Annotated in this window: 60 protein-coding genes and 1 tRNA gene (1 of these 61 running past the window's edge); 40 read left to right on the top strand and 21 right to left on the bottom strand. The window is 63.8% G+C overall.

Going from position 1 to position 53,990, the window contains the following annotated elements:
- Positions 1–1,194, bottom strand: the 5' portion of a protein-coding gene (locus tag MRBLSP13_RS13955) for an RluA family pseudouridine synthase (protein ID WP_363755055.1). 129 nt of this gene lie to the left of the window's left edge; 1,194 of the gene's 1,323 nt are visible here — the first part of the coding sequence; it begins with the start codon at positions 1,192–1,194; its stop codon lies beyond the left edge, outside the window.
- Positions 1,191–1,574 carry a fluoride efflux transporter CrcB gene (gene crcB / locus MRBLSP13_RS13960; protein ID WP_363755057.1) on the bottom strand — a complete coding sequence of 128 codons (384 nt, stop codon included), beginning with the start codon at positions 1,572–1,574 and terminating at the stop codon, positions 1,191–1,193. Before crcB ends, MRBLSP13_RS13955 begins: the two co-directional genes overlap by 4 nt.
- Positions 1,575–1,796: 222 nt before the next feature.
- Between crcB and MRBLSP13_RS13965 the strand changes: the two genes are divergently transcribed.
- On the top strand, positions 1,797–2,948 hold the full coding sequence (locus tag MRBLSP13_RS13965; protein WP_363755059.1) for a hypothetical protein: 1,152 nt from the start codon (positions 1,797–1,799) through the stop codon (positions 2,946–2,948).
- A gap of 47 nt (positions 2,949–2,995) precedes the next feature.
- Here the strand turns inward: MRBLSP13_RS13965 and MRBLSP13_RS13970 are convergent, their stop codons facing one another.
- The 7 genes from MRBLSP13_RS13970 to MRBLSP13_RS14000 form a co-directional block, all read right to left on the bottom strand.
- A complete protein-coding gene (locus MRBLSP13_RS13970; protein ID WP_133652360.1) occupies positions 2,996–3,514 on the bottom strand; it encodes a tetratricopeptide repeat protein in 519 nt (172 codons plus the stop codon).
- A gap of 77 nt (positions 3,515–3,591) precedes the next feature.
- Positions 3,592–4,767, bottom strand: coding sequence for an RsmB/NOP family class I SAM-dependent RNA methyltransferase (locus tag MRBLSP13_RS13975; RefSeq protein WP_363755061.1), 1,176 nt, complete (start codon positions 4,765–4,767; stop codon positions 3,592–3,594).
- 45 nt (positions 4,768–4,812) lie between these two features.
- A complete protein-coding gene (gene guaB, locus MRBLSP13_RS13980; RefSeq protein ID WP_133652362.1) occupies positions 4,813–6,270 on the bottom strand; it encodes an IMP dehydrogenase in 1,458 nt (485 codons plus the stop codon).
- A 158-nt stretch (positions 6,271–6,428) separates the two neighbouring features.
- Positions 6,429–7,121 carry an aspartate/glutamate racemase family protein gene (locus MRBLSP13_RS13985; protein WP_363734462.1) on the bottom strand — a complete coding sequence of 231 codons (693 nt, stop codon included), beginning with the start codon at positions 7,119–7,121 and terminating at the stop codon, positions 6,429–6,431.
- A gap of 59 nt (positions 7,122–7,180) precedes the next feature.
- Complete coding sequence (locus tag MRBLSP13_RS13990; protein WP_363734461.1) at positions 7,181–7,993, bottom strand: NAD(P)(+) transhydrogenase (Re/Si-specific) subunit beta; 813 nt, start codon at positions 7,991–7,993, stop codon at positions 7,181–7,183.
- Complete coding sequence (locus MRBLSP13_RS13995) at positions 7,990–8,259, bottom strand: proton-translocating transhydrogenase family protein (protein ID WP_363734460.1); 270 nt, start codon at positions 8,257–8,259, stop codon at positions 7,990–7,992. The genes MRBLSP13_RS13990 and MRBLSP13_RS13995 overlap by 4 nt, the downstream gene beginning before the upstream one ends.
- Before the next feature lie 214 nt (positions 8,260–8,473).
- Positions 8,474–8,581 (bottom strand): aa3-type cytochrome c oxidase subunit IV, encoded by a 108-nt coding sequence (locus MRBLSP13_RS14000; RefSeq protein ID WP_363734459.1) that lies wholly within the window; start codon positions 8,579–8,581, stop codon positions 8,474–8,476.
- Between the two features lie 170 nt (positions 8,582–8,751).
- Between MRBLSP13_RS14000 and MRBLSP13_RS14005 the strand changes: the two genes are divergently transcribed.
- Entirely contained in the window at positions 8,752–10,200 is a 1,449-nt protein-coding gene (locus MRBLSP13_RS14005) for a sigma-54-dependent transcriptional regulator (RefSeq protein WP_363734458.1), read from the top strand.
- A 103-nt stretch (positions 10,201–10,303) separates the two neighbouring features.
- Entirely contained in the window at positions 10,304–10,942 is a 639-nt protein-coding gene (locus tag MRBLSP13_RS14010; RefSeq protein ID WP_363734457.1) for a hypothetical protein, read from the top strand.
- Between the two features lie 66 nt (positions 10,943–11,008).
- Here the strand turns inward: MRBLSP13_RS14010 and MRBLSP13_RS14015 are convergent, their stop codons facing one another.
- Together MRBLSP13_RS14015 and MRBLSP13_RS14020 are read right to left on the bottom strand one after the other, a co-directional pair.
- The gene (locus tag MRBLSP13_RS14015) at positions 11,009–15,196 is read right to left on the bottom strand and encodes a translocation/assembly module TamB domain-containing protein (RefSeq protein ID WP_363755063.1); all 4,188 of its coding nucleotides are present in this window, start codon (positions 15,194–15,196) and stop codon (positions 11,009–11,011) included.
- Entirely contained in the window at positions 15,196–17,286 is a 2,091-nt protein-coding gene (locus MRBLSP13_RS14020) for an autotransporter assembly complex protein TamA (RefSeq protein ID WP_363755065.1), read from the bottom strand. Before MRBLSP13_RS14020 ends, MRBLSP13_RS14015 begins: the two co-directional genes overlap by 1 nt.
- A 137-nt stretch (positions 17,287–17,423) precedes the next feature.
- Between MRBLSP13_RS14020 and recJ the strand changes: the two genes are divergently transcribed.
- Both recJ and MRBLSP13_RS14030 read left to right on the top strand, forming a co-directional pair.
- Positions 17,424–19,190, top strand: a complete 1,767-nt coding sequence (recJ, locus tag MRBLSP13_RS14025) for a single-stranded-DNA-specific exonuclease RecJ (RefSeq protein ID WP_363755067.1) — start codon at positions 17,424–17,426, stop codon at positions 19,188–19,190.
- A 120-nt stretch (positions 19,191–19,310) separates the two neighbouring features.
- A tRNA-Glu gene (locus MRBLSP13_RS14030) sits at positions 19,311–19,386 on the top strand.
- A 112-nt stretch (positions 19,387–19,498) separates the two neighbouring features.
- Here the strand turns inward: MRBLSP13_RS14030 and MRBLSP13_RS14035 are convergent.
- Positions 19,499–19,771: a hypothetical protein gene (locus MRBLSP13_RS14035; protein ID WP_363755069.1), complete on the bottom strand. Its 273-nt coding sequence runs from the start codon at positions 19,769–19,771 to the stop codon at positions 19,499–19,501.
- Between MRBLSP13_RS14035 and MRBLSP13_RS14040 the strand changes: the two genes are divergently transcribed.
- Positions 19,770–19,913 (top strand): hypothetical protein, encoded by a 144-nt coding sequence (locus MRBLSP13_RS14040; protein ID WP_363755071.1) that lies wholly within the window; start codon positions 19,770–19,772, stop codon positions 19,911–19,913. The two genes, MRBLSP13_RS14035 and MRBLSP13_RS14040, sit on opposite strands and share 2 nt — an antisense overlap.
- A 536-nt stretch (positions 19,914–20,449) precedes the next feature.
- On the opposite strand, the gene MRBLSP13_RS14045 is transcribed toward MRBLSP13_RS14040, so the two are convergent.
- From MRBLSP13_RS14045 to MRBLSP13_RS14080, 8 genes are all read right to left on the bottom strand, one after another.
- Positions 20,450–21,586 (bottom strand): tyrosine-type recombinase/integrase, encoded by a 1,137-nt coding sequence (locus tag MRBLSP13_RS14045; protein ID WP_363755073.1) that lies wholly within the window; start codon positions 21,584–21,586, stop codon positions 20,450–20,452.
- The gene (locus MRBLSP13_RS14050) at positions 21,577–21,807 is read right to left on the bottom strand and encodes a hypothetical protein (RefSeq protein WP_363755075.1); all 231 of its coding nucleotides are present in this window, start codon (positions 21,805–21,807) and stop codon (positions 21,577–21,579) included. The genes MRBLSP13_RS14045 and MRBLSP13_RS14050 overlap by 10 nt, the downstream gene beginning before the upstream one ends.
- The gene (locus MRBLSP13_RS14055) at positions 21,807–22,193 is read right to left on the bottom strand and encodes a hypothetical protein (protein ID WP_363755077.1); all 387 of its coding nucleotides are present in this window, start codon (positions 22,191–22,193) and stop codon (positions 21,807–21,809) included. Before MRBLSP13_RS14055 ends, MRBLSP13_RS14050 begins: the two co-directional genes overlap by 1 nt.
- Positions 22,171–23,358, bottom strand: coding sequence for a phage Gp37/Gp68 family protein (locus tag MRBLSP13_RS14060; protein ID WP_363755079.1), 1,188 nt, complete (start codon positions 23,356–23,358; stop codon positions 22,171–22,173). Before MRBLSP13_RS14060 ends, MRBLSP13_RS14055 begins: the two co-directional genes overlap by 23 nt.
- Positions 23,351–23,563 (bottom strand): hypothetical protein, encoded by a 213-nt coding sequence (locus tag MRBLSP13_RS14065; protein WP_363755081.1) that lies wholly within the window; start codon positions 23,561–23,563, stop codon positions 23,351–23,353. Before MRBLSP13_RS14065 ends, MRBLSP13_RS14060 begins: the two co-directional genes overlap by 8 nt.
- Positions 23,564–23,698: 135 nt before the next feature.
- Positions 23,699–23,869 (bottom strand): hypothetical protein, encoded by a 171-nt coding sequence (locus MRBLSP13_RS14070; RefSeq protein ID WP_363755083.1) that lies wholly within the window; start codon positions 23,867–23,869, stop codon positions 23,699–23,701.
- A complete protein-coding gene (locus MRBLSP13_RS14075) occupies positions 23,866–24,315 on the bottom strand; it encodes a hypothetical protein (RefSeq protein WP_363755085.1) in 450 nt (149 codons plus the stop codon). Before MRBLSP13_RS14075 ends, MRBLSP13_RS14070 begins: the two co-directional genes overlap by 4 nt.
- A gap of 376 nt (positions 24,316–24,691) precedes the next feature.
- Positions 24,692–25,249: a LexA family protein gene (locus MRBLSP13_RS14080; protein WP_363755087.1), complete on the bottom strand. Its 558-nt coding sequence runs from the start codon at positions 25,247–25,249 to the stop codon at positions 24,692–24,694.
- 93 nt (positions 25,250–25,342) lie between these two features.
- On the opposite strand from MRBLSP13_RS14080, the gene MRBLSP13_RS14085 reads away from it, so the two are divergent.
- The 26 genes from MRBLSP13_RS14085 to MRBLSP13_RS14210 all read left to right on the top strand — a co-directional run bounded on the left by MRBLSP13_RS14085 (position 25,343) and on the right by MRBLSP13_RS14210 (position 45,015).
- Positions 25,343–25,579: a carph-isopro domain-containing protein gene (locus tag MRBLSP13_RS14085; protein WP_363755089.1), complete on the top strand. Its 237-nt coding sequence runs from the start codon at positions 25,343–25,345 to the stop codon at positions 25,577–25,579.
- A 37-nt stretch (positions 25,580–25,616) separates the two neighbouring features.
- Positions 25,617–26,111, top strand: coding sequence for a hypothetical protein (locus MRBLSP13_RS14090; protein ID WP_363755091.1), 495 nt, complete (start codon positions 25,617–25,619; stop codon positions 26,109–26,111).
- Positions 26,112–26,113: 2 nt separating this feature from the next.
- Complete coding sequence (locus MRBLSP13_RS14095; protein ID WP_363755093.1) at positions 26,114–26,617, top strand: winged helix-turn-helix domain-containing protein; 504 nt, start codon at positions 26,114–26,116, stop codon at positions 26,615–26,617.
- A 5-nt stretch (positions 26,618–26,622) separates the two neighbouring features.
- Positions 26,623–26,985, top strand: a complete 363-nt coding sequence (locus MRBLSP13_RS14100; RefSeq protein WP_363755095.1) for a hypothetical protein — start codon at positions 26,623–26,625, stop codon at positions 26,983–26,985.
- A complete protein-coding gene (locus tag MRBLSP13_RS14105; protein WP_363755097.1) occupies positions 26,982–27,239 on the top strand; it encodes a hypothetical protein in 258 nt (85 codons plus the stop codon). The genes MRBLSP13_RS14100 and MRBLSP13_RS14105 overlap by 4 nt, the downstream gene beginning before the upstream one ends.
- A gap of 113 nt (positions 27,240–27,352) precedes the next feature.
- Positions 27,353–29,047 (top strand): ParB/RepB/Spo0J family partition protein, encoded by a 1,695-nt coding sequence (locus MRBLSP13_RS14110; RefSeq protein WP_363755099.1) that lies wholly within the window; start codon positions 27,353–27,355, stop codon positions 29,045–29,047.
- Complete coding sequence (dnaN, locus tag MRBLSP13_RS14115; RefSeq protein WP_363755101.1) at positions 29,044–30,174, top strand: DNA polymerase III subunit beta; 1,131 nt, start codon at positions 29,044–29,046, stop codon at positions 30,172–30,174. Before MRBLSP13_RS14110 ends, dnaN begins: the two co-directional genes overlap by 4 nt.
- A 3-nt stretch (positions 30,175–30,177) precedes the next feature.
- Entirely contained in the window at positions 30,178–30,846 is a 669-nt protein-coding gene (locus MRBLSP13_RS14120) for a hypothetical protein (protein WP_363755104.1), read from the top strand.
- Between the two features lie 124 nt (positions 30,847–30,970).
- Positions 30,971–34,129, top strand: a complete 3,159-nt coding sequence (gene dnaG / locus MRBLSP13_RS14125) for a DNA primase (protein ID WP_363755106.1) — start codon at positions 30,971–30,973, stop codon at positions 34,127–34,129.
- Between the two features lie 265 nt (positions 34,130–34,394).
- Positions 34,395–34,826: a hypothetical protein gene (locus MRBLSP13_RS14130; protein WP_363755108.1), complete on the top strand. Its 432-nt coding sequence runs from the start codon at positions 34,395–34,397 to the stop codon at positions 34,824–34,826.
- 189 nt (positions 34,827–35,015) lie between these two features.
- Positions 35,016–35,354: an HNH endonuclease signature motif containing protein gene (locus tag MRBLSP13_RS14135; protein WP_363755110.1), complete on the top strand. Its 339-nt coding sequence runs from the start codon at positions 35,016–35,018 to the stop codon at positions 35,352–35,354.
- Positions 35,355–35,405: 51 nt separating this feature from the next.
- Positions 35,406–35,876 (top strand): hypothetical protein, encoded by a 471-nt coding sequence (locus tag MRBLSP13_RS14140; RefSeq protein WP_363755112.1) that lies wholly within the window; start codon positions 35,406–35,408, stop codon positions 35,874–35,876.
- Positions 35,877–35,880: 4 nt separating this feature from the next.
- Positions 35,881–37,668 (top strand): terminase large subunit, encoded by a 1,788-nt coding sequence (locus MRBLSP13_RS14145; RefSeq protein WP_363755114.1) that lies wholly within the window; start codon positions 35,881–35,883, stop codon positions 37,666–37,668.
- The gene (locus MRBLSP13_RS14150; RefSeq protein WP_363755116.1) at positions 37,665–38,900 is read left to right on the top strand and encodes a phage portal protein; all 1,236 of its coding nucleotides are present in this window, start codon (positions 37,665–37,667) and stop codon (positions 38,898–38,900) included. Before MRBLSP13_RS14145 ends, MRBLSP13_RS14150 begins: the two co-directional genes overlap by 4 nt.
- Before the next feature lie 8 nt (positions 38,901–38,908).
- Positions 38,909–39,571 (top strand): HK97 family phage prohead protease, encoded by a 663-nt coding sequence (locus MRBLSP13_RS14155; RefSeq protein WP_363755118.1) that lies wholly within the window; start codon positions 38,909–38,911, stop codon positions 39,569–39,571.
- 21 nt (positions 39,572–39,592) lie between these two features.
- Positions 39,593–40,894 carry a phage major capsid protein gene (locus MRBLSP13_RS14160; protein WP_363755120.1) on the top strand — a complete coding sequence of 434 codons (1,302 nt, stop codon included), beginning with the start codon at positions 39,593–39,595 and terminating at the stop codon, positions 40,892–40,894.
- A 59-nt stretch (positions 40,895–40,953) separates the two neighbouring features.
- Entirely contained in the window at positions 40,954–41,199 is a 246-nt protein-coding gene (locus MRBLSP13_RS14165) for a hypothetical protein (protein WP_363755122.1), read from the top strand.
- 40 nt (positions 41,200–41,239) lie between these two features.
- Positions 41,240–41,611 carry a hypothetical protein gene (locus tag MRBLSP13_RS14170; protein ID WP_363755124.1) on the top strand — a complete coding sequence of 124 codons (372 nt, stop codon included), beginning with the start codon at positions 41,240–41,242 and terminating at the stop codon, positions 41,609–41,611.
- A 1-nt stretch (position 41,612) separates the two neighbouring features.
- Positions 41,613–41,906, top strand: coding sequence for a hypothetical protein (locus MRBLSP13_RS14175; RefSeq protein WP_363755126.1), 294 nt, complete (start codon positions 41,613–41,615; stop codon positions 41,904–41,906).
- Positions 41,903–42,448: a hypothetical protein gene (locus tag MRBLSP13_RS14180; RefSeq protein ID WP_363755128.1), complete on the top strand. Its 546-nt coding sequence runs from the start codon at positions 41,903–41,905 to the stop codon at positions 42,446–42,448. Before MRBLSP13_RS14175 ends, MRBLSP13_RS14180 begins: the two co-directional genes overlap by 4 nt.
- Positions 42,448–42,783 (top strand): phage head closure protein, encoded by a 336-nt coding sequence (locus MRBLSP13_RS14185; protein WP_363755130.1) that lies wholly within the window; start codon positions 42,448–42,450, stop codon positions 42,781–42,783. Before MRBLSP13_RS14180 ends, MRBLSP13_RS14185 begins: the two co-directional genes overlap by 1 nt.
- On the top strand, positions 42,783–43,238 hold the full coding sequence (locus MRBLSP13_RS14190) for a hypothetical protein (protein WP_363755132.1): 456 nt from the start codon (positions 42,783–42,785) through the stop codon (positions 43,236–43,238). Before MRBLSP13_RS14185 ends, MRBLSP13_RS14190 begins: the two co-directional genes overlap by 1 nt.
- Entirely contained in the window at positions 43,239–43,634 is a 396-nt protein-coding gene (gp17, locus tag MRBLSP13_RS14195) for a tail completion protein gp17 (RefSeq protein ID WP_363755134.1), read from the top strand.
- Positions 43,635–43,646: 12 nt separating this feature from the next.
- Positions 43,647–44,129 carry a hypothetical protein gene (locus MRBLSP13_RS14200; RefSeq protein WP_363755136.1) on the top strand — a complete coding sequence of 161 codons (483 nt, stop codon included), beginning with the start codon at positions 43,647–43,649 and terminating at the stop codon, positions 44,127–44,129.
- Between the two features lie 14 nt (positions 44,130–44,143).
- The gene (locus MRBLSP13_RS14205; protein WP_363755138.1) at positions 44,144–44,572 is read left to right on the top strand and encodes a phage tail tube protein; all 429 of its coding nucleotides are present in this window, start codon (positions 44,144–44,146) and stop codon (positions 44,570–44,572) included.
- The gene (locus tag MRBLSP13_RS14210) at positions 44,569–45,015 is read left to right on the top strand and encodes a hypothetical protein (RefSeq protein ID WP_363755140.1); all 447 of its coding nucleotides are present in this window, start codon (positions 44,569–44,571) and stop codon (positions 45,013–45,015) included. The genes MRBLSP13_RS14205 and MRBLSP13_RS14210 overlap by 4 nt, the downstream gene beginning before the upstream one ends.
- A 254-nt stretch (positions 45,016–45,269) precedes the next feature.
- On the opposite strand, the gene MRBLSP13_RS14215 is transcribed toward MRBLSP13_RS14210, so the two are convergent.
- Entirely contained in the window at positions 45,270–45,407 is a 138-nt protein-coding gene (locus MRBLSP13_RS14215) for a hypothetical protein (RefSeq protein WP_363755142.1), read from the bottom strand.
- A 27-nt stretch (positions 45,408–45,434) separates the two neighbouring features.
- On the opposite strand from MRBLSP13_RS14215, the gene MRBLSP13_RS14220 reads away from it, so the two are divergent.
- The 8 genes from MRBLSP13_RS14220 to MRBLSP13_RS14255 are packed head-to-tail and all read left to right on the top strand — an operon-like array spanning position 45,435 to position 53,950.
- Entirely contained in the window at positions 45,435–47,903 is a 2,469-nt protein-coding gene (locus tag MRBLSP13_RS14220; RefSeq protein ID WP_363755144.1) for a phage tail tape measure protein, read from the top strand.
- Entirely contained in the window at positions 47,900–48,415 is a 516-nt protein-coding gene (locus tag MRBLSP13_RS14225; protein WP_363755146.1) for a hypothetical protein, read from the top strand. Before MRBLSP13_RS14220 ends, MRBLSP13_RS14225 begins: the two co-directional genes overlap by 4 nt.
- Before the next feature lie 14 nt (positions 48,416–48,429).
- On the top strand, positions 48,430–49,023 hold the full coding sequence (locus MRBLSP13_RS14230) for a hypothetical protein (RefSeq protein ID WP_363755148.1): 594 nt from the start codon (positions 48,430–48,432) through the stop codon (positions 49,021–49,023).
- Between the two features lie 38 nt (positions 49,024–49,061).
- Positions 49,062–49,577: a hypothetical protein gene (locus MRBLSP13_RS14235; protein ID WP_363755150.1), complete on the top strand. Its 516-nt coding sequence runs from the start codon at positions 49,062–49,064 to the stop codon at positions 49,575–49,577.
- Entirely contained in the window at positions 49,574–49,972 is a 399-nt protein-coding gene (locus MRBLSP13_RS14240) for a DUF6950 family protein (protein WP_363755152.1), read from the top strand. Before MRBLSP13_RS14235 ends, MRBLSP13_RS14240 begins: the two co-directional genes overlap by 4 nt.
- The gene (locus tag MRBLSP13_RS14245; RefSeq protein ID WP_363755154.1) at positions 49,973–52,393 is read left to right on the top strand and encodes a hypothetical protein; all 2,421 of its coding nucleotides are present in this window, start codon (positions 49,973–49,975) and stop codon (positions 52,391–52,393) included.
- 26 nt (positions 52,394–52,419) lie between these two features.
- Complete coding sequence (locus tag MRBLSP13_RS14250) at positions 52,420–52,845, top strand: hypothetical protein (protein WP_363755156.1); 426 nt, start codon at positions 52,420–52,422, stop codon at positions 52,843–52,845.
- Complete coding sequence (locus MRBLSP13_RS14255) at positions 52,835–53,950, top strand: SGNH/GDSL hydrolase family protein (RefSeq protein ID WP_363755268.1); 1,116 nt, start codon at positions 52,835–52,837, stop codon at positions 53,948–53,950. Before MRBLSP13_RS14250 ends, MRBLSP13_RS14255 begins: the two co-directional genes overlap by 11 nt.
- The last annotated feature ends 40 nt before the right edge of the window (positions 53,951–53,990 follow it).

The following is a 53,990-nucleotide window of genomic DNA, read 5'->3' on the forward strand; positions in this document are numbered from 1 at the left end:
TTCCTCGTCCAGCGGCAGGTCACCGGCGGAGAAGTCAAAGCCCAGCGAGGCAAGGCTGGCGGCAAAATGATCGGGCAGGTCGGCGCGCACGTCGACCCGGCCACCGTCGGGATGATCGACCCGGATGCGACGGGCGTGAAGGTGCATCTTGCGGCTGATCGTGCCGCTCAGAAAGGCCTCCTTGCCGCCATATTTGCCGTCGCCGACGATGGGATGGCCGATCGCCGCCATATGGACGCGCAACTGATGGGTGCGACCGGTATAGGGTTGCAGTTCGACCCAGGCGGCACGATTGCCCGCACGCTCGATCACGCGATAGCGCGAGCGGGAGGGAAGCCCCTCCTCCTCATCCACATGCATCTTCTCGCCGCCGGTGCCCGGCTGCTTGGCGATGGGCAGTTCGATCATGCCATCCTCGATGGAGGGCACGCCCATGACGATGGCCCAATAAACCTTGCGCGCCGTACGGCTGGAAAAAGCCTTGGCGAAGAAGGCGGCCGAGCGGGCCGTGCGCGCGATGAGCAGCGCGCCGGACGTGTCCTTGTCCAGCCGGTGGACAAGCTTGGGCCGCTGGTCAAGGTCGAACTCCAGCGCGTCGAGCAGGCCGTCGACATGATCTTCCGTCTTCGTGCCGCCCTGCGTGGCAAGACCGGGCGGCTTGTTGATGACGATGGCCTGCGCGTCGCGATGGATGACGAGCCCCTGGGCAAAGGCCGCCTGATCGTCCGTCAGTTGCGGGCGGACGCGTCTGGGCTTCGCGGTTTCGGGGGCCTTGGGCTCGGCAGGAGGGACACGGATGGTCTGTCCCTCGGCGACGCGGTCGCCCGGCGCGGCACGGGCGCCATCGACGCGCAACTGGCCAGTGCGCGCCCAGCGGGAGACGCTGTTGAAGCCGATGTCGGGCAGATGCCGCTGGAACCAGCGGTCGAGCCGTATGCCATCGTCATCCGCCGCCACGCGGAACTGCCGCACGTCCAGCGACACGCCCTTCGCCGGCGAAGAGGCGGCGGGCCGGGCGGCGGGCTTTGCCCCGGACGCCTTGGCGGCCGGCGCCTTTGCAGCGGATCGGGCGGCAGCCTTGGGCGCATCTGGCTTGCGGGCGCGAGCGGCCTTCGCCGCGCCGCGCGCACGGCCCGGAGCCGCAGCGCCCGGTTTGCGAGGGCCAGAGCCCTTGGCGGGAGGTCGGCCCTTCATGCGATGCTCCTCATAAAGGCCAGGCCGCCGGCCAACGCGCCCACCGCACCGATGACGGAAAGGACCACATAGGCGAGCGCGACGCCCATCTGCCCGCGCTCCATCATCAGCACGGTTTCCAGGCTGAAGGAAGAAAAGGTGGTGAAGCCGCCGAGCAGACCGACCGCCAGCAGCAGACGGATCGGCTCGCCCGCCGAGGTGTTGAAGCGCGCCAGCCACCCGGCGAGCAGGCCCATGGCGAACCCGCCAACGACATTTGCGGCGAACGTCCCCCATGGCCAGGACGCACCGGGCATCATGTGGAAAGCAAGACGCCCGGTCAGATAGCGCAAGGCCGATCCGACAGCGCCCCCTGCCATGACGAGAAAGATATTGGTCATGCCGCCCGCCCTAGAGCATTTTTGCAAGGCTTGGAAAGCGGTCATTGGCCTGAGGATGGCCACCGCGCTCATGAAGTGGATGGCAGCAGCGGCAGCTATGGGTGATGGCGAACTGAATCGTATCAGCCTGCCAAACGTCCTTGGTCAGCCGGAGTGAGGATTTGGTAATTCAAGTTTGCGTAGATAACGAACAACTTATCGAAGTGGGCCTGTTTGTTGAGAATGATCATCATCGCCTTGGCTGTCGCCGGGTGTAGCGGTTCGTCTGGCAAGGATATGCTGCCCCGAGACACAAGCTTCGGCACATTCTCCGGTGATGGCCCGTTCTTCATCAAAGAGGGAGACAAAACAGTCTTCAGCAGCCCCGGCGCAACCGACTATGTTGCCGTTATGGAACGAACGGATGCACCTGATGACAAGGTTATCGTCTATCGGTCCGCGAATGTCCTGAGAGAAGATAGATATCAGTTTGGTTGGACCCACACCAATATAACGGACCTGAAAAGCGGGATATCCATTCAATATTCTGGCCCGCCAAGGCATCGAGAGACGCTGATAATCAGTGGATCCGCAAAATCTCGTGGAACAACGGTTTATCTTGGCAAGCGTGAAGATACGGTTCTTGATGAAAAATGCCATATCTGGTCCTTCGACGGAACCGATCGGTATAGTGATAAATGTTTGACGGACGATGGGATTGTTCTTTGGCAGAAAAATTATGATCGCCGAGGGTCAATCGAAAGGCATTACAGGGCGGTTTCATTGGTTCGCCGCGCTTTGGGCCGAGATGAGCTTTCTGTTCCTGTCGACCTGCTGGAATGGCCCACATGGATGGCTCCCCTCGATCCGGATGCGAAGCACGGCCCCAATGACCAGGTCATCCTTTATGGGCGAAACGCCTGGAACGGAGCGTCAAAGGCGCAAATGATAAGACGCTTGGGAGACAACATCGCGACCTGGAAATGGGAACAGCGAAATCTCCGACAGATGCTGCTGAAATGGCCCGGCGCTATGGTGCGGTTCGACAGCGATGAAGACGGGGTTCCACTTGAACTTGCGATATCGCGAACCGGAGGAAGTTTGCTGTACTCACCTTCGAAATGGGAGGCCGAAAATCCCAGGAAATCCGAGTTTATTCGCGGCTACAGCTGTAGTTGGCGAACGACCATCCGTGCTTCCGAAGGCGACACCCGTGAGTGCAGGACAGCTAACGGCATGCTGCTGAAAAATGCCGACCGATATATCAGCCAAGTGACGGAGCTGACCGCCGCCTCCGCTTCCGTCGGCAAGCTGACAGAAGCTGATTTTCGACCGCCCGCCAAATGGCTGACCTTGGGTTTCTGGGCTACCCCGATTGTATCATCGCAGAAGTGAAATTTGAATCCACCCGACAATGGCCAAAAACACTCCCGACAAACGCATCAAGGCGTCTCGGTTTCGGCAGCTTTGGGCGCGGGCACCTTGTCCTTGGCGCTCAGCACGGTAGCGGGCGGACCTTTCTCTATCGCCACCGCCAGTTGGCCCACAGCCGCGCAATTGGCCTTGCACAGCCCTTGTGCCTGCGCGAGATTCTCCTTTGCCTTGGCAATGGCGCCCTTCTCGACCATCGCCTCGCCCTGGCCGACCAGGGCGGCGACGTCATTGGGCTCCAACAGCAGCGCTTCGCGATACAGCCGGATCGCCTTGCCTTGCAGCCCCTGCGCCCGCGCCACTTCGGCCAGTTCGATATAGGCCATGCGGTTGCGCGGATCGACGGCCAGCGCGCTTTCCAGTGCATCCGTGGCACCCTGATAATTACCCGTCTTGCGCGCCGCTTCCCCCGCCTTCTGCCATTCGACGGACAGCGGTGAAATCTGCGAATCCGGCCGTTGCGTCAGCCCAACGCTGGAAACGGTGGTCAACAATAGTGCCAGGGCGATCGAGGCGGGGGTAAAACGCATGCACAACTCCAGCCATGTTTCAGGCGCTGATTCCGTCCAAGTCTCGCGATTTTGCGGGCGCTTGTCCATCGACTCTTTCACGCTGCCCGTCGCAGCCGCGCGAAATAGAAACCGTCCGTCCCGTCATGCCCCGGCGTCAGCAGCAATCCGTCGCCATGGGGCCGGCCCATCGGCGCATCGAAGGGTTCGGCCCTCCATCCAACATGCCGTGCCAGGAATGCCCGCACCTGATCCCGCCCCTCCCGGTCCGTCAGCGCGCAGGTAGCGTAGACCAACAAGCCGCCCGGCGCCAGCAAGGGCGCGGCAAAATCCAGTATCCGCGCCTGCTCCGCCACCAGCCGGTCGAGCCGCGCGGGAGTCAGCCGCCAGCGCGCCTCCGGATTGCGGCGCCAGGTGCCGGTGCCCGAACAGGGCGCATCGACCAGCACCACGTCTGCACGGCCGTGCAGACTTTCCAGCGCGCCCGCCTCATGCCCCTGATCCAGCAGCAGCGTCTCGATGAAGGTGGCCCCTGCCCGCTCCGCCCGCGGATCAAGCCGCGAAAGCCGCGATCGGATGGTGTCGGCGGCGATCAGCATGCCCTTGCCCGCCATGGCGCTCGCCAGCGCCAGCGTCTTGCCCCCTGCCCCGGCGCAGAGATCGATCACGGTCATCCCCGGCTGCGCCCCGCAAGCGGCGGAGATCAACTGGCTCCCGACATCCTGCACCTCGACCTGCCCCCATTTCCAGGGGTCGCTCTGCTCGACCGGCGCACCTTCGGGCAGGCGCAGCGCGTCGGGCAGGCCGGATAATCTCACTGCATCGGGATAGAGCGGCGCAACCCTGTCAGGATCGGCCTTCAACCTGTTGACGCGCAGATCGACGGGCGCCCGGCCCAACAAGGCGTCCCGTTCCACGGGCGCCGCCAGCAACGGGTCGATCCAGCGGGGCACGACGCCCGCCGCCGATCCCGCTTCATCATCGGCAATCGGCGCCGGCGCATGGGTCGATCCGTCGAACAGCGCGGCCAGTTCCGGACGCTCGCGAGCCAGCCCGACCATCGCGGCGCGCCCATTGTCCGGACGCTCCGCCACGCGGCGCACCGCGTCATAGACATGGTCGCGCACCACCCGCCGGTCGCGCGACCCGGCATAGCGCCGATCCTTGAAATAGCGCGCGATCAGCGTGTCGGCGGCCGGGCCGCCATCCCGCGCCGACGATATGATGGCGTCGAGCAGTTCGATCGCGGCCTGGACTCGCGCGGACGGGGTCATGCGCCACGCCTCCGTCCCGCGAGGGGATCAGCATTCAAAATGGGATTACCGCGTCGGATAATTGGGGGCTTCCCGCGTGATGGTCACGTCATGGACGTGGCTTTCCGACAGGCCCGCGTTCGTGATCTGGACGAAGCGCGCCCGCTCCTGCAAATCCTTGATGGTGGCGCTGCCGGTATAGCCCATCGCCGCCTTCACGCCGCCGACAAGCTGGTGGATGACGTCCTTGGCCGGCCCCTTGAAGGGAACCTGGCCTTCGATCCCCTCCGGCACCAGTTTCATCTGGTCCTTGATGTCGGCCTGGAAATAGCGGTCGGCGGAGCCGCGCGCCATCGCCCCGACGCTGCCCATGCCGCGATAGCTCTTATAGGCGCGGCCCTGATAGAGGAAGGTTTCGCCCGGCGCCTCGGCGGTACCGGCGAGCAGCGATCCGACCATGACGCAGCCCGCGCCCGCAGCGAGCGCCTTCGCCACGTCGCCGGAGGTGCGCAGGCCGCCATCCGCGATCACCGGAACGCCGTGCCTGGCCGCTTCCTCCGCCGAATCCATGACGGCGGTCAACTGCGGCACGCCGACGCCAGCGACGACCCGCGTGGTGCAGATGGAGCCTGGCCCGATCCCCACCTTGACGCAGTCGGCACCGGCCCCGATCAGGGCCTTGGTCGCCTCGGCGGTGGCGACGTTGCCGGCGACCACCTGAACATGGTTGGACAGTTTCTTCACCGCCTCCACCGCGACGGCCACCTGCCGGCTGTGGCCATGGGCGGTGTCGATGACGATCAGGTCGCATTCCGCATCGATCAGCGCCTTGCTGCGTTCCAGCCCCTTGTCGCCGACGGTCGATGCCGCCGCCACGCGCAGGCGGCCCGATGCGTCCTTGGTCGCCTGCGGATAGGTGACGGCCTTTTCAATGTCCTTGACGGTGATCAGGCCGACACAATGATAATTATCGTCCACCACCAGCAGCTTTTCGATCCGGCGCTGGTGCAGCAGGCGCCTCGCCTCGTCCTGGCCGACACCGGTCTTCACCGTGGCCAGATTGTCATGGGTCATCAGTTCACTGACCGGCTGCGCCGGATTTTCGGCAAAGCGCACGTCGCGATTGGTGAGGATGCCGACCAGCTTGCCCGATGCCTCGACCACCGGAATGCCGCTGATCTTGTGCCGGGTCATCAGCATCTGCGCATCGGCCAGCGTGGCGTCGGGCGTGATGGTGATGGGGTTCACCACCATGCCGCTTTCAAAGCGCTTGACCGCCCGTACGGCGTCCGCCTGTTCCTCGACGGACAGGTTGCGGTGCAGGACGCCAAGGCCGCCAAGCTGCGCCATGACGATCGCCATGTCCGCCTCCGTCACCGTGTCCATGGCGGACGAGAGGATCGGGATGTTCAGCTTGATCGCGCGGGTCACATGGGTGCTGGTATCCGCCTGACTGGGCAGCACGTCGGATTCGGCGGGCTGCAAAAGCACGTCGTCGAAGGTGAGGCCGAGGCGGATGTCCATGTAAAGCCACTTTCTGTTGCGCGTCTCATGCGGGGCTGGGCATGATTGCTGGGGGATTCGTGGCGGCCCATGTAACCATTAAGCGGCAAAACAGCCAGACCCCCGAAAGCATTTTATTGCTGGGGAAGATCGGCGCCGCGCGGCATGCGCCGACCGATTCAATCGCCCAGGATCACGTCGACCCCCGCCCGCGCATGGATGCTGGTGCCGTCATAAATCGGCAGGACGTTCGCCCGCACGTCGACGATCATCTCCAGTTCGGTGCAGGCCAGGATCGCCGCCTGCACATTCTCCTTGGCGATATCGGTGAGTTCCGACTTCATATAGCGTTCGGACTCGCGGCTGACCTTCCCGATAGTCAGCTCATCATAGACGATGCGGTCGATTCTCTCCGCCAGTTCCATGTCGGGCGGCAGCAATGATATGCCATGCGCCACCAGCCGCTGGCGGTAGAATTTCTCCGTCATGACATTGCGCGTACCGATCAGCGCGGCCTTTTCGATGCCGTCGGCCTTCATCTTGCGTCCCACGGCGTCGGCGATGTTGATGATCGGAATGCCGACGCCCGCCTGCACCTCGTCATAGACGCGATGCATGGAATTGGCGCAGATCAGCAACGCTGCCGCGCCGCCCTGCTCCAGCCGCCGGGCCGACGCGGTCAACACGTCGGAAGCATGAGCCCACTCCTCCTCTGTGGTGGAGCGGCCTATGTCCGCGAAATCCAGGCTCTCGATCAGCAGCGGCGCGCTGTGCTGGCCACCCCGGGCGCGGTAAACGGCCTGGTTGATGATCTGATAATAGCGCGCCGTCGACGTCCAGCTAAGACCGCCTATCAGACCGAGCTTCTTCATGGATCCGCTTATCCCATACGCCGACAAGGCCGGACGGGCCTGTCCCTTGACGCAAACCGTTAGGGACGGCGCCCCGCATGGGCAAGCCCCTTCCTCTCCGCAAAGACGCAAAGCCGAATGCCGAAAAGACTGCCCGCCGCGCCCGCCAGTCCGCCCGCGACGGCCATCGGCATGTTTTCCATCAGGAAAGCGGATGCCGCCACGGCCCAGCCGGCAAAGCCGCTCACTACCGCCAGCGCTGGCCCCATTCCCGCCAGCAAGGCTCGTTTCGTGACCGCCCAGCCCGCCACCAGCGCGACGGCGATGCAGGCGAGGAGCCGGGCCGGATCCGGCGCCGCGATAAAGGCCGCCGTGGCTCCGCCCGCCGCCAGCAGCAGGACGGCGATAATGAGAATATGCCAGCGATCCGCCCGTCCGCCGCGCAACATGGCGGTCGCCCCTCCGCAAGCCATCGCCCCGCACGAGACGCCAGCGCCAATGCCGGTGGCGCCCACGATGCGCAGTCGATCGGACACATCGTCCAGCAGGCCGAAGGCGTGGGGATCGCGCAAAGCCGCTCCTCCGACCAGCACGGCAGCCAGACCGGCCAGGCCGACAAGACCGCTCATCAGCAAGGGGATCCGGGATCGGGGAATGCCACGACCCAATACAAGGCCCACGGCGCCTCCGGTGATCAACGCCGCGCAGATTTGCGGAAGAGCCATGACGTCATGGGTATAGAGGGCCAAGGCCGCTGCGACCATCAACGCGGCAGCCGCCAGATGCGTGCCGCGCCGGAGATCACCCGCAATCGAGACCAGCAACGCCGCCGCCGATAATATGGCGGACAGCGACCAACCGACGAGGATCGTCGCGTTCGCGCCTTCCATCATGGCCCCGGCGGCACGTCCAGCCGCTGCGCTGCCACGAAACCCCCACAAAACGCGGCGCTGCCCGCGACGATCGACAGGAGGCCCAGTGTTCGAGCGATGCTGCTGCCCGCTTCCGCCGAGACGATCAATCCGCCGACAAGAATGGCGGACGAGAGCAACTGAAGCACGAAAACGAGCGCCCAGCCGTCATCAGGCCGCGCCCGCGATGAGACGAACGCCCCGACAATGGAAGCCGCCAAAAAGGAAAGGAGAAGGAACGGGATCATCTGCTCCCCCCTCATGACGGGATTCCGGGACCGGCAGTCCTGTTGCTCTGGAACCGCAGCGGTCAGGTGGAGGAACGAACCGCCCTGTTCAGGAACAGGCCAGATGTCCGGGGAACTGGGACCGCATTGCGCGAACTGCAGGCGACACGCTCCGGATCCAGTCGTCGCATCAGTTTCAAGCGGACATTCAATGCCCGCTTTTGCGCAGAATGCCCTACCTGGCGATCAGCAATATGACCAATGCCGCGACCAGGGCGCAGGCGATGGTTCCCCATTTGATGAGGGCGACAAACCCTTCATAGGTCTGGGTTGCGCTCTTCATATTGCCGTCCGAAGCCATGCACTGTCCCTCTCTGTCCGTTTCGCGGGCATCCTCTTATCGTCAAGCCTTGTCCCCCTCAAGCCTTCAGCGAACAAGAAAATTTTTGCGGTTAAGGCGGTCTTTACCCCTCCTCCCTAACTTCAGCGCCAGTTCGCATATGAGGGGTAAGGATGGCGCGCGACGGCATTCCCATGCTGATGTTGATCGACGACGAGCCGGCACAGCGCAGGCTGGTGTCCGCTCTCGCCGCCAGGGCGGGATGGCGCACCATCTTCGTCAATGACGGCGATACCGCGATCGCGATGCTGGGCACGCAGGATGGAATGCGGCTGGATGCCGTCCTGCTCGATCAATGGAGCCCGAATTATGAGCCGGCAGGCCTGATCCGAGAATTGCGGGCCCGTCGCCCGGCACTGCCCCTGTTGATCCTGACCGCGCACAATAATGTCGCCGTAGCGGTGGAAGCGATGCGGGCCGGCGCGACCGACTATCTTGCCAAGCCGATCGCGCCTGAAAGGCTGCTCGCCGCGCTTAACGCCACGCTGAATGGGGAGCATGGCAAGGGCGAATTGCGCCCGCTGACGGAGAAGATCCCCGCCGCCCTCTCCTTCGAGGACGTGGTCGGCGCCGCACCGCAGTTCCGCGCCGCGCTCGCCATAGCGGCCAAGGCGGCCCGCGCCCGCGTGCCCGTGCTGATCGAGGGCGAAAGCGGCGTCGGCAAGGATGTGATCGCCCGCGCCATCCACGCGGCGTCGCCCCGCCACAAGCAGGCCATGATCACCGTGAATTGCGGCGCCATCCCTGCCAATCTGGTGGAATCCGACCTGTTCGGCCATGAACGCGGCGCCTTCACCGGCGCATTCGACCGGCAGATCGGCAAATTCGTTGCCGCCGACATGGGCACGATCTTCCTCGACGAGGTCAGCGAAATGCCGCTGGACGCGCAGGTCAAGCTGCTGCGCGTGCTCCAGGACGGCGAAGTCCAGCCGATCGGCGCGCGCCGCCCGATCCATGTCGACGTGCGCGTCATCGCCGCCACCAACAAGCGCTTGCATGACGAGATCGAAGCAGGGCGCTTCCGCGAAGACCTTTATTACCGCCTCAACGTCGTGCAACTCACCATTCCGCCGCTGCGCGAGCGGTTGGGCGACGTGCCGGCGCTGTGCCGCCATCTGCTTGCCCGCATCGCGACGCAGCCGGGATTGCGCGGCCTTGGCCTGACCGACGACGCGCTGGCCCTACTGATGCAGCATGATTGGCCGGGCAATGTGCGCCAGCTTCAGAACGCGCTGTTCCGCGCCGCCGTGCTGTGCGAGGGCGATGCCCTGACACCCCAGGATTTTCCGCAGATCGCCGCGCAGATCCGCGGGCGCGCCCATGGCGATGCGCCCCATGGTCGGCTGCGCATCGTGCCGCAACCGCATCGGGAGGTCGCGGGCATTACCCTGTTCGAAGGGGACGGCCATATCCGCCAACTGGCGGAGATCGAGGCGGACGTCATTCGGTTGGCCATCGGCCATTATCGCGGGCGCATGACCGAAGTGGCCCGGCGGCTAGGCATCGGTCGCTCGACCCTCTATCGCAAGTTGGCGGAACTGGGCATCGACAGCGCCGCCTGACCGGCCACCGGTTCGGACTGAACGCCCCGCACCGCCATCACCCCATCGCGCCGTGATCGGTTGCGACGTTGAATTATCGCGGCACCTATGCTTTGGGAGAGCGATGAAAAGCGCCACCCTCGCCGCCACCTCGTCGCTCGTCCTGCCCCTGCTCCTGCTGGTCGCCTGCGGCCGCGCGGAACCGGTGGAGGATCTGCCGAGCCAGGACCAACTCGCCGCCGCCGCCAATGCCGCCGCCGCCAAGGCGATGGCCGAGGCGAAGGCGGACACGCCCGAATCGCGCAATTACGTCAATGTCGAACGGGGCTTCTCCATCACCTTCCCGGAAGGCTGGCAGAAGGATGCGGCTTCCAGCAATGCGGACGGCGTCGTCTACCAGGATCCCGGCGCAGGCGCGGACGTCCGCATCTTCTGGCAGAAGAAGGACGGCGACCAGACACTGCAACAGATCGTCTCGACCGTGAGCGAGGGCTCCGAAGGGGTGAGCGGCGATTATATCGGCGACAGGGAGTATCGCGGGACAGCCAATGACGGCGAAGGCAACAATGTCGCGCTGCGCATGATTCAACAGCCGGACGGTTCGATCGTCACGGCCAGCTTCGTCTATCCCGAAATGCTGAGCGAGCAATATCAGACCATGGCGGAAAAGACGCTCGACAGCCTGCGAATCTTCGCGTCCAAGGCCCAGACGCCCGAGGGCGCCGCGGTTCCGGCGGCGGCGGACAATGCAGGCACGCGCTGAGCCGGCCGGTCATGCCATGACCAGCCGGGGAAGGCTGATCCAGCCGCACCCGACCCTGAAACGGCATCAATAATCCTTCGAATAGCGCAAATTGGCCGATGATCCCGCATTCGTGCCTGTCTTCGACAACAGGCTGAGCGTCTTGGACAGGGAGATTTCGAGCTGGGTGGCGGTGAAGCCCTTGGGATCGGTGATCACCTCCACATAGATGTTGTTGGAGATATGCTGCCCGACCGCGAGCGACGTGCCGCGCCCGGTCGCCTCATCCCCACCGACAATGCCGATGCGGTCCACGCCCGACGCATTTTGCAGCTTGCCCATCGGATTGAGTCCGCCGCCGCCGCCGCGCAGCCCATTGAGTGCCGCCGCCAACTGGATCGCCTGGGTGGCTGACAGATTCGCCACATTGTCCCCGAACAGGATCCGCGCCAATATCTCGTCCTGCGGCAGCGTCGGCGTGGAAACGAAGGCGATGTCGGGCCGCTGCGCCGAACCGCCCACGGCGATGCCCGCCGTCACATCGTCGATCCGCGTTTCGGCGCGGATCGCCAGTGTCGGGTTCATCATCGGCCCGTTGAAGGTGATGACGCCCTGCTCCAGATCGAACTGATGGCCTGAGAAGCTGTAACGGCCGCGTATAACCTCTATCTTGCCGACCACGCGCGGATCGGTCGCCGTGCCGGTGACGCGCATGTTCGTCTTCCATTCGGAATCGAGCCCCATGCCGGTCACGTAGATTTCGTTATCGGCCCGCACGCGCACGTCCAGATTCCACGCCGTCGGTTTGGCGGCCGCCTGCCGTGCGGCCACGCGGCGGTCCAGCAGGTCGGTCCCCTCGCCCTTGCGGCGCACGCCTGTCAACTGCCGGATGTCGCTGCCCCCCTGCCAGGCGACGCGATAACGGGTTTCGGGAAGCGACAGGTCGCCCTTTATCAGGCCGCCGGTGGTCGGGCCGTTGGTGATGGAGAGCGTGCCGCTGACGACGCTGGTGATCGCCTCACTGCGCGCCAGGCGGGCGCGGTTCAGCTTCACGGCGATGTTTATCGGATAGCCGCTTTCCGCCGCCAGTCCCACCGTGCCGCTGGCCTGCACCGTGCCTTCGCCCGCCCGCCCGGAAAAATCGCGCAGGTCCAGCCGGTCATTGGTGAAGCGCCCGTCCAGCCGCATCTGCGTGACGCGCGTCCCGAACGTCTCATTTTCATAACTCAGCGCATTGGCGCGGACGATGCCGTTGAGGCTGGGCGCGGTCAGCCGTCCGCCAAAATCCGCCGCGACCGCGATCGGCCCGGTCAACTGCTGGTCGGCCAAGCCCGCAAAGGAGAAGAGCACATCGGCCGGCCCGGCATAGCGGATGCCGCCGCCCAGGGGGGCGGACGCAAGCTGTTCCGCCCAGCCGGCGCCCGGTCCCGGCGGCGCCAGGGTCGCGACGAAGCGCCCAAGCGTCGCATTGCCCCGCCGGATAAGTCCACGCATGTCCCCGCCCGCGCTCGACAGCTTGCCTTCGATCGCCATGGATACTGGATCGGAAACGGCGGTCAGGCTGGACCGGCGGAAGTCGGTGATCGCAAGGCGCGTGGTCGCGGTCGGGAAGGCGGACCCATTCTGCGCGAAATCCAGCGTGCCGGTCGCTTTCCCGCCAATCCCCAGTCCCGGCGAGGCCATGTTGACGATGGCCAGGTCAAAATCCTTGAACCGCGCCTGCATCGCCATTTGCTGGCCGAAATGCCCGGCCAGGTCGACGCGCCCCTGCGGCAGCACCAGCGTCGCCGGGTCAAGACGATATCCGGCTTTCTCGACGTGGATGATCGCCGGCCGGGCGAAGCGGAAGGAGACGTTGCTCGCCCGCCCCTCCAGCGCGACGGCATAGAGGGTGGGTCGCAGCGCGGCATTCATCGCGATGGAGAAAGGCACGCCGGTCGATCCGTCCGCCACCAGTTGCGCCCGTCCGCGCCCACCGCGATAGTCGACCCGCGCCCGCGCCTTGCGCACGACATAATCGCCATAGGCCGCATTCGCCATCTGCACATCGGCGGTGATCTGCGGCTGGTCGGCCAGCACCATGTTCGCCGTGATCAACGCCCGGCCGATCACGACATCCGCTTCGCCCGGCAGTTTGGCATTGCTGGCGGTGGCGTTCAACTGCGCGCCCTGCGCCTTGCCCACCGCCGTCAGGCGAACCGCGCCGGTCACGCCGGAACCGCTCATGGCAAGCTGCCCGGTAAAGGGACCGGCGGCGCTCTGCTGCACGCGACCGTTCATGTCGATACCGGCGAAGCGCGCCTTGGCTATGTCGATGGTGAGCGGCCCCTTGGCGGTATGGATCAGCACATTGGCGAAGAACGGGCCATAGGCCGACCCGCCGGTCGCTTCGAGCCGATAGCCCGCCGCCTCGCCATTCAATTTCGCCACCACGTCATGAAGTTGCACGCCGACATTGGGCCTTGCGGCGCGGAGCACGGCATTGGGCCGCTCCATCGTGCCGCGCACGGTCAGCGCCAGCGGCCCATATTGGTTCGATGTCGCCCTGGCGTCGAAGGCGATCCGACCGTCGGTGTCATAGCTGCCCGAACCGCTGTGGATCCGGAAGTTGGGCGCTGCGCCCTTCAAGCCGTTGAGCGTGAACCTGCCCTCCGGCGTCATGCCGATGGTGCCGGAAGCAACGGCATTGCCGCCCAGGAAATCGCGAACCGATGCATTGTCCCAGCGCGCCGTGCGCACGCCGAAACGGCCGGACAGGCCGAAGCCGCCCTTGGGCCCTGGAACCAGTTTCACATCGGTGTTGAGATTGACGATGCCGACCCCGTCGATCCTGTAGTCGTTGACCCGGCCCTTGAGCGCGCCGCGATAGATGGCATTGTCCATGTCCGCCAGAACGATGGCCGTGGCGTCCACCCGGTCGCTGTCGATCTTCAGATTGTCGCTGATGAGCTTGCCCGCGGCATAGGCGAAATCGCCCTTCACACGCAGATTGTTGAGCAGGCCGCCCGCCGCCGCATTGAGACCGGTGACGCGGCTGGCGGTGGCGCTTACCGGAATGCGGATGCGGTCTGCATCGATCACCGCGCGCCCGCTGGCCTTCAGATTTTCGATGCCCGTGGCGTCGAAGGCAATCTCCTTCGCCGTGACGTCATAATCGATGAAGGGCGTCGCCATCGGCCCGTCCAGGATCACCGAAGCGCGCACGTCCCGGCCTCTCACCTTCTCCATGATCGCGCCGGGCGTGAGCAGGGCGGCGTCGATCCTGAGCGCGCTGAACCGACTTTGGCCCAGGTCGACCAAACCCTGCGCGGTGGCGGACAAGGCGGGGGATTTCAACGAACCCTTGAGGTTCACGCGCCGCTGGTTCAATCCCGCGAACATGTCCAGGTCGAGCGCGGGCGCCGTCAGCCGGTCGACCGTCCCGGCGAAGACCAGTCCCGGCCGCAGCGGTCCCTTCGCCGTGAAATTGCCGTCGCGGGCGGCAAGCGCGACATTCGCCAGCTCGCCTTTGCCCGACGTCGCGACCAGCCGCCCGTTCCACGCCTGCCAGGTGCCCTTCCCGTCCAGCGTCGCGGTGAAGCCGTCGGTAAGGCCGCTCATCGCCGCGATCACGCCGCCCTTGGGCGCGGTCAGCATACCCTTCATGGACAGGCGATTTTGCTCGGGCACGGCGTCCAGCCTGGCCTGAAGACGGTCACCGCTGTCCACCACCGCATTGGCCGACACTATGGCGCGACCGTCGGCGATATGAGTCACGCCGTCGATCGCAATCTCCCGCTTCTGGCCGATCACCGGCCTGGCGACGAGGAACCTTGCGATCTTCAGCCGGTCGACATCGATGTCGAGGTCCGGCAGGATCGGCGCATTGGGGTCGCTCTGCGTCACGTTGAACTGCGGACTGCGCGCCAGCACCACCAGCGGGCTTTCCAGCAGCCGCACCGAAATATGGTTGTTGATGTAGCGAAAGGGACTCCACACCATATGGACGCGCGGGGATGCGGCGAACGGCCCCTTCGGGTCGCGCAGCACCAGGTCGTGGATCACCATGTCGCTGTAGATCGACCCCTCGATCCGGCCGACCGATATGCCCATGCCGGATTCCAGCTTCAGCCCGGCGATCTGACGGATCAGGAAGGCCTTGCCCGGCTGGCTGTTCAGGAACAGCAGCAGGCCGGCGACCAGCAGGACGAGGGCTGCGACCAGTCCGACGACCCACTGGAGGATCTTCTGCCACAGCGGGCGCCTGGCGATGACGGTCGGGGTTTCCTCAGCCATCAGAATGCCTGCCCGATGCCAATGTAGAGCGCGAATTTGGACTCGCCCGGCTGCCGGTTGATCGGCATGGCTATGTCGGCGCGGAAGGGTCCGAAATTGGTGTAGAAGCGCCCGCCGACGCCCGCGCCGTAACGGATGTTGGAAAATTGCGGCATGGAGCTTTCATAGACCTGACCCGCATCGACAAAGGCGACCACGCCATAATCGCCGAAGCGGTAGCGGCCCTCGACCGCGAATTCATTGACGGACCGGCCGCCTATGGGGTCGTTGTTCGCGTCCTTGGGCCCCAGTTCCTGATAGCCATAGCCGCGGACCGACCCGCCGCCGCCCGCATAGATGCGCCGGGAAGGCGCGACGTCATCCCGGTTCACCCCGCTGATGGTGCCGACGCGCGTGCGCGCGGCGATCACCAGGCTGTCCGACAAGGGATAATAGCCGGTAAGGTCGAAAGTCGCGCGCAGATAGGGCGAAAAGCTGCCCTGCAACGATCCCTCCGGCTCGGCCCGCAGATTGGCGCGGAACCCCCGTGTGGGATTGAGCAGGTCGTTGGACCTGTCGTAACCAAGCTGCAGCGGCAGGCCGCCGATGAAATAGGTCCGCCGCACCTTGTCCGCCGTCGCTGGATCGACAACCACCTGTTCGTTGGTCAGCAGGACTTCAGCGCCATAGCTGTAGGTCCAGCGCTTCTGGAAGATCGGTGTCGACTGGCGCGACCAGCCGATGTTGAGGCCCGCCGTATAGGCTTCATAGGCATCGTAATTCTGGTGGTTGAGCGTGACGCCAGCCTGGAAGGTCTTGTCGCGCTTGCCCGCATTGGAACGGCGGAAGGTGCCCGACGCGCCCTGTTCCTGCGTTCCGGCGATCACGCTGGCGATCAGCGCGCCCTCGGGCGGGAAGAGGTTGCGATGGGTCCAGCTTCCCTCGGCGCGGAAGCCCTGGCCCGTGCCATAGCCCAGCTCGCCCGCCAGCGTGCGCGGCTTGCCTGCTTCCTGCGCGACCGTCAGGTCGACATATTCGGTGCCGTCGGGCCCCGGCTCGTTCGTCCTGACCGGATCGACCGAGATGCTGGAAAACAACCCCGTCGCCACCAGCGCCCGGCGCAGGTCGTCCACCTTGCGGCTGTCGTAGAGCTCGCCCGGCTTGAACCGGCTGATGACCTTCATATGATCGGCGCCGAACGCCTGCCTTTCGCCCGTGGTGGTGATCCCCCGGAACGATCCGCGCGGTCCCGTCTCCACCGGCAGGGTATAGTCTCCCGTCGTGGTTGCGGGATCGAGCAATATGTCCCGCTGCCCCAGCTTGGCGAAGGGATAGCCATTTTCCGGCAGCTTGACGCCGACATTGGCCTCCGCCCCCTCGACCGCGGCCGCGACGATATAATCGCCGGTCCTGAGCGGCAGGCTGTCGCGGATCAGGCCAGGCGGCACGGTCTGCCCGGCGTTGATCACAATGTCCCCGATCCGGTAGCGCTTGCCCGGCGTAACCGAGATGACCGCCTTCAACGCCCCGTCATTCGCCTGGTCGAGCGATGCGAGCGCGGTCGCATCATAATAGCCTTCCGAATAGAGCAGCCGTACGGCCAACGCCTCATCCTCATGGGCGCGGGCCTGCACCATGGCCGCCGTATCAGCCTTGCCGTCGCCATCGATCAGGGCGGAAGAATCGCGAAACGCCGGCTCCAGACCCGTCTTGCCGAAGCCATCCACCACGACCGAATAACGTACCGCCTGCGTCTTTTCATCAGGGTTGTTGTCGGTCGCGACCTGTACCGGAACCTGCACGCTGTCGAGCGGGGGCAGCGGCTGCGCCAGTTCACGCTCCTCCTGCGGCTCGGTCGGCGGAGGCAATTGCTGCGCAGCGCCGGCTGCCGGCATCTGTTCATCGATCCACTGATCGATCGAGGGCAAAGGCGCGCTTTTGTCAGCGGGGGCCTCTTCCACGCCGGGCAGGCGCGCCTCGAACTCGCTATCGGGCAGGATCGGTTCTTCCTGCTGTTGCGGCGGCGGCGTCTGCGCCATCAGTGGAAGGGAAGAGGACGCCATCATCATCAGACCCAAGGCTCGCCGGACCCGCTTCTGCCTTGAACCCATGGAAACCGCTTTGCCCCTTTTGCCCTTCGCCCATGCAGGGCGGGAACAGCCAATACGCGCAGCGGGTTGCCAAAGTTCCGCCCGCGTCATGAAGAGGGGTGCTTCCTTCCGAATCCCAACCGGTCTAGACCGGCCGCATGACCATCGCGCTCAACATCACCCGTTCTATCCTTGGCCAGCCCTGGCGGTGGCGCGGGGGCAATGGCGACGGGCGCGATCCCGGCTATCGCCCGGATGATCTGGTCACGCAATTGCTGCTGGCGCGCGGCTGCCCGCGCGATGCGGTAGAGGCGCATCGCAACCCCACCATCCGCCATTTCATGCCCGACCCCAGCCTGTTCCGCGACATGGACGCCGCCGCCGAACGGCTGGCCGATGCGGTGATGCGCGGCGAGGATGTGCGCATCTTCGGCGATTATGACGTGGACGGCGCGACCAGCGCAGCGCTGCTGATCCGCCTGCTGCGCGATCTGGGACTTGCGGCGCGACCCTATATCCCCGACCGGCTGATGGAAGGCTATGGCCCATCCGGCGAGGCGCTCGTCAGGCTGGCGCGAGAGGGCGCGACGCTGATCGTCACGGTGGACTGCGGCGCGCAGGCGTTCGACGCGCTTGCCATGGCCAAATCGGCGGGCGTCGATGTCGTCGTCGTCGACCATCATAAATGTGCCGCCGCCCTGCCCGAAGCGTTGGCGCTGGTGAACCCCAATCGCCTTGACGAAGCGGAAGAAGCAGCAGCGCATGGTCATCTGGCGGCGGTGGGCGTCGCCTTCCTGCTCGGTGCGGCGTTGATCCGCGTGCTGCGCGGGCGCGGCTGGTTCGCCCAACGCGCCGAGCCGCCGTTGATGGAACTGCTCGACATCGTCGCGCTCGGCACGGTGGCGGACGTGGCGCAACTGAAGGGGCTCAACCGCGCATTCGTCGCGCAGGGCCTCAAGATCATGGCGAAGCGCCGCAATATCGGCCTTTCCGCCCTGATCGACGCCAGCCGCCTGACGCGGGCGCCGCTTTGCCATGATCTGGGCTTCGCGCTTGGCCCCCGCATCAACGCCGGCGGACGCGTGGGCAAGGCGGATCTGGGCGTGCGGCTGCTCACCACCGAAGACCCGGCGGAGGCGGCCAGCATCGCCCGGGAACTGGATCAGCTCAACGAGGAACGCCGCGTCATAGAGGCGGCCGTGCAGGCGGAGGCGGAAGAGCGTCTTGCCGCGCAGGGCAATCGGGCGGTGGCGCTGGTGTCGGGCGCAGGCTGGCATCCCGGCGTGATCGGCATAGTCGCAGGACGCATCAAGGAGAAGGCCGGACGTCCCGCCATCGTCGTCGCCATCGATGAGGATGGTACCGGCAAGGGATCGGGCCGCTCCATCTCCGGCGTCGACCTGGGCGCGGCGGTCCTGGCGGCGAAGGACAGCGGCCTGCTGGTCGCGGGCGGCGGCCATGCCATGGCTGCCGGCCTGACGGTCGCGGCGGACAAGATCGATGCGCTGGCCGACTTTCTCGACGAGCGCCTTGCCAATGCGGTGGCGAGGGCGCGGGACAACCGCGCGTTGCTGATCGACGCCGTGCTGGCGCCTGCGGGCGTCAATCCGGACTTCGTCGCCGCCATCGACGCCGGCGGTCCCTATGGCGCGGGATGGCCTGCACCGCTCATCGCGTCCGGACCGATGCGGGTGGTAAAGGCGGACATCGTCGGCAACGGACATTTGCGCGCCATCATGGCGGGCGATGACGGCCGCTCGATCAAGACCATCGCCTTCCGCCAGGCGGAATCCGATCTGGGTCAGGCCATTCTTGGCGCGCCCCGCGACCGGCGCCTGTGGATCGCGGGCCGGGCGAAGATCGACGATTGGGGGCCGCGCCCCGCCGCCGAACTGCATCTGGAGGATGCCGCCTGGGCCGATTGAGCAGCGGATCGGCAATTTTTTGCCCTGCGTCATTTTCATGACGAAAAGGGGGTTGACCGTTCCGGAGCCACCGCCTAATGCCCGCCTCGCTTCGCAGCGACGCCCAAGCGAACCTGCTGTGGCCCCTTCGTCTAGCGGTCTAGGACGCGGCCCTTTCACGGCTGAAACACGGGTTCGATTCCCGTAGGGGTCACCACCCAGCATTTGCTGGGTTTTTTCATCTCTGCTTAGATCAGTTCCCCCAGTTGGTGGGGGAACAGTTCCCCCACCTCCCGGTTTGCAGTGCCCGTCGGAGGGTATCTGCGCTATTAGCCAATGTTCTTTTTCAGCCACTCAACGCCTGGTGCCTTGCAGTTGCGTGTTGCCCACATTGAGCCGGTCTTCACCTCGATCACCGCGACAGAATCGTCGCTGTCGGTGACGGTGTTCAAAACATCGCGGACTTGGATTGCGGTTCCCGTAAGAGAGACAATCCAAAGCGATTCTAGCAGGCGAACCGCGCCCCAGTGCTGGAGCTGATTCCAGAGCGGTTGATAGTTTCTGCCATTGTGCAGGTCATAGGAGATCATGAAATGGGCCATGGCTTACAACCCCAACTCGGTGGTGACCCACTGGAAGGAGCGCTCGCCGATCGGCTTGCTCGTGATCTTGATGAACTTGCTGTTGCTCACCGTCTTTCGCAGACGGCTGCTGATCGCCTTCGCTGCGCTGTGGCTGATGTAGTCGCGGACGCTCCCCATGACGTCTTCGAAGCGATCTTCTCGACCACAGTCGGGACAGGTCACCTTGTCGTCAGGTTCGGGATTCGCGACAGCTTTAGCAGGGCTCTTGCACGAGCCGCAGAGGATAGTGTGTGTAGTCATAAGGTTATTCGAGCTTTCAATTGAAGCCCGAAAACCGTTGACGACCTAATCGCGGTTGTATAGTTTTCTACATCGTGATCACGACCGTTGACAGCTTTCGGGCAGTTGACGTTTTCCAAAAAGGCCGGTGCGGAGTTGCTGCTCTGCATCGGCCGTTTTTGTTTCTAGCCCGATTCGAGTTGTGCCACAAGCCCATAGAGCGATTTTAAGGCGCGTAGGGCGTCAATTAGGCGACTGACGCCTCCTATCCCCACTCACGCTCACTTTCGCGCCCCTGGGGCCGTTTAAACGGAGTTCTTGCCATGTTTGTTGCCGGGATGTGCTTTAAAGGTTCTTAGTAGGGTTTCTAAATCCCTAATGTTCGTTGCCTGTTCGCCTCTGCAACTGTTGCAGAACCTACCGCCCCATCTTCAACGGCGTGACGCTGCTCATCTTTTCTGAGGCACCGACCGCGATCATGTAGGCGCGCGCGCGTTTGCCGTAATGGCGGACGGTCTCGGGCGTCATGCCCAGAATAGCGCCGACGTCGGTGTCGCTCAGGCCGGTTTCCAGAAGGTAGCAGCAGGCGTTCTTGCGTAGCCCGTGGAAGGTGTAGAGCAGCTGGTTTTCATCATCGACATGGCCGAGGTCATGCATCAGGCGGCGGATGCGCTCCTGAATGCGATCTTCGCTGCTGAACGGGCGGCCCGACCGATCGTAGAGGAGGCTGACGGCCTTCTTCTCAACCTTCGCGATCTCCTCGCGCCACCAGGGGTGAACCGGCACCGCAACGTCGACATCGGTTTTTACCTGGCTCAATTCCATGATGCCGCCAGATATCCAGTTATGGCGGATGCGGATCACGTCGCTTACGCGCTGGCCGGTGCAGAGGCCGGTGACGATGGCGAGGCGCAGCATCGGGCTGGCGTGTTCCAGCGCTTCGGCCAGTACCTCGCGGGGCCATGGCTCATGTTCGCCGATCGGCAGCGGGGCGATGCTGTCGGCCGGATTGTCGCCCCGCCAATCGCGCTCGCACGCGTAGATGAACATCAGCTTCAGCACGTTCAGCCAGTTGTTGGCCTTGCCCGGCTTGTCAGCCATAGCGTCGCGCAGCTGATAGACGTGCGTCGGCCGCATCCCGGCGACTGACATATCGCGCACCTGCTTGTCCTCGCCCGATTTCAGCCGGAAGGTGAAATCCTCCGCCTCGAACATGGCGATGTACCGCAGATAGTTCGCCATGGTGTTTTCGGAGAGCGCCTTGGTGCCCTTCTTGCGCTTCTTCCGCGTCCATCCTGCGGCCAGCGCGGCGCGGAATTCCTTAGCCAGCGCGCCGAACGAACCCGGCATGGGGGTCCACCGCTGCGCTGCGCGGTCGTCGGCCTGCTGGGCCTCGCGGTTGACGCGCTCCAGCTCCTGCGCGAATCGGGCGTCGGACGGATCGGGAAGCCGAACGTAGCGATCCTTGCGCTTTCCATCGGCGTCGTAATAGCGGAAGCGCCTGTAAGTTAGGCCCTTCTTTTGGCACACGCCCTCGATCGACACTAATCCCATTCCCCGAGTGATGAGCGGATTCCCGAGCGCTGGTCAACATAGCGATCGAGCGCGCGCAGATCCCATAGGTCAACATTCCCGTTGCGATCGGCCGGGCCGGGCAGCTGGTGCGCCTTCACCTGCTCGCGAAAACGGGTGCGGCCACGACCCAGATAGGCGGCGGCTGTTTCCTCATCGACCAGGCGGGGCGCGATCGGAGCGATGTTGACGTGCTTGCCCATCAAGTGGCCTCGCTGAGATAGGGCGACCAGCCCACCGGCTTCAGCCAGCGGTACAGGTGCCATAAGGCGGCAATCTTCGCGGCGTTCGTCTCGATCGATGCGTCCAGGCTGGTTTCTGCCTTGCAAGCCGTCGCCCAGGCGTTGCGTGCCATCGTGATGCGCTCCACCCTGGTCCAGTACCAAGGCTGGCGTTTCATGCAGAGGGGATCGCCCGCTTCGCGGCCGGCCATCTGTTCAATGTTCGACCAGATGATATCGTCCTGCTGCGCGCGATCAGATAGCGCCTGCCCTGCCGCTTTGAACGCGGCCTTGCGGCGCGTGCGTTCGTCTTTGGCGAACTGGTGTAGCTGGGCAGGCGCGGGCTTAGGCATGAGGCATCCCGTCATGCTGGATGCCGTCGAGCAGGCGGCCGGCTTTGCTCTTGCCGACGTTCATCATCGTCATGGCCCCGGTGCCCTGCCAGAAGGCGCGCGGGGCTGCGAAATGATGCTGCGACCCGTCCTCATGCAGAACATGCTGATCGACCTTGCTGCGGCGCGAGGCGTCGGGTCGGGTCGGTGGTGCGGGATGATAGCAGCTGTCGGTAAGCTCCTCGCTCATTGCGCAGACTGGCGCCCAGCTGCCCCATTGCTTGAAGAAGAAGGGCACCGGAGCGTCGTCGCCGTGAATGGTGGCTGATGCGCACTGGTCGCGGATCGCGCGCACCCATTGGGGATGCATCGGGCGTGCGCCGGGACCGCTCTCGCCCCCGACTATCACCCAATCGATGCGGCCGTCACGATACGGGCCGTCGCCGCAGTCGCCGGACTGACCCTCGGTCCCGTTCCACCAATAATAATCGCCCACCTCCAGCGCGTCGAAGCGCCAATCGGTGTCGAGGTCCGGTTCGTCCGGCTCGCGCGGGGCCTTGATCGACGTCAGATCGATCGGCCCAAGGAGCGGCTCGACCGATAGAAAGCGGACGGCGGCAGGGGTGAAGATCAGGTCGGGGATGCGCTCGTCGGCTCGCTTCTGATCTTCGACAGAGACGCCCAGCCAAACGTTGGGCAGCGGCCACACCATCGCGTCAATGGTGTCTATCCCGCGCTGACGGGGAAGACCGGCGGCGCGCCCAACATTGGCGAGTGCGCTGCCGAAGGCTTCGGGCCGATCCTCGACGGTCGTTACATAGTCCCGCATCCGATCGGCACGCTTCGTCAGCACCTGGTGGATGTGCTGCGGCGTCAAAGCCATGATGGCGAAGCAGCGGTCGATCCATTCGGCAGGGACGGACGGGTGAAACATGTCGCCATGCGCGTTCCAGAAAATCCGGCGCGGCTTTGTCCAGCGGAGCGGTTGCAGCAGCTGCTCTTCGTTGAGCCGCACTTCGCCATTCCAGACGGGACCGGCCTTGCTGTCGATCGTCAGGCCGGCGCGCGAAGGATGGTGCTTCAGCCGAGTGCCGGCGAGGCGCATGGCGTAGCAATTGGTGCAGCCCGGCGACACCACGTTGCAGCCATTGATGGCGTTCACGGTGGCGTCGGTCCACTCGATCTTGGTGCCGTCAGACATTCGCCGGCTCCGCGTCAAGATATTCGATGAACCAGTCGGGGTGATAGGGCATGGCATGCTGCTGCCCATCCAGGCGGATCATCAGGTAAGCGCCTGTGCTGCCCGTGATCGTGCCAGCGGCAGGGTGGCGACCGCCGCGCCAGTTGACGCGGCCGCCCACCTTCGCGGGGACGCCATAGGTTTCGCGGATGTATGCCATGCTCATGGGGCGACCCTTGCGATCAACGCATCGGCCCAGGCGCAGAGCCGGGCCAGAACGGGGAAGACGGCCAGCCACCCGAGCGCCACGGCAATGCCGATGAGGCTCGGGATGACCGGGTGGAAGCCTGGGCGGTTAGGGTCAGGCGCGGCGGGCATGGCGACGCACCGGCTGATCCTGCGGGATCGGCTCGAACAGCAGGCCGGCCATCATCTTGTGACGGTAGGCGGCGAACATGCTCACGATGGTCCAGCCTGCGAGGATGAAGGCGCTCGCGAAGACCAGCGCGGCGATCTGGCTGAACGCGCTCACTGGGCGGCCCCGCGAACATAGCGCGAGGTGCGATCGTATCCGTCCCATGTCTGGCCGTCCTTCCGCCAGCCCAGCGTGCGGAGGAGCGTGGCGATCTGGAAATCGTCGCGGGCCTTAGGGATGCGGCCCTCGCGTGCGGCGGTGGCTAGATCCCGGCGGAGAGCCGACAGTGCGACCTCGTTGGCGTCGCGGAGGTGGCGGGCCATGAACAGGCCAATGCGCTTGCCCGCCTCGCTCCTGTCCGACAGCACAATCAGCGCATTGTCATCAGCCAGCTTGGGATCGACCAGGTCGCCAAGGTCGGCGCGGCGAGTCAGGCTGGTGTTAGGGCCGAGGCGACCCAAGAGGGCGGTACCGTCAGCGGCATGGCTGAGAACGCGCCAGCGCAAGCCGTGAAGCAGAGCGATGCTGCCGGGGAACGGAAACTGATTTTCGCACTGAAGCAAGTTTGCCTCCACATTTGTGAAGGCCGACCTATGCGATTATCGCATTACATTTGTCAAATGAAAACTATGCGGTAATCGCATAGTAAGCGGCTGCCGTTGAAATTTGTTCAATCTTTGTTCTTAAGAGCGGACTTTTCTCCGGTGGGTGAGTCGAGGATGTTCAGGACAATCTATGCTTACAGAGTGGTGTGTTTCGGCAAGCCGATGGGGCCTTGGCGGCTTCGCCTGTCTCAGGCTCGCCGCGACGCCGTCGCCGCCGGCTTGGGTGCTTACGATGAATGGGGCAGCTACTTCGATGTGGTTCCGGGTGAGCTCCAGACCCGTGACATTCGGCCCGAGCAGATTGGCTTAACGCAGGAACAGGTGTCGGAGCTTATTACATCCGAGCGGCGCGCCAGATTATCCGCCCGATCACCTCATAATGCTCATCACCAAGAACGATCTCGCGGTGGGCGGGGTTCGACGAACAAGGCGCGAGGCGTGCCGGGTCGGTCTTGAATTGCTTGAAAGTGGCTTCGCCGTCCCCGTTCAAAACCGCGTAATACCGGTCATTGAAAAGCACCCGGTCATCTGGATCGACAATGATGAGCGCACCATCGTCAACAAGTAGATCCATAGAATCGCCAGTCACGCGCAGGCCAAAGGCGCGCGGAGGGATCGAGCCGTCTGGCATCGGCACTGCGTCGATCGGGTGCTGGATCGCTTCCCGCCAGTTGCCTGCGGAAATCTGACCTATCACCGGGATGGAGCGAATAGGCTGCGCCAGTTCTTGGAAGAGAACAGCCTTGATCGCTTCCATTTCACGCACACTGATCTTGCGTTTGCCGCGCAGCGCTTTGTTCAACTTGTCCTGATCTAACGCGATGCGGCGGGCGAGTTCCGACTGGCTCATTCCGCGCGCGTCCAGCAGCTGCAATATCTCTTCCGGGTCCATACCGTGAGATTGCGAAGGCATGCGATCGTCGCAATTGCTAAAGTCGCATAATTTCACTTGCTTGGCCTGTGCGATTATCGCATAGGTTGATTTATGAGCGACGAAGCGAACCGTATCATCGACGGACTGGGCGGCACTACCGCCGTGTCTCGCATGACCCTTGTGCCCCCCTCGACTGTCCACAGTTGGCGGAAAAATGGCATTCCCCTTTCGCGTCTCGCCCATCTGAAACTTGCCGCGAAGGCTGAGGGCATCCCCTGGCCTGGTGATACGGAAGCGGAGCAGAGTCCGTCATCCGATAACTCAGAGGATAATATCGGAGGTTCTTGAATGACTTGGGTCGCTACCCCCGAAGGGTCCATCTGAAATGGGCTCGCGGTGGGAACAGGCGCTGGAGCCCGCCGATCTGGCTCTGAAGTTGGCTACGAAGGATGCGATCAGAGGTGCGGGAGGGCAGGAATTCCTGTCCGAGAGCCTTGGTCGCTCGCAGTCCCGGTTCAGCGACTATGGGTCGCCGAACAAGCCTGACTTCATCCCGATAGACCTTGTGCGCAAGGTGCAGGCGCTCGGCGCAGGCAAGCCCGGCTGGCCGCACATCACCCATGCGCTGGCACGGGCGGACGGCTTCGATCTCTACAAGCTACCGGAAACGGGCGCTTCGTCGGGCGACTGGCTGGCGCATGTGTCGGCGATCTCGCAGGAAACGGCGGAGATCACGACCAAAATCTGCGCCAGCGTGGCCGACGATCTGAAGGTCGATCGGGACGATATCAAGAAACATGCGCTGATTGCTGATGCGGAGCAGCTGGTGACGCTTGGCGTCCAGCTTCTCGCCCAGCTGCGCGCGGTCGCGGAGGGCTGATAGTGCAGATGATGAAGCCGGATCAGTTCGCCTCCTGGGTCGCACGCGCGGCGCCCGGTGATGACGTGGTCTATTCGATGGGCGACCGTCCTGAAAAGGCGATCGGCGAGGCGGTGCGGGCGCTGCATGAGCAGGGGCTTGTCGCTCTGACCTCGAAGCGTGGCGCCAACGGCTTCCGCTTCATCGCCCAGCGTCTGCCTGATCCGAAGCCGGTTCGCGGGCCTGAGCATCGCGGTCGCTATGCCCGCCGCGAGATCAAGGGCCGGTACACCGCCGAGCGCATGATCCTGAAGATACTGAGCGCGGCGGCGGAAAAGGGGCAGCCTTGCCCGACCAATGCCGAGCTGGCGCGCCGCGTCGGCCTCTCCGGCGCGGTTTCCGCCAGCTACCGGATGCGCCGCCTGGTCGCGGCAGGAAAGATCGTGGTCGAAGAGCCATCGCCCCTCGAACGGCGGCTGGTGACGATCGTCGCCACGGGCAAGCAAACGAAGAGGGCCATGCTGTGAGCGACATGATCCAGTGTTTCGGTTGCCGGGAAACCGAACAGGGCGTGCATGACGCCGCGCTGCCGGAGGGATGGGATGCGTTGCGGGTGCCGGGTTTCGAGCCGGCGCTCTTCTGCGCGGGCTGTGTCGAGCGGGGAGCGATGGAGCAGTATCGCGCGCAGCAAGGGCTTCCCCGCCGCGCGCGCTGGCGCTTTCCCAACGGCGTGATGGCGTTGCTGCGCCCGGCGGCGGGGCAGGTGCTCCTGGCGACTTCGGACGGCATGGCGGAGATCAGCGAACGGGAGGCCGAGCAGCTGCACGCGGCGCTCGGCGAGGCGCTCAGCCTGCGCAGCCTGCCGTCCCAGCTGACTGCGGAGGTGCGCCGGTGAGCTTCGTCGACATGACCATCACGCGTCGCCATTTCGAGGCCCGTTACAATCAGGTTGGCCGCTGCAAGCTCGGCGATCTGGCCGAGATCTTCGGCGTGGATTTCGACACGGCCGAGCACTGGGCCGACGAGATCGACCGCGAAACCCATGAACAGATCACCGCCGCGCGCCGGCCCTTGTCGAGCGGCGGTACCACTGCGGGGGTCGGAGCGACTGCACATCGCGCCGCCCCCGCTTCTTCGACGCAACCATAAGCCGCGACCGGCACGCCAGAGAGAAGGACGTTTCCATGCCCAGAGCGAAGAAAGCAGCGCCGGCGGCGGCGCCAGAAGACATTACGGCACCGGTGAGCCTTCGGGTCGCACCAATGGCAATTCAGCCGGTGCCGCTTGGCCGTCTTGTCCGTGCGCCTGAAAATGTGCGCCACACGGACAAGGCGGCCGATGTGGAGAGCCTGGCTGACGATATCGCGGCACACGGGCTGCTCCAGTCGCTGATTGGCTATGCTGGCGACACCGATATCGATGCCGCGGCGGTCTACATCATCGGCGGGGGTCGGCGCTTGCAGGCGCTACAGCTGCTGCGCGAGCGCGGTGTGGTCGACGATGCCTATGAGGTTTCGGTGCTGATCCGTGACCAGGCCGAGGCGATCGAATTGTCGCTGTCGGAGAATCTGGCGCGGCGGGACATGAACCCTGCCGATGAGTTCGCCGCGTTCGTGGAGCTGATGCGCCCGGGCACGATGTCCCCGGCGGATATCGCCAAGCGGTTCGGCTTTTCCGAACGCTATGTGAAGCAGCGGCTGCGGCTGGGCGGGCTGGCGGCAGAGATCCTCGACGCCATGCGCCATGGCAAGCTGACGATCGACGCGGCGATGGCTTATGCGGCGACGCAGGATCAGAAGCTGCAGCTGAAGATATTCGCGGCCGAGGATAAGAAGGGAAGCTGGGGCCATGGCGTCCAGAGCATCCGATCGGGGATCACCAACGCGGTGATGACGACGGGTGACGCGCTGTTCAAGTTCGTCGGCAAGGCCGACTATGAAAAGAAGGGCGGGCGGTATGAAGATGATCTGTTCGGCGATGCGGAGAGCTATAGCGGCCGCAAGCTGATCGACCCCGATATCGTCGTGAACATCGCTGCCGATCGCGCCCATTTCCAGCTTGCCCGCATCCAGGCTGACGCGAAGCGGGATCATCCGACGACCAGCGACGTGATCCTTGTTCCGGGGCTGCGCCTTGGAAAAGAGCCGAAGGCGCCGAAGGGCTATGACAAGGTCGAGCGGCCCTATTGGCGCAATGATCTGCCCAGTCTGGGGAAGATGCGGGAAAATGCCAGCGACCGCGGGATCGACATCGTCGGTTATGCCGGTGTCGACCATAGCGGCAAGTTGGTGCTGGACGAGGGCTTCTTCGTCCCCGGCGCGCGCCTCGCCGAGGTGGTTCCGCCGCAGCGGGAAGCTCCGCGCAAGACGGAGGCGGAATGGGCGGCCGAACGGCGTGCGGCATCGATCCGCTCGGTCGCGGCGTGGCTGGTCGCCCGCGACCATCACGAGGAGCGCACCGAAGGCCGGCTGTGGTGGAAATCCATGCAGCCGCACCTGGGCTCGACGGTGAAGCAGGACGGGCTGGGCGAATGCTACAGCATCGACGTTTCGATTTTGGTGACGCCGGCAGAGATCGACGCGCGGCTGGAGGATGCCGAAAAGGAATATCTGCTGCAGGAGGCAGAGAAGGTCGTCCGCCGCGAAGCTGAGGAAAGGGCGAAGGCGGAAGCCGCTGAAGCACTGGTCGCGCGCCGCGCCGAAATGCTGGCGATGGATCCCGCACCTGCCGTGGTCCAGATCGACGGTGTCGCGCATTTCCGCTGGGAAAACGGCGGCTATGCCGATGCGCAGCCGGATACGCCGGAAGCCGACGAATATGAATGCAGCTTCTACGACGATCTGGAAGAGCTGCTGGAACATGCCGAGAGCATCGGCCTGACCTGGCCGTCGATCGAGGCGTGGGCTGAAAATCCCCATGGCGACAATGTCGCGGAGCCCGAGGAGCAAGCCGCATGATCAACGTCAATGTGAAGGTGTTGCGCGCGGCGCTGAAGGCGGTGAACGCGGTGGTCGAGAAGCGCACGACCGTGCCGATCTGTGCGATGGTGCTGGTGCGGTCCACGCCCGGGCAGATGTTCCTGACCGGCACCGATCTTGACATCATGGTTGAGAAAACCGTCGATCTGGAGGATGCCGGCGCCAACGCGGCCGTGAACTTCTGCGTTGATGCGTCCACATTGGCGTCGATCGCGGGCAAGCTGCCGGCGGAGGGTGTCGCCAAGATCGAGGCGGATGGCAACACCGGCATCACGATCAAGTGCGGCCGCGCCCGCTTCAAGCTGCCGACGCTGCCGACCGATGATTTCCCCGTCCTGGCTGCGCGGGATTGGGATGCGCAGTGGGAACAGGACGGCGCGAAGCTGGTGCAGATGATCGAGAGCGTGCGCTTTGCGATCTCGACCGAAGAAACCCGCTACTATCTGAACGGCATCTTCCTGCATGTGCCGAACGGCTCGGAATGCCAGTTCGCGGCTGCCACCGATGGGCACCGACTGGCGCGGTTCCACTGCGATGTCGCCGATGGTGCGGACGGCATGCCCGACATCATCCTTCCTCGTAAAGCCGTCGCCGCGCTCGCCCAGTTGCTCGATGAAGAGGGCGGCACGGTCAATGTCGCGGTGAGCACCACGAAGTTTCGGTTCGAGGTGGGCAAGACCGTGCTGACCGGCAAGCTGATCGACGGCACCTTCCCCGATTACACCCGCGTCATTCCCGCCGCGAACCGGCTGGATTGCTGGTTTGAGCCGGGACCGCTGGCCGAAGCGGTGGAGCGGGTGCTGACGATCAGCAGCGAAAGGATTAGGGTGATCGCCTTCAACTTCGCAGCCCAGGCTATCACGCTGGAGGTAACCAGCCCCGAAAACGGCACGGCGAGCGAGGAAGTGCCTTGCGAGTATGAAGGTGAGCCCCTGCGCATCGGTTTCAACGGCGCGTATCTGCTCGACGTGCTGAAACATCTGAAGGGAACGGAGACGGGCAATGAGCGCGCTCGCGTGAAGCTCGCGGATGCTGGTGCGGCCTCGCTCTGGCAGACCAGTGACGATGCTGCCCGTCTGTATGTCCTGATGCCGATGAGGGTCTAGTCCATGACTGATGGCCTCTTCCCCGAAAAGCCGATCGCCGGCCCTGCTCCGCAAGGGCTCGGCCGCATGATGACTGGCGGCGGCGCCAACGTCGACCGGCAGGGGAACGACTATTATCCCACGCCGGCGACGGTAACGCGGGCGCTGATCGCGGCTGAGCGTGAGGCGCTGGTGACGATGTGCGACGGGCATCATCCGGTGTGGGAGCCCTGTGGTCGCGGAGGCGCCATCGCTAAAGAACTCAGGGTCGCAGGCTTCGCGACGGTCGCTTCTGACCTGGTTCCCGATCCCGACAACCTCGTCGCGCAGCAGGACTTGCTGCTCTGCGGTGAGGCATGGTCACCGGTGGTGGTTACAAATCCGCCTTTCGCGCTTGCGGAAGAAATGATCCGTCACCTGCTCGTTGATCTGCGCTGCACCTATGTCGCCATGCTGCTGAAGGCCAGTTTCTGGCACGCGCAGGCGCGCACCGGCCTTTGGCGGCAGCGGCAGCCGCAGCGCATCTGGGCGCTGAACTGGCGGCCTGATTTCCTGGGAAAGGGCGCGCCGACCATGGAGGTCATCTGGTGCGTCTGGGACGATGAGGCTGTCGATCGTGACTGTCGCTATGACGTCCTGACGCCCTTCCGCGCTCCTGACTTGCTTGCCCAGGCCGATCCTGAACCCGGCTGACCTTCTCCTTTCCGCGCACCGGGGCGCATGGAGGGTCGGGCATGGTGCCCGATCTACCGACCCAAAGGCGGAAGCCGCCCGGACCAATCTGCATCTTCAAGCCTGATTCTCGGGGTGGGTTTCTGTGTCTCTTTCGACCGCATTTCTGGACCAAATCCGCGCCCGCACGCCGCTCTCCGCCCTGATCGGGCAGAAGGTGAAGCTGGAGAAAAAGGGCAAGGAACATAAGGGCTGCTGCCCGTTCCATAGCGAGAAGACCGCCAGCTTCACGGTCAATGACGACAAGGAATTCTACCACTGCTTCGGCTGCGGCGCGCATGGCGACGCGCTGCGCTGGCTCACCGATCATGAAGGCATGGACTTCATAGATGCGGTGAAGCAGCTGGCGGAAGCGGCTGGGATGGAAATGCCCGCACGCACGCCGGAGCAGGCGGAGCGGGAGAAGCGGCGCGCCGCAGTCAGTGACGTGATGGGCGGCGCGGCGTCATGGTTTCAGCAGCAGCTGCAGGGCGAAGCACGGGCGCGGGCGCAACTGGAGGCGCGCGGGATCTGCAGCGGATCGATCGCCCGCTTTGGTCTGGGCTATGCGCCCGGGCAGCGTTCGATCGGGTCGAGCGGCATCGCGCCGGCGCAGCTGCTCGATGCCGGGCTGCTGATCGACACGCAGGATGGCTTCCGCGACCGCTTCCGTGGCCGGCTGATGGTGCCCATTCAGGACGCGCGCGGGCGGGTGGTCGCGTTCGGCGGCCGCGCTACCCGTGAGGGGCAAGAGCCCAAATATGTGAACAGCGAAGGCGGCAGCTTCGACAAGGGCGCGACGCTGTTCAACCTGCACCGCGCGGCGCCGGCTGCGCGAAATGCGCGGCGGCTGATCGTCGTCGAGGGCTATTTCGATGTGATCGCTCTCGACCAGGCCGGGATCGAAGAAGTGGTCGCGCCGATGGGCACCGCCATCACGCCGCAGCAGCTGGAGCGCGCCTGGCGCGTGAGCGAGCGGCCGGTGCTGCTGATGGACGGTGATGATGCAGGCCGCAAGGCCGCGTTGCGTGCGTGTGAACGGGCACTCCCCCTGGTCGGCCCGGGCCGGACGTTGTCGATCGCCACCCTTCCACAGGGTTCCGACCCGGATGATCTGGTGCGGGCAGAAGGCCGGGAGGCGATCGATGCGCTGGTCGAGGGCGCGATGTCGATTGCCGACACGCTGTGGCACGATGCGGTGGACACGGCCGATCGGTCGACCCCTGAAGGCAAAGCCGGAATCTGGAAGCGGCTCGCGGGCATGGCCGCGACGATCGCCGATGAAGAAACCCGTGCGCAATATCTGAGCGACTGGCGGGCGCGGTTCGACGCCGCCTTCCCGCCGCCGCCGCCGTGGGCGCGCGACATCGAAACCCTTCCGTCTGGAAGGCTGGAAGCTCTTTCCGAACAGCCCGAGCCGGTGCGGGCGCGGCTGAAGGCCATGGCCACGGCTTGGTTCGATGGGCGCATGGAGTATCTGGAGGCGAGCAAGGATGCGCTGCTGCGGCTCGCCTTTGTCGCGGGGCGGCGCGTCGGCGCGGGGCTGTTGGGTGAAGCCGAGGTCAAGGATGCGCTGTGGGCGCGGGGCGAAGCGATGCCCGATGTCCAGCCCGCCGATGTCGACAAGGCGCTGGGCGACGGCATCAACCGCGCCTGGGATATCGGTCCGGACATGGTGACGCTGGCCTGCGCCATGCACCCCATGACCGATTTCGGCATCGGCGAACGGCTGATCGCGCGTGCAGGGGATGCGTTCCGCTTTACGACGGCCAAGGGATGGCTGGGGTGGGATGAGCGGCGCTGGCGGGTGCTCGACCAGGACAAGGATGGTCCGCCGCCATCGGAACTGCAGGCCGCGATCTTCGACACGATCCGGGCCATGCAGCATGAGGCGCGGGCGGTCCGTCAGACCGGCGTCCATGATCCCGACCTCAATCCCTACGGGCTCGACCGGCTGATCCCCAAGGGCAAGTCGAACATATTGCTGTCGTCGGTGCTGGCGAAATTTGGACGGGATAGCGAGCAGGCGGGCAAGCCCGGCTCAATCGGCAGGCTGGCGCAGAAGTGGCTGACAGTGCCAATCGAGGCGTTCGACCGTGATCCGCACGCCATCAATGTGCTGAACGGCACGCTACGGTTCGAGCGGTTCAAGGACAGTGAAGGGCGGCGGCGCGCGCGGTTCGCGCTGGAGCCGCATCGGCGCGAGGATCTCAATACCAAGCTGGCGCCGGTGGCGTTCGACCCTGACGCCGTTTCGCCGATCTATGATGATTTCTTCGCCTGGGCGCATCCTGATGACGGCATGCGGCGCTATCTGCACCAGGTCATCGGCTATACTTCGACGGGCGACACCGGCGAACAGAAGCTGTGGTTCCACTACGGTCTGGGTGCCAACGGCAAATCGACCGCGATGGATATGTGGGCGCATGTGCTGGGCGATTATGCCGGCACGATCGGGATCGAAACCTTCCTCGACCAGGGCATCAAGAAGCGGGGCGATGCGGCTTCGCCCGATCTGGCGCGGCTCGGCGGTGTGCGTCTGTTGCGCGCATCTGAGCCGGAGCGCGGGGCGAAGCTCAATGAAGCGCTGATCAAGGCGGCGACCGGTGGAGAGCCGATGGCCGTGCGCGCGCTGCATCGCGGCTTCTTCGATCTGCTGCCCCTGTTCAAACTGCATATCGGCGGGAACTACAAGCCGTCCATCCCGGGCACCGATGAGGGCATCTGGCGGCGCATGAAGCTGGTGCCGTGGAACGCGCATGTCGCCGACGGTGACCGCGACGAGCAGCTGCCGATGAAGTTGCGGGCCGAGGCTGCGGGTGTGCTCAACCATATTGTGCGCGGCCTTTTGGACTGGCTCGCCAACGGGCTGATCGAGCCTGACGCGGTGCGGGAAGCGACGGCGCAATATCGTGAGGACAGCGATCCGCTTGCCCGATTCCTCAAGCTCTGCACGGCGCAGGATCCGCAGGGTCGTGTCCAATCGTCCCGGCTCTACGAAGTCTTCCAGGCATGGTGCAAGGCCGCTGGGGAGAAGGAGTGGACGCCCGTCGGGTTCAGCAAGGCGATGCTCGACAAGGGCTTCGTCAAGAAGACCAGCAACGGCGTCCAGTGGCTCGGCATGCGCCTGGTGCGCGAGGTGGCCGACTTTGTCGATGAGCATGGACGGGTGCGTGACGTGCCCCTTGAAGCGCCCGACGAGCCGCGTGCTGGATCGGGTGAGCCTCCGCCCGACATGTCGGAGGATTGGGTGCCGGACTTCTGACGGCGGTTTGACCGACGCCAAGGCTTCCAGAGTGGAAGGGTGGCGGAAGGGTTGGCGGAAGGCAAAAGCGGCGTATTTCTGCGGCTTTGGAAGGGATGGAAGGGTTGACGACATATTGCCATCGCATGTGCGCGCAGGCGCGGGCGCATGCATGAGCGAAAATATACGTAAACTATTCCAACCCTTCCAAGGCTTCCAAAATAGAGAATTAATCATGGTTTTTCAGTTGCTTGTTCGGTGGAAGGGTTAGGGCATGGGGGTTCCAATGATGGAAGGGTCGCAGTTCTGGACGTTCGCCGACGTGGAAGAGCGTCTGGTCGAGGCTCTCCAGTTCCAATGGCGCACCGAAGGTGGGCGCTGGGCGTTCGCATCGGATGGGCCGTGGCACCTGATCGTGCGCGACTGGTGGGACTGGGCGGCGCATGAGGACAAGCCCGTGCCCCGCATCCCCTTGTCGCGGGAGCAGGTGGCGCGGATGGAGGAAGCGTCGGCATGGTTGGCCCTGGCACCGGAGCGCGATCGAAAGCTGGTGGTGCTGGCGGTCACGGCGCTGGCGGCAGGCCGCAAAGCTATCCCTTGGCGGGCGCTGCTAAAGCCGATGGGCCTGTCACTGGGCGCGCATGGCCTGCGCAAGCGTTACTCGCGCTCGATCACTTGCATTTGTGAGGCTCTGAACGCCGCAGAAATCCGCGCATAGAGACGGTGCAAGGGGTAGAATGTGACGTTGCGAAAATATAGTTTGTCCACCTTTCGACCTGAAATGGCTATTCAAGTCATACGCTTGGGGCGGTCCTATGGGTCGCACGCTCCAAGCGCCCTCTCTGTGTATGCACCGCCTCACCCGGCCCCCGCTGGTTGGGGCGGTGCTGTTTCAGGAATTGCGCACGTGGGTAAGCTCAAGGCTCTCGGCTCTCGCCTCGGCGGGATGCCCGCGAAGGTGAAGGCTGCGCCCAAGGTGGCTGAAGGGTTCTACTCGTCGCCGGAATGGCGCGGGCTGGTCGCGGACATCAAGCGCGAGCGCGGCGCGCGTTGCGAGCGGCCCGGCTGCCCGACGCCGACACATCGGATCATCGCTGACCATGTCGTTGAACGGAAGGATGGCGGCGCGGACCTCGACGCCAGCAACGTCGAGCTGCTCTGCTTCACCCATCACCAGCAGAAGACGGCGGCGGCGCGGGCGGCGCGGGCGCAGGGGCGGACCTGGGGGGGTGGGTCGAAAGTCTAGGGGTCTGGCGGCCCTATTACCGCCGCCCCTCTCATTCAGGGATTTTTTTTCGTGGCGCAGGAATTTTCGGGCACTGATCTGTTCGGTGATCCGATTGTCACGCGGCAGGAAGGCCGTGGACGGCCTGAGCATGAGTGGAGCCTCGAAAATTCGAACAAGGTGCTTCTCGCGTTCGCACGCGGCCTGAGCGTCAAACAGGCGGCAACGGCGATAGGGCTTTCGGTGCCCACGCTGCGCAAACATTATTTTGCCGAGGTCGCCAAGCGCGACGCGGCGCAGCTGCGGATGGAGATGACGCAGCTGGCGCGGCTGAACGCGCTGGCGGCGGAGGGCAACGTCGCTGCAGAGAAGGAATTGCTGAAGCAGCTCGACAAGATGCGGCAGCGCGACCAGGTGCGGGCGATGGCCCCGGCGCCCACCGCGAGAACGGAGAGAATCGGGAAAAAGGAAGCGGCGGCGCGCGCTGCCGAGCAGGTGCGCGGTCTGTATGAAACGCCGCCGGCACCGGGACAGATGAACTAAGCCGATGCAGTGGACCACGGCCTGTCCCGACTGGGAACAGCGGATTGTGGAGCGCCGATCATTGGTGCCGTTCGCACCGCTGTTTCCCTCGGAGGCCGAGTCCGCGCTGGAAGTGTTCAAGTCGTTGAGCATGGTCGGCGTGCCGCGCACCGATGGGAAACCGGGCTGGGCCACCTTCGGCGAGGCCTGCGACCAGTTCGTTTTCGACTTCGTCGCGGCGATCTTCGGGGCCTATGATGCCAAGCGCGGCCAGCGGCTGATTTCGGAATTCCTGCTGCTGATCAGCAAGAAGAACGGTAAATCGACGATCGCGGCGGGCATCATGCTGACGGCGCTGATCCGGAACTGGCGCGAGCTGGCGGAGCTGAGCATCATCGCGCCGACACAGAAGGTTGCGGGCAACAGCTTCAAGCCGGCGGCGGCGATGGTTCGGGCCGATCCGAACCTTCAGGATCTGTTGCAAGTCGTCGCCCATGAGAAGATCATCCGGCATCGGGTGACGGGCGCCGAGCTGAAGGTGATCGCGGCGGACACCAATACGGTTGGCGGGTCGCAGGCCGGATTCGTGCTGGTCGATGAGCTATGGCTCTTTGGCAAGCGTGCGAACGCGGGCGACATGCTGGAGGAGGCAACGGGCGGTCTGGCTTCGCGGCCGGAGGGGTTCGTCGTTTATCTGACGACGCACAGCAATGAACCGCCTGCGGGTGTGTTCAAGGAAAAGCTCGAATATTTCCGGGACGTGCGCGACGGATTAATAGACGATCCGCACAGCTTCGGAATGCTGTTCGAATGGCCGGAGGCCATGATGGAACGGCAGGACTATCTGAAGCCTGAGAATTTTTATGTCACCAACCCCAGTATCGGGCGTTCGGTGTCGCAAGACTTCATCCAGAAGAAGGTGCGCAAGGCATCAGCGGGTGAAGAGGAAGTTGATGAGGAAGATGGCGAGACGGAAACCTTGCAGGTTGTCCTCGCGAAGTACCTGAACGTCGAGATCGGCCTAAAGCTACGCCGCGACCGCTGGCGTGGTGCCAACCACTGGGAAGCCGCTGGCGACCGAACCCTGACGCTGAAGGAATTGCTGCGCCGCTGTGAGGTGGTTGTGGTTGGGATCGACGGGGGCGGCCTGGACGATCTTTTCGGACTGTGCGTCGCCGGTCGTGAACGCGGCACCAAGCGGTGGCTCTACTGGTTCAAGGCCTGGGCATGGCCCGAAGTGCTGAAGCGCCGCAAGTCGGAAGCGCCGGTGCTACGCGACTTCATCGCGGAAGGGACGCTGGTTCTGTGCGGTCACAATGGCGGGCCGCCGATTGAAGAATGGGACGAGGATCAGGACGCCGAGGCCGGTCCTGATCTTTCCGAGCAGGACGTAACCGAAATCGTCGCGATCATCGCGGAGGTGAAGGAAAGCGGCCTGCTTCCGGAAAAGGGTGGTGTCGGCCTCGATCCGCAGGGCGTCGGCGCGCTGGTCGACGCGCTTGCCGAAATTGATCTGGTTCACCCGCAGGTGGTCGCGGTGAGCCAAGGCTTCCGCCTGTCCTCGGCGGTCTGGTCGATGGAGCGGAAGCTCAAATTGAACATGGTCGTCCATGACGGGTCGCGGATGATGGCCTGGTGTGTCGGCAACGCGAAGGCAGAGCAGAAAGGGAACGCCGTGCTGATTACGAAGGAATCGGCCGGTAAGGCCAAGATCGACCCGCTCATTGCCGGCTTCAACGCGACCAAGCTGCTGGAGGCGAACCCCGAGGCGTCCGGCGATAGCGTGTGGTCGTTGATCGAGAGCCTTGCATGAGCTGGCTTTCGACGCTGGTTGACGGGCTGAGCGGCGTCCTGCGCCTCGGCACAAGGGTCAGCGCAGACCCGCCGATGGCAGGTGGCAACAGTTCAGGCGAGCCTGTCACCGATGGCACCGTGTTGGCGCTGTCGGCGGCGTGGGCCTGTGTCAATCTGGTGGCCGGTACGATCGCCACGTTGCCTGTGATGGTGTATCGACCCGCCAAGGGTGGCCGGGTCGTGGCTTCGGATCACTGGCTTTATCGCATCCTCCATGATGATCCGAATGCGGATCAGACGGCGGTGGATTTCTGGGAATATACCTGCGCGGCGCTGGAACTGCGCGGCAATGCCTACGCGGAGAAGATCCGCGGTTCTGGCGGGCAGGTCGTCGGGCTGGACCCGATCGCGCCAGGCATCGTTTCATGCCGTCGTCGCGGTGATGGTGAGCTTGAATATCGCTGGACTTGGAATGGTGTGTCGCGCCGCGAGACCAGTGCCAACGTGCTTCATATTCGTGGTTTCGGCGGCGATCCGCTCGGCGGTATCTCCCCGATCTCTGCCGGTGCCGAAACCTTCGGTCACGCCCGCGCGCTGAACCGCACGTCGGGCAGCGTGTTCCGCAATGCGATGATGCCGAGCGGCGTCTATCAGACCAGCGCGAAGCTGACGGCCGAGCAGACCCAGCAGATCGAGCAACTGCTCGCCAAGAAATATCAGGGCGCGGCGAACGCGGGTCGGCCGCTGGTGATCGGCCATGATCTGAAATGGGAACAGCTCACCATGTCGCCGGAAGACATGGAGATGCTGGAATCGCGGGGCTTTTCGGTTGAGGAAGTGTGCCGGATGTGGGGCGTGCCGCCACACATGATCGGACACACGGCCGGAAACACCCAGCTGGGCAGCAGCATCAGCGAACAGACACGTGGTTTCGTGATGTTCACGCTGCGCCGCCGCCTGAAGAGGATAGAGGCAGCGCTGCGCAAGCAGCTGCTGACGCCACAGGACATCGCCCAGGGCATCATCATCGAAATCAATCTCGACGGACTTCTGCGCGGTGCACCGGCGGAACGCTCGGCCTTTTACAATGCGGGCCTCCAGAATGGCTGGTTCACCATCAACGAGGTCCGCGCCCTCGAAAATCTGCCGCCCGTTGAGGGTGGCGACGTTCCGCGCATGCAGATGCAGAACATGCCCATCACGATGACGGCCGCGCCGTCCACCATCAACGCCACCGCTCCTGCGCAATAGGAACTGCCATGACCATGTTGACCAAGAACAGCGGCGTGCCGCTGGACATCAAGGCTGTGTCCGACGACGGCTCGATCGAAGGATATGGCTCTGTTTTCGGCAATGTCGACAGCTATGGCGAGGTCGTCGAGCCCGGCGCCTTCACGCAGTCGCTGGTCGATGCGAAGCGCAAGGGCCAGACCATCAAGATGCTCTGGCAGCACGATCGCGAGCGGCCGATCGGCGTATGGGAAGATCTTGCGGAGGATTCCAAGGGCCTCTGGGTCAAAGGTCGCCTCGCAGTCGATGTCTCGCCGCTGGCGAAGGAGACGCATGGCCTGCTCAAGATGGGCGCTCTCGATGGATTGTCGATCGGCTATCGTACGCTCGACGCTGAGCCTCATGCGAGCAAGCCCAATGTTCTGTCGCTCAAGCGCCTGCTGCTGAAGGAAGTTTCCGTGGTGACCTTCGCCGCGAACGACCGCGCCCGCGTGGAGAGCGTGAAGCATATCCTTGCCGCCGGCAATCTGCCGACGGTTCGTGAATTCGAGGAGTTCCTGCGGGATGCAGGCGGCTTCTCGAAAAGCCTTGCGGCCGCGATCGCGGCGAAGGCGACGCCGCACCTTCGGGGGGAGCCCGAGGCGAAGGCCGACGATGATGTGATGAAGTTCCTCCAGGCCATGCAGGCCTGATCCCCCGAAACGGAGAAGACAATGAAAAAGCAGTTTTTCGCAGGTGCCGCGTTCGGCGCCCTCGGCATCATGACCGCCAATGAGCGCCGCCTCGGCCGCTATCTGCGCGACGGGTCGGGCCATCCCCCTGCCACCAAGACGGCCGAGCAGATGGCGGACGATCTGCGCAAGTCGATCGAGAAAAAGCAGGACGATATCAAAAAGGTCGCCGACGATGCCCTGTCCGAAGCCAAGCGCACCGGCGCCCTGGCGGAAGAAACCAAGGCGACCGCCGACAAGTCGCTGCTCGAACTGAACACGCTGAAGGAGCAGCTGTCGCAGATCGAGCAGAAGATGGCGCGCCGGCCCGGCGGCGACGGCGAGCAGGTCAAGTCTTATGGCGAGCAGGTGATCGAGTCCGATCGCTACAAGGGATTCATCGACAATGGCGCGCGCGGCAGCATGCGGATCGCGTTGAAGGCCACCGACATGGACGTGAAGGCCGTCACCGCTGCCCAGGCCGGCACCGCCTGGAGCGGCCGCGACAATGAGGTCGTGGCGATCCCCCGCCGCACGATGACGATCCGTTCGCTGCTGAACGTCGTCCGCACCAGCAGCGGCTCGATCGATTATGCCCGCCAGATCACGCGGACCAACAATGCCGCCGTCGTGGCGGAAGGCGCGCAGAAGCCGACCAGCGCCTATGTCTGGGAGCAGACCAACACGCCGGTTCGCACCATCGCGCATCTGGCGAAGCTCACCCGGCAGGCGATCGACGACTCCGTGCAGCTGCAAGGCGAGGTCGAGAGCGAAATGCGCTATGGCCTCTCCTTCGCGGAAGAGGACGAACTGCTCAACGGCGATGGCACGGGCCAGCATCTGTCCGGCCTGATCATCAACGCTACGGCCTATGCGGGGCCGATCGTGTTGGCGGACATGAACATGATTGATGTCCTGCGCCTTGCCCTGCTTCAGGCGGAGCTGGCGCTCTATCCCACGGACGGCATCGTGCTGAACCCGATGGAGTGGGCAGGCATCGAACTGACCAAGGACACCACCGGCAGCTATATCTTCGCCAATCCGATGCAGCTGGCCGGTCCGCGTCTGTGGGGCAAGCCAGTTGTGCCGACCCCGGCCATGGGCGCCAAGAAGTTCCTGACCGGCGGCTTCAAGCTCCAGACCCTCTATGACCGCATGGAGCCGGAGGTCGTCATTGCGTCCGAGAACGCCGACGACTTCGAGAAGAACCTCTACACGATGCGCTGTGAGGAGCGCATCGCGCTGGCGGTGAAGCGCGCCGCCGCCCTGATCTACGGCGATTTCGACGCCGCGTTGGCGGCCTGATCCGCCGTCCCGGTGGGCGGTGATGATCCCCGCCCACCTCTTTCATGAGGAGAACTGAGATGGGGAAGCTCGTGGATTACGAGGTTGCTCGGCAGCATCTGGGCGATCTGATTACCGATGACGGCGTGGAAGGTCACATGTTCATGCCCGGTGATACCCGGACCGCAGATCCCGCAGTCGTGAAGCATCTGGTCGGCACGGTGTTGATCGATCCGGCCTCCAGCAAATCCGAGGAAGATGCGGCACCGGAAAACAAGGCTGAAGGCAACGCTCCGAAGAACAAGTCAAAGACCAAGGGCGAATAGTCCGCACCAGGCGCGCCAGCGCCGCAATAGGAGGAAAGCAATGCGTCGTTACAAGGTCACCGTTACTACCGCCGCCGACGGCACCGCCGTCGCCTATTCGCCTCGCGTCGCGGGCAAGATCCATCAGATCGAATATGTGAAGGACGGCACAAACGGCTTCGCCAATGGCGTCGACTTCACCATCACCGGCGAGGCGACGGGCATCAACCTGTGGACCCAGTCCGATGTCAACGCCTCGGCCGTGGTTGCACCGCGTCAGCCGACCCATTCGCAGGCTGCCGCTGCATCGCTGTTCGCCGCTGGCGGCACCGCTGTTCAGGACCGGGTCGCCCTCGGCAACGATCGGGTGAAGATCAGCATCGCCCAGGGTGGCAACGCCAAGGTCGGCACGTTCCACATTCTGGTCGACTGACATGATCGTCTGCGATTTCGCAGGATCGAGGCCGCTCGGCGCGCCGTCAGGCTGGGATCAGCAGTTGGATGGGGGCTGTGCCACCCTTCCGATTGTCGATGCTGTCGACGAGCTGAGCGGTTTCAATTTCATGTATTCGGTGTGGCGGCCGACGCCTGATGAGCTGGCGGCCCTCGCTGCCGGAGGCGCGATCCGTCTCGGCATCATGGGGACTGCTCATCCGGTCGTAAACATGGCGGTGCTGACCGCTGGCACCTGCCAAGAGGTGGAACTGCGGGAGGTCGCCGAGCTATGAGGGTGATCGTCATCACGCCGCCGGAACCCGTCGTGACATGGGAGGAGGCGGACGCGCATCTGCGGCTCGCCGGCGACGAAGAGCAAAAGCCTTATGTCGAAAGCCTGATTGCGGCCGCGACCGCGAACGTCGACGGCCCTGCGGGCTGGCTGGGCCGCGCCCTGGGCGTCCAGGTGTTGGAGGCTCGCTTCTCGCTGAACGTCGGCGGGCCCTTCATTCTTCCCTATCCGCCAGTCGCTTCTCTGGTCAGCGCGAAATATCTCGACGCAGCTGGTAATGAGCAGACGGCCGAAAATGATGATTTTGAGCTGCTCGGCAACGAGCTGGTGCCGGCGGGCTCGTCCTGGCCTTGGGAGGGTGGATCGCTACGCCGCGAAGCGGGGCGGGTGCAATATCGCGCCGGCTATGAGAGCGTGCCTGCGCCGATCAAGACGGCGATCTTGCTCATGGTGTCGGAGCTGTTCCACAACCGCGAGCTGACCGCCGGCGACGTTGCGAAGGTCGGCGAGCCCCTGCTCCAGCCCTACAGGATCTATTCCTGATGACGCTCGCAGCTGGCCGCCGCAACAAGCGGATCACGATCGAGGCGCGCGCCACAGCCGACGACGGATATGGCGGGTCGATCGAGACATGGACGCCATTCTCACGCCCATGGGTAAGCGTGTATTATGGGTCCGGCAGTGAACAACGCGCGGCAGCGCAGGAGGGTGGATCGCAGGCCGCGTCGTTCGAAATGTTGAGCAACAGCAAGACGCGGGCGATCAGCGTCATTGAGCACCGCATACAGTTCGATGGCGGCATTTGGGACATCACCGCGAAGCAGGAGCTGGGCGCGAACGAAGGCATCCGCGTCACTGCAATTCGGGCCTCTGTGTAATGGCTGACAAAGTCGAAGGTCTCGCCGCGCTGGACTTCGCGCTCGGGCAGCTGCCGAAGGCGACGGCTCGGGCGGCATTGGTCAGAGTGGGAAAGCGCGCGCTCCAGCCCTTTATCGATGACGTGCGCCAGCTCGCGCCTGTCGATGAAGATCCGGCAAGCACACCGAACCGCCCGCCTGGCACCCTGCGCGACAGCTATGTCATCGGAACGAAGCTCAACAAGAGCCAGTCCAAAGGTGTGCGGCGCGAGGGCAAGAATTTTGCCGAGGTATATGCCGGCACCAACGACAAGGCCGGTGTCCAGACCGAGTTCGGCAACGCCCATCAGGCACCGCAGCCTCATGCGCGGCCTGCTTGGGATGGTGTGCAGCAGCAGGTGCTCGACAACATAGCTGACCAGCTTTGGGACGAAATCTACAAGGTGCAGCAACGGCGGGCCAAGCGGGGGCTTTGAATGCGTGTAGATCTGATCACCCGCCTGCGGGCGTCCGAGCCGATCTCCGCCATCATCGGAGACCGCGTCTACTGGGACAAGCGAAAGGTTGGCGAAGGTTTTCCGGCCATCGTGCTTTACAAGATATCGCCGGGTCGAACCTACACCTTCAAAGGAGCGACCGGGCTGCAAAGCGCGCGCGTCCAGTTCGACTGCATGGCGCAGGAGGTGCGTGACTTCGATCCCCTGTTCAAGGCGGTCCGCGATGAAATGGAGCGGACGGTGACGATCGGAGAAACAGAGTTCGGGATGTCCTTCCTCGATAGCGAGCGGGACATGCCAACGGTCGATGTCGCAGGCATCGGTCCGGTCGGCGGCGTGAGCGCTGATTTCATCGTCTGGTGGCAATCCACGTAAAGGAATATTGAAATGACCTTGAAGGCCAATCTCGCGGTGTTGCTCACCGCGACGTTATCCGCTGCGCCCGACGTGGGCTCGGCTGTCGCCAGGATCAACGAGACATTTTCAAAGACGTTTTTGAACGGCACCGGCGTGGATCAGGCGACCAGTATCTTCGCCGATGATTTCTCGATCAGTGGTGCGGCAACCCAAACCTATGATCTTGCGGGCGGTGTGGCAAATGCGCTCGGCCAAGCTGCGAGCTTCGCGGCGGTAAAGGCGCTGATCGTCGTTAACACCGGCGCGGCGCCGCTCACCTATGGAGGTGGCTCCAACCCGTTCCTCGGATGGCTGGGCGATGCTTCCGACGAGATCACAATCCCGGTGGGCGGCCTGATCGTCCTCACCGACCCGACCGCAGCCGGTCAGGCCGTGACGCCCGGCACCGGCGACATCATCACGATCGGCGGCACGAATGCCGCTGGAACCATCATCATCATTGGCGAAGCCTAAGGAGGGCCGACAACATGACCGACGCATTGACGGGCTACGGCTCGGAGTTCTGGCTCGCGGACGAGACCGACACCCTTCAGGAAATGGGCGAGATGATCGCTCTGGAGCCCGGCTCCGAGGAATGGGGCACGACCGAGGCGACGCACTTCAAGAGCCCCGATCGCCGCCGCGAATATATCAAGACCCTGATCGAGTCCGGCCAGGGCAGTTTCCAGCTCAACTGGCTGCCGGGCAGCGAAACCGATCAGCGGATCAGCAACGCCCACGCCGATGAGGGCTCGCGCCGCTTCAAGATGGTCGTGCCGTCGACTACCGGCACTTGGGAAATCTCGGGCTCCGTCAACGTGCTGAGCCGCACTCCGACCATCCCTCTTGATGATCGCATGACCTGTCAGGTGACGTTGCAGTTCACTGGCGGCCGGAATGAAGAGGCTGGCGCGTGACGGCAGTAAACCCGCTTCGGGGAGAGGCTCAGATCAAGGTCGCTGACGCGACCTTGAAGCTGGTCTTCGACGTGAACGCCTTCTGCTATGCGCAGCCGGTGCTCAACATGAAGCCATTGGAAATCCTCTCGGCTCACCTGGCCGATGATGGCGACATGCTGCTGACGCGCACGCTCCTCTGGGCCGCGCTCCAGAAGCATCATCCCTGTCACGAACTGGAGGCCGGTGAAATTCTCGCGGATGCGGGGGTGCCCACCGTGCGGAACGCCCTGACGGCCATGTTCGTGGCGGCGTTCGGCCTCAAGAAAGAGAGCGATGATGGGGAGGGTAAGAAGGGGGAAAACCCTCCGACGACGACCCCTGGGACTGGCTCAGGCTCCACCGACAATACTGCGAAGCCGGCGGCGAAAGCCAAGCGTTCTGGGGCGAAACGCCGCAACTGATACGGTCGCGGATCGAGGCATATCAGGAGCGGATCAATAAACAGGAACGACTGGCGATGTCGCAGGCATGGCATTCGGCAGCGTTCTACCGGGCTCAGCGCCTTCCCTCGCTGGCAACGGCTTTGGGAGATGGGGTCAAGCCTAAGCACGCATCCAATGATCAGATGCTTGCCAGCTTCCGGGCAGCGAAACGCAAAGGCGCAGCGATCACGATACGCAAGGTGGCATGATAGTCGCTGATGTTGCCGAGCAGCTCAGCGGGCGTGCAGCGCCTTTGCCTGCTGCATTTCCCGTTGATAGCGCGCGCTATCCTCGGGAGTGACGGCGCACTGGCCGAGCAGCCAAGCCAAACCAATGAATGCAATCAAGAATGTTGCCCAGCGACGTATCATGCTGGGTGATTACCACGGAGATGCACGATGACAACAGGTGGTGCGCTTATCGGTGCTCTCCGGGTTACGCTCGGGCTCGATTCCGCTGAATTTGAAGCGGGAACGAAGCGCGCGCGTACCAATGCCAAGAATGAGGTCAGCGCAATTCAGCGCGAGTTCGACCGGCTGAAGGGTATCGGAAGCACCCTTGCGGGTATCTGGGCTGGGAGCGAAATCATCGCTGCCGGCAAGCGCGCGCTGGATTATGCGTCTTCGCTGGGCGAGGTGGCGCAGCAGTTGGGCGTCACCACCAAGGATCTCCAGACATATCGCTACGCTGCGACGCAGGTCGGTGTTGAGCAGGAGGAGATGGACAAGTCTCTCGCCAAGCTTACCCGCACGATCGGCGAGGCAAAGGCAGGATCGAAGGCCCAAGCGACCACCTTCCGCGAATTAGGCGTGGCGGTGCAGGATGCGAATGGACGCGTTTATACGGCTGGCGAGCTGATGCCCAAGCTGGCCGACGCCATCGGGAAGATAAAGGACCCTGCGACACGCGCTCGGCTTGAAGTGGAACTGTTCGGCAAGGCCGGCCAGAAGCTCGACACGCTGCTCGCCGGTGGCAGCGCGGGCGTCAACGAGCTGAGGGATGCTGCGGCAGCGCTGGGGATTGTCCTTTCAGACGACCAGATCGCGAAGGCCGATGAGACCGCCGATAAGTTGGCGCAGGTCAAGATGGTCTTGGAAGCGCGCATTGCCGGCATCGTATCGGATAACGCTGACGCAATCCTCAAGATTGGCGATGCGCTCGGATACGCGGCGGGTCAGGTAGGCCAGTTTTTCAAAAATATGCAGGGCGTTGACCGGCTGAAGCGGGACGAAGGCTGGGCCTCCGGCTTCCTCTCCTCTTGGGACCGACAGGCCAATGCCGCCGACCCGGTCAAATATCTTCAGATGCGGACCGGCAACCTCGTCCGCGCGACGGCCGAGCGGAAGCGGCTGGAAGCCCAGCAGGGTGGGAAGGACTATTTCGGGTTTGGTGCCCAGGCGCTGAAGCAGGCGCGCGAGCGCGAACAGGAAGCTCTTCGTCTGGTCAAGGCTGCCAAGGCTGACCCGGGCCTTCAGGCTGCGATTGCTCGTGAAAGGGTGGGCGCGTCGTCGGGCTCATCTGTGGCCGACGGTGCCCTTCCCACCGTGGCATCGACGCCGAAGAAGCCGCACGGCCCGACAGCAGCAGAGATTGAGGCCAAGCATCAGCAGGAGCTTTCGCGCCTTCGTCAGGAACAGCTGCAGGCTGAACTGGATCTGGCGACCGATGCCGACAAGCGCGCGGACATCCAGAGCCAGTTGCTGCTGGAGGAATTCAACGAGCGGCAGTCACAGATCGCGAACGACAAGAATTTCACCGACGCGCAGAAGAAGGCGCAGATCGCCGCGCTAAAGGCGCTCTATGGCGTCAGCGGCGACGGCAACGATATTGTCGTGGGCGGCGGTAAAACTTCCCTGTCGTCGCGAATCGCCCGCGACCGCCAGGCTCAGCTCGACCGCGAAGACTTCGAGTTGCAGTCGGCCGAGATCGAGGCGCAGCGCGATGCCCTTCAAGGCCAGCTGAACATGGCGCGGACGGCCGATGAGCGGCGCCGCCTCGAGCTGGAGATCCTAGACCTCGAATATAAGCTGAAGGCCGCGAAGCTCGATCAGGTCATCAATTCGATGGACAGCAGCCAAGCCGAAAAAGAGCTGGCGCAAATGCAGAAGGACAGGCTGGGCCAGCAGCATGGGATCGACGCGGCGAACATCAACCGCCAAACCATGGGGCCAATGGCGACGTATCTGGACAGTCTGCCCAAGACTGCTGCCGAGATAAATGAGCGGTTCGAGCAAATTGCGGCCGATGGCCTTGCCAACATGAACGATCAGCTTGCCCAGGCGGCTGCGAACACGCTGAAGCTGAAAGGCTTCGCCGGTCAACTCTTCAACCAGCTAATAGCTGATGTCCTGCGCCTGAACCTGCAAGCCGCCATGGGCGGCGCTGGCGGCGGTGGTCTGCTCGGAGGGCTTCTGAAGCTCGGTGGCAGCGTCCTCGGCCTAGGCGGTGGCGGCGACAGTGACATCATTCTCGGGGGCGCTGCTACTTCCTTGAAGATGCCTGGCGTCATCAGCGGCTACGGCGGCGGCACCTGGAACGCTGACGGCTCGGTCGCCACGCTTCCGGGCATGGCCCATGGTGGCCTTATCGGCGGCTTTGGCGGCATTGATAAAAATATCCTCTCTGTCAACGGCGTGCCGAAGGTGAAAGTCAGCGCCAATGAGCGCATCCGTGTCGAGCCGAACGCCGCCAACGACAATCGCGGCGGCGTCCGCAACTTCTTCGACCTGCGCGGCGCTGTCATGACACAGGATCTGATTGCGCAGATGAACGCCATGGCGAGCGGGGCAGCCATGCAGGGCGCGAATATGGGGTCGGCTGGCGCGCAGATCGCGCTTGCCCGGAAGCAGAGCAGAACGATACCATGACCGAAATGACCGACAGGAAGCAGCGCCAGCGCGAAATATGGGAGGCGGGGAGATCGTCTGCCCTGACGGATGCTGCTGACCGCATTCGCTTTCAGGCATCGCTGGCCGAGAAGTTTCTGAATGCGATGCTGATTGCCCACGGCGGCGCCATCATCGGTCTTTTCACCTTCGTCGGTAACGTGTCGAGCAAAGGAGATGGGCCATTGGTGCTGGGTATCCGAAGCATATGGGCGGCGTTCGCCTGCTTCGTGCTCGGTCTGGCCCTAACCCTTGCCGCTTATCTGCTGGCATTTCTCTCGCAGCATCATTTCTACCGGCAGTCGTTGCATGAGGCAGAAAGGATCGACCGCGCGCTCGCGATGGATGAACCGCAGATCGACCGCACGAAGGAGCGGCAGTCCAATGCGGCGGGCTTCCGCCATTACAGTCGCGGCCTCATCGTCGCGGCCGTTTCCGTGACCCTCTTCTTGTTGGGCGGCGGCTTGGCTCTCTTCGGGCTTCTGCCCCGCTAAAATCGGACGAAAGCATGATCGACCTTCCCGAGTGGCCTGGGCCAAACGGCGCAACGCCGCGCGTGCTCGACTTTGGCGGATTTCTCGAACCGTCGGGCGGCGCCGAGGTGCAGAGGCTCAACCGCATGGGCAGCCGCTACGCCATTACGATCAGTCTGCCGCCGCTGACCAACAAGAAGCACGGTCGCATATGGGTGAACCGGCTGCTCAAGGGCCAGCAGGAGGGTGCGCGGATCGAATACCCTCTGCTCGACTTCTATCCCGGTGTGCCCGGCAATTTTGTCGTCGATGGCGCAGGGCAGGCTGGCAAGATCCTCAATATTCGAGGAGGGACGCCCCAATACGCCTTCTATGAAGGGCAACCGTTCAGCCTTGAAATAGATGGACAGCACTATCTCGACTTCATTGCGGAGGGCGCGGTTGCTGATGCATCGGGTGACGCTGCCATCACGCTGACGCAAATGCTGCGGGCAGAGCCTGGGGATGGTGATGCCCTGCACTTCGCCAAGCCGATGATCGAGGGGTTCATTCGCGGCGATCAGCTTTCGTGGGAACTGGCCCTCGATCGTACCGTCGGCCTGTCGTTCGAGCTGCACGAGTCTCGCTGATGGCTTTCACAGGGCGGGTTCTCAACCTGGTAGCTCTGATGAAGATCGAGCTGCCGGACCATGATGTGCGCCTGTGCGACGGCGGTTTCATCTACTGGGGCGGAGAAAAATACGAGAATATCGATGATCTGTTCGGGACGATCGGCAGCGCGGAAACCTTCGAGGAGAAGACGGGGGACGAAGCGCCCGGCGGCAAGCTGACTTTCCTGCCGCCCTCGTCATCAGCCGCAACCGCCCTCACCGATCCTTCGTTTCAGGGCGCGCGCATGAGGTTCTGGCTCGGTGAACTCGATCCAGTCACTGGGACCATCGCCGGCACGCCGGAACTGACCGCTGACCTTGCCATCGATACGACCACGATCAAGGCGGCCAAGGGTACACGGTCTGTCGATATCGAGTTCGAGAGTGCGGCCAAGCGCCTCTTCATGATCATGCGCGGTAACGCGCTCAACGATCGCTTCCATCAAGCTTGCTATTGGGGGGAAAAGGGCATGGCGAATGCCACGGGAATGCCGCGTTCAACCGCCTGGGGGGCGGCGACGCCGAACACATGAACGACATGCTCAGGCGGCAGGCCGCTCTTGAAAAGACGCTCGCGAAATATCGCGGGCGAACGCTGGACTTTGCCCAGGCGGATTGCGTGCGGATGGCGCGGTTCCACCTGCTCCAGATGGGGCACAAGCCCCCTTCTCTGCCGCCGTATCGCTCGGCTGTCGGAGCCAGGCGCGCATTGCAGCGGGTCGGCGGCATCGTCGCGGCGCTGGACAAGTTTCTGCCCCGCATTCCCCACGCACGCATGTTGCCGGGGGACATCGCGGTCTTGGAAGGTGATGGCGGAATGGACGCAGTGACAATCTGCATCGGTCACAAGCTTATCGGTTGGCATGAGGGCAGCGACGAGATGGTCAATCTCATTCCGCTTGAAATCAAGGCGGCCTGGAGGGCCTGAATGTCAAAGGTTTTGACCAAGGTGGCCATGCTTGCAGGGGCTGTGGCGCTGGTAGCGACCGGCGTCGGTGCGGCAGGTGGCGCCGGTCTGCTTTCCATGAGCGCATCGACCGCTGCCACTGTTTCGACCATCGCTCAGGTCGCGACGGTGGTGGCGGCAGCGGCGTCGGTGGGCGCACAGTTGACTGCGAAAAAGCCGGGCGCGATCGGCACCGTCAATCAGGTCACCATCGGGGCGAATTCTCCCATTCCCTATGGCGTCGGGCGCAGCTTCTACGCAGGCAGCCAGGTCCATGATGTTGGCTGGGGCAACAAGATCAACAAGACCAAGAACCCCATGCTGTCCAAGGTGTTCATCTGGAGCGCCGGCGGGCCCATTGAGGGCATAGATTCCTTCCTGATGGATTGGCAGCCGGTGACGTTCTTAGGCACGTCTGCCTCCGGCTATTATGGGGGCTGGCTGTGGAGCGATAATCAGCTCGGACTGCGCCCGGAAGCGGACGCCCTTGCGCCTCCTGTGGGGCTGTGGGGGGCGATGATGCCAGACTGGGGAGCGGACTATAAGATGTCGGGCTATGCCGCGAGCCTGATCACCTTCAAGTTCGATCGCGACAATAAAGTGTGGGCGAACGGTATCCCGGCCTTCGGCGTCGTTGGGAAATGGGCGCGCGTCTATGATCCACGAAAGGATGATACCTACCCCGGCGGCGAGGGCGATCATCGCTTCGCCGATGAGGATACGTTCGAATTCGACCGCAATGCGGCGCTGAATGCCATCACCTATGCGCGCGGACGCTATGCGATAGACGGGGACGGAAACCAGACGATCAAGGTCGCTGGCTGCGGCTTCCCGCAGGAGAGCTTTGACTGGCCGCAATGGGTCGCCTTCGCCAATATCTGCGAGGCCAACGGATGGAACAGTGACGGCACGGTATTCGATGGTCCGGGGATCAGCCTGTGGGACAATCTCAAACGCATCTGCGCAGCGGGCGGGGCGGTCCCGGTGATTTCGGGAGGGCTGCTGTCCGTACGCTTCCAGTCACCAAAGGTTGCGCTCGACACAATCACGGCAGCAGACTTCGCCGACGGCGAGCGGCTTGTGCCGGGCATGCGAACCTATCGAGATCGCATCAACACGATGGTCCCGAAATACCGTTCGGAGGCCAACAAGTGGGAGTATGTGCAGTCCGAGGCGATCAGCTTCGAGGAGTATATCACGCTCGACGGGGAGCCGAAGGAGGAGGAGTATCTCTGTGAGCTGGTGACGGACAAGGATCAGGCGGCGCAGCTTACCGCCTATGAATTGTTCAACCGCCGCGAGCTTTCTGGGATCACAATCCCGTGCAAGCCGCGCCTGTGGGAGGCGCGGTTGGGCGAAGCCTATCAGGTCGTCGATCCCGAAACCGGCCTCAACCACCTGTGCGTCGTCGCGGCGATCAGCAAGGATATTGCTACCGGCATCGTCACCCTGACCTTCGAGACCGAGACATCGAGCAAGCACGCGCTCGCGCTGGCGATGACAGGCACCGCGCCCCCGCCGCCGACCTTGGTTCCGCCCGGAGATTCCGATGACGCGTCGTGGGATAATGGGACGGGCGGCGTTCCGACCAACCCGACAGGCTGGACACTAACCGGGGAAACGGTGACCGGCCAGACCGGAAGCGTTCCGCTGCTGGTGGTAGAAGGCGCGGTCGGATCGACCGACACGGCCAGCGAGGTTCTCTTCGAATATCGGACCTATGATGTTGGGAACGGACCGGACGATAATTGGGCTGGGTCCAGCCTTGAAGCGCCGGTTATCACGCGCAAGGAAATAGCGGGCATCGTCGCTGGCGTCGATTATGAGGTCAGCATTCGCTATCGCTCTGGAACCCTGATCAGCAATCGCCTGATCCTGGGGCCGGTGGCGGTCAATGCCTGGGCGGCCACGGCTGTCCTCGCCAATGGTGGCAATGTCAGCGTCACGGCGGCTGGTGACGGCCTCTATACGATCACGAAGACTGGGGGCACCGCCGGCTGGGACGCCTCGGCTGTCAGCACGACCGGGATATCGGGGGGTGCGGTCGCGCAGATCCACGCCCCGGCGTCCGGCGCGGACATCATAGCCGGGCTGGCGACGGCACCGAATGCCTCAGACAGTTATACTGACATTCCATTCGCTGTGTATTTCGGCGGCGGCGGGTCACTGTTCGCGGCAGAGAACGGCACTTTGACTGGGATCGGCACATGGGCACCAGGCGACCTCATATGGATCGTTCAGGCGCTTGACGGCACCTCGATCTCCTATCGGAAGGGGCCAACCCTGACTAGTTCGACGCTGCTGCGGACAGTCTCCACTTCATCGACCACCTTCTACTTCGACAGCAGCATTGTCGATGTTGGCCGGACCTTCATCGCCGGCCTCTTTAAGCGCCTGACCTAACCCCACCCTCCATCGCCGGAGCAAACATGACAGCACGCCTGGACCTCACGGCGTCACGCAATGAGACGTGGCGGCCGACGATCGACCTTGCCTATTCGGGCGACCCGTTGCCCCTAACCGGCGCCACCATCAAAATGCAGTGGCGCCTCTATGAAGGCGCTGCGGGCGCTCCGTTGCTCGATTTCGGAGATGTTCCTTTCGAGGACATTCTCGCGACCGCAGAGGACGTTGCGAACGGCGTCGCGAGCCCCGGAGACCGCATCCTGCGGCTCCTGCCCATCATGATCAAGTCCGCGCTGGAGGCCCTGCCAACCGGCGTCAATCAGCCGGAAATCGGGGAAGCCGACCGGTTCGCCTGGGACGCTGTCATTCACTACGCAGACGATGTTGAGGAGCGGATTGTCGCTGGCGTCGTCGATCTCTCGAAAGGGGTAACTGTTGATGGGGACTAATATCTTCTCCGCAAAGGTGCGCGCGATCCGCGGCCCCGGTCTGAGCACCGCTGATCGCGCGTTTATCGACAGCGCGAGCGACCGGCTGGACGTCATGCCGGTGCAGGCCGCCAACTATCTCGGCGCTGGGACGGCTGTGCTGCGCAATCTTTTCGACAAGCGTCGTGCGGTGGCTGACACCAACATCGCGGGTGAGACCGGCGAAACTTACTATGCTGCGGACATCTCTCTGACCGGCTCCATCCCCGTCGGGGGCCTCGGCACGGTCACGGCAGGCGTGCCTTTGTTCAATTACTGCTTCTATGATTATTCGGGAGCCTTTCTGACCGGCGAACAATCGCTGACCGCCTCCCCTCTGATCGATGAGGGCGATCCGCTCACTGTTCCTGCTGACGCATTCTATCTGCGCTTCGGCCTGCCAACGGCGCTGGTCGAAGATTTGATGGTTGTCCCTGGCAATCCCTTGCCAGCGAGCTTCGTTCCGTTCCCGGCGCCTGCCACAGTGCCTTGGGCAGGGAAGAAATTTGGTTTCGTTGGAGACAGCATATCGGCGGTCCATGTCTATCAACCTATGGTTGCTGAACTTCTCGATGCGAAATTCGTGCAGTTCACTGACGACGGCTTCAGCGGCCGGAAGATGGGCGAGGCGGTCCCCGTTCTTACGGGCGGCAATCTTGGGGCGCTGGACCTGCTGGGCGTTTTTCTCGGCACGAACGACTTTGGCGGGAACACCCCTCTCGGTGCACATGGCGACGCCACCGATGCGGGCACCTTTTACGGCAACACCCGCAACGTGATCGAGACGGCGCTGAGCGCCAACCTCGACATGCAGGTGATGATGGTCACGCCGATGAAGCGCGGCGTCGTCAGCGGCCTGCCTGCATGGGACGACCCGAACACGGCCGGGCACGTTCTAGAGGATTATGTAGACGCCATCATCCGGGTCGCGGCCGACTATGCCGTGCCGGTGCTCGACATGTTCCGCGTTTCCAACTTCAATGACCTGACGCTGGCGACCTATGCGAGCGACCTTCTGCACCCTAGCACGATGCAGGCATGGAATATGATCGCCCGGAAATTCGCCGCATTCATCCGGACGATCTGAGCTCGGGCGGGGCTGGCTCTACTTGGCGAAATCACCAAGA

The organism is Sphingobium sp. LSP13-1-1.1 (assembly GCF_040676415.1).
Taxonomy (GTDB): Bacteria; Pseudomonadota; Alphaproteobacteria; order Sphingomonadales; family Sphingomonadaceae; genus Sphingobium.

Excerpts from the sequence above, each read along its gene's own strand:
- crcB (WP_363755057.1), bottom strand. The coding sequence starts at position 1,574 with ATGACCAATATCTTTCTCGTCATGGCAGGGGGCGCTGTCGGATCGGCC.
- MRBLSP13_RS13965 (WP_363755059.1), top strand. The coding sequence starts at position 1,797 with ATGATCATCATCGCCTTGGCTGTCGCCGGGTGTAGCGGTTCGTCTGGC.
- MRBLSP13_RS13970 (WP_133652360.1), bottom strand. The coding sequence starts at position 3,514 with ATGCGTTTTACCCCCGCCTCGATCGCCCTGGCACTATTGTTGACCACC.
- MRBLSP13_RS13975 (WP_363755061.1), bottom strand. The coding sequence starts at position 4,767 with ATGACCCCGTCCGCGCGAGTCCAGGCCGCGATCGAACTGCTCGACGCC.
- guaB (WP_133652362.1), bottom strand. The coding sequence starts at position 6,270 with ATGGACATCCGCCTCGGCCTCACCTTCGACGACGTGCTTTTGCAGCCC.
- MRBLSP13_RS13985 (WP_363734462.1), bottom strand. The coding sequence starts at position 7,121 with ATGAAGAAGCTCGGTCTGATAGGCGGTCTTAGCTGGACGTCGACGGCG.
- MRBLSP13_RS13990 (WP_363734461.1), bottom strand. The coding sequence starts at position 7,993 with ATGATGGAAGGCGCGAACGCGACGATCCTCGTCGGTTGGTCGCTGTCC.
- MRBLSP13_RS13995 (WP_363734460.1), bottom strand. The coding sequence starts at position 8,259 with ATGATCCCGTTCCTTCTCCTTTCCTTTTTGGCGGCTTCCATTGTCGGG.
- MRBLSP13_RS14000 (WP_363734459.1), bottom strand. The coding sequence starts at position 8,581 with ATGAAGAGCGCAACCCAGACCTATGAAGGGTTTGTCGCCCTCATCAAA.
- MRBLSP13_RS14005 (WP_363734458.1), top strand. The coding sequence starts at position 8,752 with ATGGCGCGCGACGGCATTCCCATGCTGATGTTGATCGACGACGAGCCG.
- MRBLSP13_RS14010 (WP_363734457.1), top strand. The coding sequence starts at position 10,304 with ATGAAAAGCGCCACCCTCGCCGCCACCTCGTCGCTCGTCCTGCCCCTG.
- MRBLSP13_RS14015 (WP_363755063.1), bottom strand. The coding sequence starts at position 15,196 with ATGGCTGAGGAAACCCCGACCGTCATCGCCAGGCGCCCGCTGTGGCAG.
- MRBLSP13_RS14020 (WP_363755065.1), bottom strand. The coding sequence starts at position 17,286 with ATGGGTTCAAGGCAGAAGCGGGTCCGGCGAGCCTTGGGTCTGATGATG.
- recJ (WP_363755067.1), top strand. The coding sequence starts at position 17,424 with ATGACCATCGCGCTCAACATCACCCGTTCTATCCTTGGCCAGCCCTGG.
- MRBLSP13_RS14040 (WP_363755071.1), top strand. The coding sequence starts at position 19,770 with ATGGCTTACAACCCCAACTCGGTGGTGACCCACTGGAAGGAGCGCTCG.
- MRBLSP13_RS14035 (WP_363755069.1), bottom strand. The coding sequence starts at position 19,771 with ATGGCCCATTTCATGATCTCCTATGACCTGCACAATGGCAGAAACTAT.
- MRBLSP13_RS14045 (WP_363755073.1), bottom strand. The coding sequence starts at position 21,586 with ATGGGATTAGTGTCGATCGAGGGCGTGTGCCAAAAGAAGGGCCTAACT.
- MRBLSP13_RS14050 (WP_363755075.1), bottom strand. The coding sequence starts at position 21,807 with ATGGGCAAGCACGTCAACATCGCTCCGATCGCGCCCCGCCTGGTCGAT.
- MRBLSP13_RS14055 (WP_363755077.1), bottom strand. The coding sequence starts at position 22,193 with ATGACGGGATGCCTCATGCCTAAGCCCGCGCCTGCCCAGCTACACCAG.
- MRBLSP13_RS14060 (WP_363755079.1), bottom strand. The coding sequence starts at position 23,358 with ATGTCTGACGGCACCAAGATCGAGTGGACCGACGCCACCGTGAACGCC.
- MRBLSP13_RS14065 (WP_363755081.1), bottom strand. The coding sequence starts at position 23,563 with ATGAGCATGGCATACATCCGCGAAACCTATGGCGTCCCCGCGAAGGTG.
- MRBLSP13_RS14080 (WP_363755087.1), bottom strand. The coding sequence starts at position 25,249 with ATGGACCCGGAAGAGATATTGCAGCTGCTGGACGCGCGCGGAATGAGC.
- MRBLSP13_RS14085 (WP_363755089.1), top strand. The coding sequence starts at position 25,343 with ATGAGCGACGAAGCGAACCGTATCATCGACGGACTGGGCGGCACTACC.
- MRBLSP13_RS14090 (WP_363755091.1), top strand. The coding sequence starts at position 25,617 with ATGGGCTCGCGGTGGGAACAGGCGCTGGAGCCCGCCGATCTGGCTCTG.
- MRBLSP13_RS14100 (WP_363755095.1), top strand. The coding sequence starts at position 26,623 with ATGATCCAGTGTTTCGGTTGCCGGGAAACCGAACAGGGCGTGCATGAC.
- MRBLSP13_RS14110 (WP_363755099.1), top strand. The coding sequence starts at position 27,353 with ATGGCAATTCAGCCGGTGCCGCTTGGCCGTCTTGTCCGTGCGCCTGAA.
- dnaN (WP_363755101.1), top strand. The coding sequence starts at position 29,044 with ATGATCAACGTCAATGTGAAGGTGTTGCGCGCGGCGCTGAAGGCGGTG.
- MRBLSP13_RS14120 (WP_363755104.1), top strand. The coding sequence starts at position 30,178 with ATGACTGATGGCCTCTTCCCCGAAAAGCCGATCGCCGGCCCTGCTCCG.
- MRBLSP13_RS14130 (WP_363755108.1), top strand. The coding sequence starts at position 34,395 with ATGATGGAAGGGTCGCAGTTCTGGACGTTCGCCGACGTGGAAGAGCGT.
- MRBLSP13_RS14145 (WP_363755114.1), top strand. The coding sequence starts at position 35,881 with ATGCAGTGGACCACGGCCTGTCCCGACTGGGAACAGCGGATTGTGGAG.
- MRBLSP13_RS14150 (WP_363755116.1), top strand. The coding sequence starts at position 37,665 with ATGAGCTGGCTTTCGACGCTGGTTGACGGGCTGAGCGGCGTCCTGCGC.
- MRBLSP13_RS14155 (WP_363755118.1), top strand. The coding sequence starts at position 38,909 with ATGACCATGTTGACCAAGAACAGCGGCGTGCCGCTGGACATCAAGGCT.
- MRBLSP13_RS14160 (WP_363755120.1), top strand. The coding sequence starts at position 39,593 with ATGAAAAAGCAGTTTTTCGCAGGTGCCGCGTTCGGCGCCCTCGGCATC.
- MRBLSP13_RS14165 (WP_363755122.1), top strand. The coding sequence starts at position 40,954 with ATGGGGAAGCTCGTGGATTACGAGGTTGCTCGGCAGCATCTGGGCGAT.
- MRBLSP13_RS14170 (WP_363755124.1), top strand. The coding sequence starts at position 41,240 with ATGCGTCGTTACAAGGTCACCGTTACTACCGCCGCCGACGGCACCGCC.
- MRBLSP13_RS14175 (WP_363755126.1), top strand. The coding sequence starts at position 41,613 with ATGATCGTCTGCGATTTCGCAGGATCGAGGCCGCTCGGCGCGCCGTCA.
- MRBLSP13_RS14180 (WP_363755128.1), top strand. The coding sequence starts at position 41,903 with ATGAGGGTGATCGTCATCACGCCGCCGGAACCCGTCGTGACATGGGAG.
- MRBLSP13_RS14185 (WP_363755130.1), top strand. The coding sequence starts at position 42,448 with ATGACGCTCGCAGCTGGCCGCCGCAACAAGCGGATCACGATCGAGGCG.
- MRBLSP13_RS14190 (WP_363755132.1), top strand. The coding sequence starts at position 42,783 with ATGGCTGACAAAGTCGAAGGTCTCGCCGCGCTGGACTTCGCGCTCGGG.
- gp17 (WP_363755134.1), top strand. The coding sequence starts at position 43,239 with ATGCGTGTAGATCTGATCACCCGCCTGCGGGCGTCCGAGCCGATCTCC.
- MRBLSP13_RS14200 (WP_363755136.1), top strand. The coding sequence starts at position 43,647 with ATGACCTTGAAGGCCAATCTCGCGGTGTTGCTCACCGCGACGTTATCC.
- MRBLSP13_RS14205 (WP_363755138.1), top strand. The coding sequence starts at position 44,144 with ATGACCGACGCATTGACGGGCTACGGCTCGGAGTTCTGGCTCGCGGAC.
- MRBLSP13_RS14215 (WP_363755142.1), bottom strand. The coding sequence starts at position 45,407 with ATGATACGTCGCTGGGCAACATTCTTGATTGCATTCATTGGTTTGGCT.
- MRBLSP13_RS14220 (WP_363755144.1), top strand. The coding sequence starts at position 45,435 with ATGACAACAGGTGGTGCGCTTATCGGTGCTCTCCGGGTTACGCTCGGG.
- MRBLSP13_RS14225 (WP_363755146.1), top strand. The coding sequence starts at position 47,900 with ATGACCGAAATGACCGACAGGAAGCAGCGCCAGCGCGAAATATGGGAG.
- MRBLSP13_RS14230 (WP_363755148.1), top strand. The coding sequence starts at position 48,430 with ATGATCGACCTTCCCGAGTGGCCTGGGCCAAACGGCGCAACGCCGCGC.
- MRBLSP13_RS14235 (WP_363755150.1), top strand. The coding sequence starts at position 49,062 with ATGAAGATCGAGCTGCCGGACCATGATGTGCGCCTGTGCGACGGCGGT.
- MRBLSP13_RS14240 (WP_363755152.1), top strand. The coding sequence starts at position 49,574 with ATGAACGACATGCTCAGGCGGCAGGCCGCTCTTGAAAAGACGCTCGCG.
- MRBLSP13_RS14245 (WP_363755154.1), top strand. The coding sequence starts at position 49,973 with ATGTCAAAGGTTTTGACCAAGGTGGCCATGCTTGCAGGGGCTGTGGCG.
- MRBLSP13_RS14250 (WP_363755156.1), top strand. The coding sequence starts at position 52,420 with ATGACAGCACGCCTGGACCTCACGGCGTCACGCAATGAGACGTGGCGG.
- MRBLSP13_RS14255 (WP_363755268.1), top strand. The coding sequence starts at position 52,835 with ATGGGGACTAATATCTTCTCCGCAAAGGTGCGCGCGATCCGCGGCCCC.